This window comes from Corallococcus sp. CA054B (assembly GCF_003611625.1).
GTDB lineage: Bacteria > Myxococcota > Myxococcia > Myxococcales > Myxococcaceae > Corallococcus > Corallococcus coralloides.
The window spans coordinates 1-48313 of sequence record NZ_RAVY01000055.1 but is presented as its reverse complement, the minus strand read 5'-3'; the positions used below and the strand labels follow the sequence as shown (position 1 = coordinate 48313).

Below are 48313 nucleotides of genomic sequence, written 5' to 3'. Positions count from 1 at the left end.
ATGGATGCTCGCGCATCCGCGAACCGTCCTCTTTGAGGCCCGTCAGTTCAACTGGCTCCGCAGCTATCCCAGCAGCAGCAGCCCTATGGAAGATCAGCCTCCCTCATGCGATGAGGGGATCCCTCAGGTGCTTGTGCTCAACAGCTGCGGCCAGAAACTCAACAACAGAAGGAGAACGCAGCGTCAAGCTGCTTTCTCTGTGCTTAATCTGCTCAAGCAGTCTGGCGGACTCTTCAAGTCCAGTCGCCGAGAGGACATTGGTTACAGTATCAATATCCTCACCGCGCTCTAGCTCCAAGTGCTCATTGTCCGCGAGGTCGAGCCAGCGTTCGAGGGTCAGTGCAACCTGATAAACGAATCCGCGGATCGTGGCCCAAGCGTCGCGATCTCTAGCAAGCTGAAATATAGGCAGTACCAAGGAAGCCTCAAGTTCCCAAAGAGCAGAAATAGTTAACCGGAAATCGCCATACAAACATGCCGCCCCAAACTCAATTCAACAACTTACGAAGTTCGCGCGCAGGACGACACCAAGCTTCGCGCACGTGAAGTTCAGGCTAGCGCAACTGCGCAGTGACGCGGCCCGCCGTCCGCCACGGACTAACCATCTCCGCTCCCGCGAGGTCTACGGCCCAGTCAATAAGATCCGGATGCCATGGCCATAGGGACCATGTCTGCCACGCATCCATGCAAGTGTGTGCCGTGCTGAATAGTCCCCCGTTCTTCACTCCATCATACCCACATCTCGCTTTTCGGTGTATCCCTGGCTCCCCCCTCAACGGGCTTCCCCCCTGCCCGGCCCATCAGGAGCGAGCCATGCATCACAGCCGACTCAGCACGTTCGTCATCGACTGCAAGGTCGAGGACTTCGACGCCGCCACCCGGTTCTGGAGCGCTGCGCTGGGGCGGGCGGCGAAGCCGGTGGATCCGGACTCGCCCAAGTACCGCGAGCTGGAGACGAAGGACGCCGAGCCCATGCTGCTCCTCCAGCAGGTGGAGCACGAGAGCCGCATCCACCTGGACATCGAGGCGGACGACCTGGACGCGGAGCTGGAGCGGCTGGAGGCCCTGGGCGCGAAGCGCGTCGCCTACGTGCAGCGCTGGTGGGTGATGGAGGCCCCCACCGGACAGCGCTTCTGCATCGTCCGCCCGCAGCGCGGTCCCCTGGAGGGCCGCGCCAACGTGTGGGACGGCGAGGGCCGCTAAGCGCGCGCCCTACCCCGGCCCCAGCGCGGCCTGGAGCAGGTCCAACAGTCCCGGCCACTCCTCCGCGGACAGCCACAGCCCTTCCGGCGCGTGCTCCGCGGTCATCCGGAGGGAGGAGGACTCGAAGAGGCGGGCCGCCAGCGCGCCCTCCTTCGGCAGCGCTCCCTCCACCCGGAGCAGCTGTCCATCCCAGGCCAGTCCCGGCGGCAACAGCTTGCGCGCCAGGGCCTGGAGCGCGGCCTTTCCGGCCCCCGTGCGCAGCGCGCCCATCAGCAGCGAGGACGCGCCGGGGGACTCCTCCAGCTCCACCCGGCCCGGCGTGGCCAGCCACAGCGTGTAGCGCCCCCCGGCCAGTTCCACGCGCTGGGGGGTGGTCTCCACCCGCAGCTTCCAGCCGCGCACGTCCAGCCGCAGGTCGTACACGGCCGGGGTGCTGTCCCAGGAGCGCAGGGTGAGCCCCTTCACGCGGCCCAGCACGCCGCTCGACAGCGCCTCCACCCGCGCGTGCGACAGGCGCACCCGCCGGCCGGCCACGTCCACCGCCACCTGGTTGGACAGCCCCGCCGGCAGGGCCCTGGCCCACGCGAGCACCCCGTCCAGCATTCCCGTCCACGGCTGCCCCGCCATCGCGCGTCACTCCCTGGGGCCCCGGCCGGGGCTCCCGTCGGGTGCACAATGGAGGACGCGGGCCCCCCGTGCAAAGCGCACGCGCGGTGCTACGGTGCGCCCCGTGCCCCAGAGCGAGTCCCTGTCAGAGCGGGTGGAGCGGTTGGAGCTGCCCTTCAACGAGTACGGTGTCGACCCGTACGGCATCTCCAAGAAGCACCTGAAGCTGGCGCTGGAGTTCTTCGCCTTCCTCTACCGGCACTACTTCCGGGTGCGCTGCACCGGCGTGCAGCACATCCCGAAGAAGGGCCGCGGCATGCTGGTGGGCAACCACTCCGGCGGCGTCGCGGTGGACGGGATGATGGTGCTCACCTCCACGATGCTGGAGATGGACCCGCCCCGGCTCGCGCAGGGCATGGTGGAGCGCTTCATCCACAAGTTCCCCGTGGCCTCGCTGTGGGCCAGCCGCACCGGCCAGTTCACCGGACTGCCCGAGCACGCCGTGCGCCTGCTGGAGGACGACCGGCTCCTGATGATTTTTCCGGAGGGCGCCCGCGGCACCGCGAAGCTCTACCCGGACCGCTACTCGCTGGTGGACTTCGGCACGGGGTTCATCCGGCTGGCGCTCCAGACGCGCTCGCCCATCATCCCCTTCGCCTTCCTGGGCGGCGGCGCGGCCATTCCCACGGTCACCAACGCGTATGCCCTGGGCAAGCTGCTGGGCGTCCCCTACGTGCCGCTGACGCCGTACCTGCTGCCGCTGCCCCTGCCGGTGGGCCTGGAAATCCACTACGGCGAGCCGCTCGTCTTCGAGGGCACGGGCGACGAGGAGGACCACGTCATCCAGGGCTACGTGGACCAGGTGAAGGCGAGCATCCAGCGGCTCATCGAAGACAACCGCGCCGAGCGCAACCTGCGCCGGGCCCGGAGGCTGTTGCCATGAGGGTGTTGATCGCGGGCATCTCCGGAGGCATCGCGCGCAGGCTGGCGCTCAAGCTTCGCGACAGCGGCCATGAGGTCGCGGGCATCGACGTCCGCCCGTGGCGGGACGCGCCCAAGGGCATCGACGTCCACCCGGTGGACATCCGCAAGCGCGCCGCCGAGGACGTCTTCCGCCGCTGGAAGCCGGAGGCCGTCATCCACATGGCCACGGTGACGGCGTTCACCGTGCAGGGCCACGAGCGCGGCCGCATCAACCTGGACGGCACCAAGGCGCTGTTCGACCACTGCGCGGCGCACGGCGTGAAGCAGGTGCTCTTCGTGGGGCGGCACACGTTCTACGGCGCGGCGCCGGACTCGCCGCTGTACCACAGCGAGGACGAGCCCCCGCGCGCGCTGGAGGCCATCCCGGAGCTGGCGGACCTGGTGGCCGCGGACCTGTACGCGGCCACGGCGCTGTGGCGCCTGCCGGACGTCACCACCGCGGTGCTGCGGCTCGTCTACACGCTGGGCACGCCGGGCACGGGCACGCTCGCGAACCTCTTGCGCGGCAAGCGCGTGCCCATGGTGCTGGGCTACGACCCGCTCTTCCACGTGCTCCAGGAGGAGGACGTGGTGACGGCGCTGCAATTGGCGCTGGAGAAGCAGGTGCGCGGCATCTTCAACGTCGCGGGGCCCGCGCCCATCCCGCTGTCGGTCATCATCAAGGGCACGGGCCGCACGCCGGTGCCGCTGCCGTCGCCGGTGCTGTCGCTGCTGCTGGGGCGGGCGGGCTTCCCGCGGCTGTCCGTGGGCGCGACGGACCACCTGCGCTACCCCATCGTGGTGGACAACAAGCGCTTCCTGGAGGCCACGGGCTTCCAGGCCGCCTACGACGAGGGCCGCATCCTGCGCGCCTACGCGGACGCGCTGCCGGTGGACCACCGGGCGGGCCATGGTGGCTGAGAGCGTGGGCGCGGCCCCCGTGGCCACGCCGGGCCTGCTGCGCCGGGTGGAGGCGGTGGTGTTCTTCACCGTGTTCCTGGACCTGGTGGGCTTCGGCATCGTCATCCCGATGCTGCCCTTCTACGTGCAGTCCATGGGCGGCTCGGCGCGCACGGTGGGCATCCTCCTGGGGTGCTTCAGCTTCACGCAGTTGCTCGCCACGCCGCTGCTCGGGCGCTATTCGGACCGGCACGGGCGGCGGTCGGTCATCCTCCTGAGCCTGCTGGCGAACGCGGTGGCCATGGCGCTGTTCGCGCTGGCCAGCCACCAGCTGATGCTGCCGCTCTTGTTCGCGTCTCGCATCCTGGCGGGGGCGACGTCCGGCAACATCGCCGCGTGTCAGGCGGCGCTCGCGGACGTGACGACGAAGGAGACGCGCGCCCGGGCCATGGGGCGCATTGGCGCGGGCATTGGCCTGGGCATGGTGCTGGGGCCCACGCTGGGCGGCCTGTTCTCCGGACTGGGCCCATGGGTGCCGCCGCTGCTCGCCGGAGGCCTGGCGCTGGTGGGCTTCGTGGCCGCGTTCTTCGCGATGCCGGAGACGCACCCGGTGGAGAAGCGCGTGGCGGCGAAATCCCAGACGCGCTGGTCCGCGTTGCAGGACTCGCCGCGGCGCAAGGCATTGGGATTGGTGCTGGGGTTGTTCTTCGCGGTGTTCCTGTCCATGACCACGCTCCAGGTGGCGTTCGCGCTGCTGGTGCAGGCGCGGCTGGGCTGGGGCTCCAAGGAGGTGGGCTACACCTTCGCCGTGGTGGGCGGCTTGGGCATGGTCATCCAGGGTGGGCTGATTGGCCCGCTGTCGCGCGCGGCGGGTGAGTTCCGGCTGATGATCTGCGGAGCGCTCCTGCTCGCAGGCGGCATGGCGGGGCTCGCGGTGTCGTGGCAGGCGATTCCGATGATGGTCTCCGTGGTGCTGGTGGGCGTGGGGACGGGCTTCCTGCAGCCCTTGATTTCAAGCCAGGCCTCCCAGGTCGCCCCGCCGTCGCAGCAGGGCGCCGTGCTGGGTCTGGCGCAGTCGTGCGGTGGATTGGCCCGCACGGTGGGGCCGGTGGCGAGCGGCTGGATGTATGCGTCATGGAGCACCCAGGCCCCCTTCCTGACGGGCATGGTTTCCGCGCTCGCGGCGGCCGGCCTGGGACTGCTTCTCCATCGGGAAACCGGCGACGACGCAGGGCGCTAAAGCCTTTCAGACCCACCCGGGTCCCTTCCTTCCCGCAACCCCATACCTCCTTTGGGGGGCTTGTCTTCACCCGACCCGTGGGAGCAGTCTTTTGCTCACGAGGGGGCGGTGAAGCCATCACTCCCGGGGGGTAGTGCTTGCCATTGGCGGGTGAAGTCGCGCTGCTGGATGCGCTGGACCGTCAGGCCCGGCGCAGGGCGGAGGGCATCGCGACGCTGAGCGTGTTGGAGGGACCGGAGGCCCTGGGAGGGACCCTCTGGAGCCAGTGGGCCGCGAGGCACGGGCTGACGGTGGTGGAGGTGTCCGGGGAGGACCCGCAAGAGGCGGCGCTGGGCTGGGCCCGGGCGCTGGCGGCGACCCGGGACCTGGGGGCGGACGCGGAGGCGCTGGCGGCGTTCAGCCTGACGGCGGTGAATCCCAGACACACGCCGGTGTTCCGGGGGAAGACAGCCCATGAGCGGCGCGTGTTGCTGGATGCGCTGCCGCCGCCCGCGATGCTGGCGGACGCCACGTGGGCGCTGTGCCGGGAGCTGGTGATTGGACGGGAGGCGGTGGAGCCGGGAACGCTCCCGGATGCCGTGCGCACGGCGTTCGCGAAGAACCTGGGTGCGGGGCTGCGCGCGTTGCACGCGCTGGTGCCGCCCGGGAAGGCCCCGGTGCTGCGAATGGCGGTGGGGGAGGCGCCATCGCACCGGGGGCTCCAGGTCGCGGGAGTGCTGAGCAACGCGGTGCCCGCGCTCGCGGTGGCGTGCGTGGTGTCCAGCGAGGCACTGGGGGCGTTCCTGGCGGGCGGGGAGACGCGGCTGAAGGCGCTGGTGCGCGAGGGCGTGCTGGAGGTGCCGGAGCCGGCGTCGGGGGCGGAGGGGGCGGTGGCGACGCTCCGGAAGCTGGAGCGCACGGGGGCGCCCGAGAAGCAGCGGGTGAGCGCCGCCGAGGTGGCGCTGGCGGTGCTGACAGGCGCGGGCGAGGCAGGCGCGGACCGGGCGCGGAGCAAGGCGGAGGCGTACCTGCGCGACCGGCTGGAGGAGCACCCGGCCACGGCGGGCCTCTTCGAGCTCAACGCCCGGCTGCACCCCGCGGACAAGCGCAGCTGGGAGGTGGACCTGCTGTGCCGCCCGCTGCGCATCGCGGTGGAGATCGACGGCTACCACCACTTCCAGGATCCGGAGCGGTTCCGCCGCGACCGGCGCAAGGACCTGGACCTGCAGCGCGAGGGCTACTGGGTGTACCGGCTGCTCGCGACGGACGTGCTGTCCCAGCTGGAACACATCCTCCACACCCTCGACACGCTGATTGAAGCCCGCGGGCGCGAGCCTGGCGGGCGGGAGCCACGACATGGACACCGACACTCCTGACACCCGGCTTCAGGGCCTGGCACTGGCCTGGTTGGCGACGCGCTCCGAGAAGAAGGCCGGCACGCGCAACGAGCTGGTGAAGACGCTGCACGCGTTCGTGGAGCACCGCTGGAGCCGGGGCGAATGGACCGGCCGGTTCGACGCGCTGCTGGCGGAGCTGCGGGAGGGCAAGCTCGTGGAGGCCCGGGGCCGTTCGGGGCTCACGCTGACGGGGGCGGGCCGTCAGCAGGCGTTGAAGTTCCTGCGGGTGGACTCCCCCAAGGGGCTCACGTGGAAGCGCGTGAAGCAGCAGCACCTGCTGGCGAAGGGGCTGGGCCTGCCGGGCTCCAAGCCCGCGCTGGGGCGCTTATCGGACGCGGACGGCGTGCGCGCCCTGGTGCTCAAGCGGGCGCACAAGCTGGAGGGGCCGGAGACGCCGACACTGGCGCAGGTGCGTGACCGGCTGCTGTGGCGGCAGCTGGGTGTGGAGACGGACGAGGCGTTCTCGCTGCGCGCGGTGCAGGCGCACCTGTTGGGCCAACTGCTGGACCAGGAGGTCCGCGACCCGAAGCGCGGCGTGGAGCAGCTGGCCGCCCGCGCGGTGGGGGCGGCGCGGGTGGATGCGGAAGTGGTGCGGATGGCAGCGCTGCGGGAGTGGGTGCTGGCGGAGGCGGAGAAGGCTTCCGTGAAGCCACTGTCCACGGATACCGCGTCCTTCGCCAGACGGGTGCTGGACGCGGCGGGGGCCGTGCCCCCCTCGGGCCGCTTCGGAGACAACAAGGTCTTCATCTCCCACGTGTGGAAGGCACTGCAGCCGGAGTGGGCGGACCGCCCGGCGTTCAACGAGGCGCTGCTCGCGGCCAACCGCGCGCAGCAGCTGTCCCTGGGACGCGCGGACCTGCTCGCGGCCATGAACCCCCGGGACATCACCGAGTCCGAAGTGCGCACCGTCAGCGCCACCTTCCACTTCGTCGTCCTCTAGTCCCCTCCCTCTCAGGAGCCTCCCCATGTCCAAAGACGCCCGTCTGCAAGCGTTCCTGTCCGATGGCCCCGAGATCTTCAACAGCGTCCAGCAGGGCCAGACGCTCTGGAAGCGGGATCCGTTCGACGTGCCCTCCATCAATGCGCCCGCGCGGGTGGCGTTCGAGCGGCTCGTGAAGCGCGCCACCGCGCAGACGCCGCCGGAGGACGGACGGATTCTTCTCTTGAAGGGGGACTCCGGCAGCGGAAAGACGCACCTGGTGCGTGCCTTCCGCAACAGCGTGCACGAGAGCGGCAGGGGCTACGTCGGGTATCTGCCCATGACCGTCGATGTGACGCACTACGACCGGTACATCCTGTCGGAAGTCATCGACTCGCTGGAGAAGCCGTATGACCACGGCCACGTCGAGGACACGGGGCTGATGCTGCTGTCCGAGGCCGTGCTCAAGCGCTGCACGAACATCTTCGCGGCCCACATCCCGGACGAGGACGTGCTGGGCGACGAGGAGCTGCACGGCAACATCCGCGCGGTCGCGGACGACCTGCACGCGGACCCTGCGTTCCGGAGCATCGACGTCAACCTGCTGCGCGCCCTGCTCTGCCTCCAGCGCCGTGAGGCCCGCTTCCACCACCGCATCGTCCAGTGGCTGCGCTGCGAGGAGATGTCACCGGAAGACCGGGCCATCATCGGCAACCTGGTGCCGCGCAACACCGAGGAGTCCCCCAGCCGGATGCTCATCCAGTTGGGTCAGCTGATGGGCATCTTCGGCAAGGCGATGGTCCTCTGCGTCGACCAGGTGGAGGACATGCTCGACTTCGAGCAGAAGCCCCAGATGGAGCCCTCCTTCCGCCGCGCGATGAGCACGCTGGTGGCGCTGGCGGCCCAGGTGCCCACGGCCATCGTGGTGGTCTGCTGCCTCTCCGACTTCTGGGTCGCGACGCGCTCGCACCTCAACCGCGCGATGCTCGACCGCATCGAGCGCAACCCCGAGCCCGTGGACCTGGAGATCAACGTCACCGCGCAGACGGGGCGAGACATCGCGGCCCGCCGGCTGAAGTCCCTGTACGAACAGCAGGGCATCGCGTTCAACCCGTCCCAGCCCACCTACCCCCTTCCGGCCCAGGGCTTCGAGCAGCTGAGCGGACAGCGGACGCGCGACATCCTGAACGCCTGCCACCGCTACCGGGAACAGGCCATCCAGGACGGCAAGCTGCCGGCGGCGTTCCCCCTGCCGGAGAAGAAGCAGCAGACGCACACGACGGGAGTCACCGTCCCCGCCAAGACGCCTCCGGCGCCGGACCTGGATCAGGCCTGGACGGACTTCAAGGCCAACTTCAAGCCAAGGGTGCCGGAAGGGGACGCGGACATCACCGCGTTGCTCGCCTGGGGCATCAAGGCGAGCGCGGAGGAACTGGGCGACCCGAGCCGCTTCAAGGTGAAGGCTCGTGATGAGGGGGACTCGCTCGACGTCACGGTCCAGCCCGGCGAGGCGCAGTTCCATGTCGCGCTCTGCAACAACACGCCCAAAGGAGGCTCGCTGGGCAAGCAGATGACCCAGGCCATCAAGGCCGCGGCCAGGAGTCTGCCGGTGCTGGTGCGCACCACGGAGTTCCCCGGCAGCCTGGGCACGCTGGTGGCGGAGCAGACCGCCGTGCTCCAGCGCAAGGGCGGACGGCGTGCGGTGGTGGGGCCCAGCGACCTGCGGGAGCTGCTCGCGTTGCAGGCCTTCCGCAAGCAGCAGGACGAAACCGCGTTCCTCGGATGGAGCCGCGTGGCCCGTCCGGTGACGCGGCTCCAGGGCATCACGGACCTGCTGGCCCTGGAGAAGCAGGCCCCTGCCGCCGTCGCGCCTCCCGCGCCCGTGGCAGTCAAGCCTGGCGCCGAGAGGGAGTCCGTCGTGTCCGACGGCGAGTCCGAGTGGGAGGTGACGCCGGCCAGCCAGATTCTGCCGGTCAAGCCGGACAGGTCCCCCGCCCCCGTCGGCAAGTCGAAGAAAGACGAAGGCCCCAAGGGCCAGATGCGTGTGGGCGTCTCCGAAGGCGTCTTCGCCAACACCGTCTTCGTCCAGGCGGATGAGCTGAACAAGCACAGCGCCTTCCTCGGCGGTCCTGGCAGCGGTAAGACGACGCTCGCCCTGAACCTCATCGAGCAGCTGGTGATCCAGGGCGTTCCCGCCATCCTCGTGGACCGCAAGGGCGACCTCGCCGCGTATGCGCGCGACGAGTCGTGGGAGGAGGAACTGGACGACCCGATGATGGTCGAGCGCCGCAAGCTCCTGCGCGAGCGGGTGGAGGTGGCGCTCTACACGCCGGGCCGCTCGGACGGACGGCCGCTGTCCATTCCCGTCGTGCCCCGGGGGCTCGACAAGCTCTCACCCGAGGAGCGCGACCAGATCCTCCAGCAGGCGGCGGACGCCCTCTCCACCATGCTGGAGTACAAGAGCAGCCAGAAGGACAAGGCAGCGAAGGCCCTGCTGGCCCTCGCGCTGCGCCTGTTGGTGCAGCGTCCGTCCGGCAAGGAGATCACCCTGGACCTCATCCAGCGCTTCGTCGCCGCGCAGGACATGGCGCTCGTCCAGGAGGCGCACGGGCTGGATGACAAGGTCTTCACCAAGCTGGCCCAGGATCTGGCGACGCTGCGGCTCAACGCGCAGGCGCTGCTCTCCAACAATGGAGAGAAGCTCGACATGAACGAGCTGCTGGGCCTGGGCGCCGCGAAGGTGCCGGGCAAGACGCGGCTCACCATCATCAGCACCAAGTTCCTGGGCGGATTGCACAGCTCGCTGTTCTGGGTGTCACAGCTGCTGGTGGAGGCCAACCGCTGGGCCAGCCAGCACCCGTCGCCCAAGCTCCAGGCGGTCCTCCTCTTCGACGAGGCGGACATCTACCTGCCCGCGGTGGGCATCCCCGCCACGAAGCAGCCCATGGAGAACCTGCTCCGGCGAGCGCGTTCGGCCGGCGTCGGCGTGATGCTCGCGACGCAGAGCCCGGGCGACCTGGACTACAAGTGCCGCGACAACGTGCGCGCATGGTTCGCGGGCCGCGTGAAGGAAGAGACCGCGCTCCGGAAGCTCAAGCCGATGTTCGCGGAGGCACGCGTGGACGCCTCGGTTCGCCTCCCGGCCCAGAAGACGGGCCAGTTCCACGTCCTGCGTGAAGGCCAGGTGGAACAGCTCAAGGCGGACCGGAACATCATCAAGACGGAGCAACTGTCAGAGGAGGAGATCCTCCAGCTCGCGCACCGCTCCGGGGAGCAGGGCATCCGCCACGCGGGGTGAGCCTGGCCTGGAACACCCGCGAGCAGGGGGGCGCTCCCCTCCCGTGGACGGGACTGGCCCACGAGCGGGGAGCCGTCCTCGCGCGGCTTCGCGCGGCCGCCATTCCCATACTTCCTTCTGGTGTCTCTCATGAGGGGAGTAGAGGAATGGCCGTGAGACAGGGCCAGGAACGGACCTCGCCTGGGCGCCCCGCGTCCGAGGCGCCCTCGTCCATCCAGGCCCTCGACGCCCTGGAGCGCATCTCGGACGCGGTCTTCGCACTCGACCGCTCCTGGCGCTTCACCTACCTCAACTCGAACAGCGAGTGGCTGCTGCGACGCCCGCGCGAGGAGCTCCTCGGGTGCATCGTGTGGGACGAGTTCCCCGAGGCGCGCGGCTCCAAGTTCGAGCAGGAGTACCAACGGGCGCTCAGGGAGCAGGTCCATGTCGCGTTCGAGTCCTATTACGAACCCCTCGATGCCTGGCTGGACGTACGGGCGTACCCCTCCTCGGAAGGCCTCACCGTCTGCCTCCGGGATGTCAGTCCCCGCAAGCGCGCGGAACAGGCACTGAATGAGTCGGAGAAGTTCCTGCGCTCCACGCTCGACTCGCTGTCCACGCACATCGCCATCCTGGATGGCCAGGGCACCATCCTCGCCGTCAACGCCGCCTGGAAGCGCTTCGCGCACGACAACGGCTGCGCGGACGAGAACGCGCGCTGCGGCGTGGGCGCGAACTACCTGGAGGTGACGGAAGCCGCGAAGGGCGAGAACGCCGAGGAAGCCGCCGCCGTGGCGCAAGGCATCCGCGACATCCTCGCTGGCCGCAGCGAATCGTTCGTCCTGGACTACCCGTGCCATGAGCCCGGAGAAGGCAAGCGGCGCTGGTTCCTGCTGCGCGCCACGCGCTTCATCGGGTCGGGCCCGCTGCGCGTGGTGATGGCCCACGAGGACATCACCGCCCGCCATGAAGCCGACGAGGCGTACAACCGGCTGATTCGGGAAGAGGCCGCCCGAGCGGAGGCGGAGGCCTCGCGCGAGCGGATGAACGCGGTGCTCGAGCGCATCACCGACGGCTTCGCCGCGTTCGACCGGGACAGACGCTTCACCTATGTGAACCGGCCCGCCGAAACCCACTTCGGCCTCAAGCGCGAGGTGCTGCTGGGCCGGCGGCTGGAGGAGGTCTTCTCCTGCAATCACGGCTCGGCCATGGCGTCCCTGGTGCGCCGGGCGACGGAGGCACAACTCCCGGTGGAGGAGGAGCAACCCTCGATCGTGGACAGCCGCTGGCTGAGCGTCGTGGCGTACCCGTCCCCGGAGGGACTCTCCGTCTACTTCCGCGACATCACCGAGAAGCGGCGCGTCGAGCTGTGGAGCCGCTTCCTCGCCGACATGGGCGCCGCCAGCACGCGCTCCCTGGACTGTACGGAGGTGGTCCGCACCGTGGTGACGCTCGCGGTGCCCACGCTCGCGGACGGCTGTGCCATCGCCACGCGGCGAGGCTGCCTTGATGAAGGAGCCTCCACCGAGGTCGCCGCGGTGACGCACGAACTGGAGGACGCTCTGCGAGCGGCATGCACGCCCGGAGCCGAGACCCCGTTGGGGAGGACCGTGGAGCAGGCGCTGCGCACGGAGTCGGGGCGGCTCCTGGAGGGCCCCTCCGCGAACAGCCCCGGAGTGGAGTCCGCGGTGGCCGTGCCGCTGGCCCTCCAGGACCATTCCCTGGGGGTGCTGCTGCTGGTGTCCGCGCGCACGGGCCTGCGCTACGGCAAGGAAAGCCTCTCGTTCGTGGAGGAGCTGGCGCGGCGGACCGCGCTGGCGCTGGAGAACGCGCGGCTGTACCGCACCGCGAAGCAGGCCGTCGCCGCGCGCGACGAGACGCTGGGCATCGTCTCCCATGACCTGCGCGCGCCGCTGAACACCATCTCGCTCCTGTCCCGCTCCGCGGAGCGCAGCCTGCTGCGGACGCATGAGGAGGCCCATGCCGCGGAGGCCCTGCGCAAGGTGCGCCTCGTGGTGGGCAACATGGAGGGGCTCATCGACGACCTGCTGGAGGTGGCGCGCGTGGAGTCGGGGCGTACGCTGCTGGACGTGGAGCCGCTGGACGTGCCCCGGCTGCTCCACCAGGTGCAGTCCCTGAACGAGCTGTTGGCGGCGGACAAGGCGCTGCGACTCGACGTGGAGACCGGGCCGGGCCTCCCCCCGGTGCGCGCGGACCGGGCGCGCCTGGCGCGCGTCTTCCAGAACCTGGTGGGCAACGCCATCCGCTTCACCCCGCCCGGGGGCCGCATCCTCCTGAAGGCCGAGCGCCGGGGGGACCAGGTGTGCTTCCGCGTGGAGGACTCGGGGCCTGGCATCGACGCGCAATCGCTGCCCCACGTGTTCGACCGCTTCTGGCAGGCCATCCACACGCGCAGGGCGGGCGCCGGCCTGGGGCTCGCCATCGTCAAGGGGCTGGTGGAGGCCCACGGCGGCCGCGTCTGGGTGGAGAGCCAGCCGGGCCACGGCGCCGCGTTCCTCTTCACGCTGCCCGGCATCCCGGCGGCCTCCGCGAGCCTCCCGCTCGGCGGCACAGCCAGCCCGTAACGCCACTCGCCGGGCGCTGGCGCGAGTCTAGAATGAGGCCATGCACCCGCAGACCGTCTCCGTCGATGGCGTCGTCCAGCGCTGGGAGGACCTGCGCCTGCATGACTTCTCCCAGGGCTTCTTCTTCGGCGCGGGCTTCTTCACCACGTTCCGCATCGACGCCGGGCAGCCGAGGTTCCTCGCGCGGCACCTGTCCCGCCTGCGCTCAAGCCTGGACGCGTTCCCCACCGCCGTGCGCGCTCCGGTTCCCTCGCTCCTTCGCGAGGACGCGGTGCGGGAAGCCCTGCGCCGCTGTCTCACCGCGGATGCGGCGATGGGTCCCCGCTTCACCGGCGTGGGCAAGCTCGCGGTCAGCGACGGACACGTGCTGTGCACCTTCCGTCCCCTCCCCCCGGAACTCGAAGCCCTGCACCGGCAGGGCCGCGAACTGGAAGGCGTGGAGTCCGGGACCTACCGGCGCGCGGAGCGCACGGTGAACCACAAGGGCCTGGCCTGGTTCCGCCAGCACGCGCTGCTGCCGTGGATGCCCTTGCTCACCAACGAGGCGGAGGAGGTCTGCGAGCTGCCCACCGCCAACCTCTTCGTGCAGTTGGACGGCGCGCTCGTCACGCCGCCGCTGTCCGCGCCGTGCCTGCCGGGCATCGCGCGCGCGGTGCTGCTGGCCATGGCGTCCGTGGATGGCCTCCCGGTGGTGGAGCGCGTGCTGCCGCTCGCGGACCTGTCCCGGGCGCAGGCGTGCTTCTACAGCAACGCGGTGGCGCTGGCCGTGGGCGTCCCGAGGCTGCTGGGCCGGGAGCTCCCCGACAGCCTGCGGCTCGCGGAGCGGGCCCGCGCCGCGCTGGAGGCCCGCGCCATTCGCGAGGGCTGAGCAGCCAGCCGAGCAGGCGCCGGACATGGCAATTTTCTCGGGCACCCCCATCTTGGGAGGACATCGGAGGACTTCCCTCCAACGACAGGGGGCTCGACATGGAGACGAAGAAGCCAGACGAGAAGCAGGTCCAGCACCAGGGCATGAGCGAGGACGAGAACCTGCGGCACAAGGGCGGTGGGCGCGAGTCCGAGGCGGACCGGCACGCGGGCCCGAAGCCCGAGGGCAACGGCGGTACGGGGCAGCCCGCGGCGTTCCCGGAACACAACTGACACCGGGCGCGCCACCGGGTTTCACGCGACGGCTCGAAGGTGCTTTCGCGGGAGCCGGGAGCCATTAACCTGGGGCGCATGAGCGCACCCTACGTCTCCCGCGTCCCCTTCGAGTCCGTCCACCCGAAGGCCCTGGCCGTGTACTGCTCGGACGGGCGCTTCACCGAGGCCGTGGAGGACCTGGCCCGCCACCTGGGCCACCCACGCATCGACACGCTCACCCTCCCCGGCGGCCCCGCGCTCCTCAACCGCTGGGCGTCGGACTACCTGGAGAGCGAGGGCTTCACGAAGGCCGCCCGCTTCCTCATCGAAGGCCATCACATCGAGGACGTGCTGCTGCTGGCGCACGCAGGGTGCGGCTACTACCACGCGAAGCACAGCGCGCTGGGGCCGGACATCGCCGTGGAGCAGCAGCTGAAGGACCTGCACTTCGGCGCGAAGGAGTTGCAGACGGCGTACCCGCACCTGCGCATCCACCTCTATTACGTGCGCCCCCACGGGAAGACGATCGAGTTCGAGCCCATCCCCCGCGAGGGCTGAGCCCGAAGCGACAGGCGTCCGCCGACCTGATACGGGGGCGCTCGTGAAGACACAAGACGTAGGCAGGGCGCTCCTGGCGTTGTCCCTGGGTGGCTTTGGCATCGGGACGACCGAGTTCGCCACCATGGGCATCCTCCCGCAGATCGCGAGCGGGCTGGAGACGACGATTCCCCGGAGCGGGCACGTCATCGCCGCCTATGCGCTGGGCGTGGTCGTGGGAGCGCCGCTGGTCGCCATCGTGACGGCGCGGATGTCGCGCCGGGCGCTGCTGCTGCTCTTGATGGTGGCGTTCACCCTGGGCAACGCGGCCTCGGCGCTGGCGCCCACGCTTGAGACACTCATCGCGGCCCGGTTCATGGCGGGCCTGCCGCACGGGGCCTACTTCGGAGTGGCCTCCGTCGTGGGAGCCGAGCTGTTGGGGGCCGGGCGCAAGGGACGCGCGGTGGCGTTGATCATGGCCGGGCTCACGGTGGCCAACATCATCGGCGTCCCGGCGGCGACGTTCCTCGGGCAGCAGCTGGGCTGGCGGAGCACGTTCCTGCTGGTGGGCGCCATTGGCCTGGTGACGCTCCTGGCCCTCTGGCTGTGGGTGCCGCACGTGGCGTCACTGGGAGGAAGCAGCATCCGTCAGGAGCTGTCCGCGCTGAAGCAGCCGCAGGTGTGGTGGACGTCGCTGGTGGGCGCGGTGGGCTTCGGGGGGCTGTTCGCGGTGTACAGCTACATCGCTCCGACGCTGACGTTCGCGTCGGGCATGTCCGAGTCGGCGCTGCCGTGGGTGCTCGCGCTCTTTGGCGTGGGCATGACGGTGGGGGCGTTCCTGGGAGGCCGCCTCACGGACCACTCGGTGACGCTCGCGATGTGGGTGGGGTTTGCCGCGACGACGGTCGTGATGGTCCTGTTCGCGCTCACGGCCCAATCGCCCTGGGCGGCGGTGCCGCTGGTGTTCCTCATTGGCGTCGCGGCGCAGTTCCTCGCGCCCGCGGTGCAGGTGCGGCTGATGGAGGCCTCGCCCGGCGCGCCGTCCCTGGCCGCGTCGATGTCGCACTCCGCCCTGAACATCGCCAACGCCGCCGGAGCCTGGGTGGGCGGCCTGGTCATCGCGGCCGGGTATGGGTACCTCGCGCCGGCCTGGGCCGCCGTCGCGCTCACGTTGGTCGGAGCAGCGCTCTTCGCGGTCGCGAACCGTGGCGGCGGCCGTCCCGTGCCGGTGCACGTCGAGCACGCGTAGCCACGCGAGCGCTGATCAACGGTCGTCGCTCGCCCATTCCGCACGGATGTTGGCGACCATCTTCAAGGCATCGGCATCCGAGAGGGACTGGGCCATGGATTCGGCGCTTGCCAGGGACGAACGTGCGCTGTCCGCCCGGCCTGACCGCCAGAGGACGCTCGCCAATGCGATCAGGAGGAGTGGATCCGGATCCGCCGTAGCAATGGCCTCTTCGTAGTAGCGCGATGCTTGCGGAAGTCTCCCGGTGACCTCGCAGTGGAGGCCCGCTGTTCTCGCCAGAAGGGATGCATCGGCGGGCCTTTCCTTGTCTGACCGGGTGAGAGAGAGAGCAGCTTCGAGGCAATCAATGGCCTCGGCCGTCCTCCCGGCCTGGGCGAGCTCGGACGCGGCCCGAAGGGGATGCTTTTCATTCACCATGACCTGAATCTTAAGAGCGCCCAGGAACCGGGTCAGCCCTCCGGGGGCCATGACCCTGGAGGGACTGGCGCGCGCCAAGAAGCGCTCAGCGCGCCCCACCCTCACGGGCTGCCGCGTCCTGGAGCCCCTTCCGGAGCGCATCCAGCAATGACGGCGGGTCACCCACGCGGAAGGCAAGAAGCCCCGCGTCGAAGTCGGCGCGAGCACCCGCGACCTCACCGCGCTGGAGCCTGAGTACGCCCCGCTCGTGAAGCAGCTCGGGGTCCACCGCGTCGCCCTGCTGGGACGCGAGTGCGTCCGTGAGGTCCTGTTCCGCGGCATCCGGCCGCCCCGCGAGGGCTCTGCACCGGGCCCGCTGCTGGAGCAGCCACGGATTGCCCCGGTCCTCCGCCAGGGCCGCCGTCCAGTCCTTCTCCGCCTCCGCCAGCCGGCCCAGCGCTTCGAGCGACTCCGCGCGCTTCATGTGCAGCACCAGCGCCTTGCGGAAGCCCGCCGCCTCCACCTGCGCGAACTCCTCCACCGCCTCCGCGTGCCGCCCCAGCCGGGCGAGCGTGAGGGCCCGGTGGTAGCGCGTGGCCACGTGGCCGGGCGCCAGTTCCAGCACGCGGTCGTACCAGGGCAGCGCCTCCGCCGGCTGGCCGCCCCACACGCCCAGCGTCAGCCCCACCTCCACCAGCACCCGCACCTGCGTCGGATGCGCCTCCGCCAGCGTCCGCGCCAGCGCGAGCGCCGACGTGTAGCGGCCTCCCCGGCGCAGGCGGTCCACCTCGCGCAGGGGCTCGGAGAGCTCCGGGGGCCACGCCTGTCGTCCGTTGCGTTCCATGTGGGTGGGGGCGGTCGTCCGGCATTTCGCAGGCACGTCCCGGGGTGTCAAGGCGGCGACTTGACCCGGAGGCCCGGTCGCGCGAAGAGCGCTGGCATGAAGCCCTGGGAAACAGTGGAGCGAGCGCAGGTGCCGGACGTGGGCGAAGTCGTGCTCGCCCGGCGGGACGAAGAGTACGTGCTGCGCGTGCGCGGCCAGACGTTGATGTCCAGCCGCCAGCATGGCTCGGAGATGGCCATGGCGGAGGCCGGCTGCGCGAACCTCTCGGCGGACACGCCCGCCCGGGTGCTCGTGGGCGGGCTGGGCTTCGGCTTCACGGTCCGCGCGGTGCTCGACCGCCTGGGGCCCGGCGCCCGCATCGTCGTCGCGGAGCTGATGTCCCCGGTCGTGGAGTGGAACCGGGGGGTGCTCGCGCCGCTGGCGAACGCGCCGCTGGAGGACCCGCGCGTCACCGTGGTGGAGGGTGACGTGGGCAAGGTGATGCGCAGGCAGCAGGGCGCCTTCGACGCCATCCTGCTCGACGTGGACAACGGCCCGAAGGCCATGACCCACCCGGACAACGACAGCCTCTACGACCTCGCCGGTGTGTCGCACGCCTTCAACTCCCTGCGCTCCAACGGAACGCTGGTGGTGTGGAGCGCCGGGCCCTCGGCCGCGTACGTGAAGCTGCTGGAAGAGGTGGGCTTCTCCGTCCAGCTCCTCCACCCCTCGGCGCACGGCACCAAGGGACCGAAGCACACCCTCTTCGTCGCCCGGCGCGTGCCCAAGGCGAAGTCCTCGTCCTCGTCCTCGTCGTCCCGGCCGCCGTCTCGAAAGCGCTGAAGCACACGAGCATTCTCTCCCTCCGGAGGTGGCAGCCCATGCGGTGCGTCCAACTGTTCCTGCTCGTCGTCATCCTCGTCAGCGGCGTGGGCCATGCCGCTGAAGCGGAGCCGATGCCTCCGCACACGACGTTCACGCTGACGTCGAAGAAGCTCCGGGAAGCGCGGCGCATCAACGTCTACACGCCGCCCGGCTACGACACGGCGAAGGGCGTGCGCTACCCCGTGCTCTACATGCCTGACGGTGGCGAGCAGGAGGACTTCCCGCACGTCGCCACCACCGTGGACACGGCCATCCGCGCAGGGGAGATGCGGCCCGTCATCCTGGTCGGCATCGAGAACACCGAACGGCGCCGGGACATGACCGGCCCCACGCAGGTCGAGGAGGACAGGAAGATTGCCCCGCGCGTCGGCGGCTCCGCGGCGTTCCGCGCCTTCCTGCGCGACGAGCTGATGCCCCACGTCCGCCGCAAGTACCGCGTCACCGACGAGACGGCCATCATCGGCGAGTCGCTCGCGGGGCTGTTCATCCTGGAGACGTTCTTCCTCCAGCCCGGGATGTTCGGAACCTCCATCGCGCTGAGCCCCAGCCTCTGGTGGAACAACGAAGAGTGGGTGCGCAAGGCCGGCGACCAGCTCAAGGCGAAGCCGGACCTGAAGGCCACGCTCTACGTGGCGTCCGCCGGTGACGACGTCGCGGCCGAGGCCGGGCGCCTGGCCGAAGCGCTCCGCGCGAACGCGCCCACGGGATTGAAGTGGAAGTACGAACCCCGGCCCGACCTGCGCCACGCCAACATCTACCGTTCGATGGAGGCGAAGGTGCTGCGGGAGGCCTTCGCGCCCGCCTCCACCACGAAGGCCATCCCTTGAGCAGGGAGACAGGGCCCGCCGCTACGGCGCGAGCCGCGCGGTGCCCGTGCCCACCGCCTCCGGAGGCCGCATCATCCCGGCCGCCACGCGCAGGCCCAGCCAGCGCGGCGTGAAGCGCGTCAGGTTGGCCTGCAGCCAGTTGCGCCACCCCGGCACCACCGACGCCCGGCCCTGGTCCAGGGCCTTGAGGCCACGCAGCACCACCTCCTCGGCCGTCGCCATGGGACCGACTGCCGCCTGCTGGGTGCCCACCACGTCGAAGAACGCCGTCTTCACGGGCCCCGGGCACAGGGCGGTGACTCGCACGCCGCGCTCGCGCGTCTCCTCCGACAGCGCCTCCGTGAAGGACAGCACGAACGCCTTGGTGGCCCCGTAGATGGCCATGTACGGCACCGGCTGGAAGCCCGCGGTGGAGGCCACGTTGAGGATGCCGCCCACGCCGCGCGCGAGCATGTCCGGCAGGAACAGGTGGCTGGTGTCCACCAGCGACGTGACGTTGAGCATCACCTGTTCGTGCTGCCGCGCGAACGGCGCCGCGTCGAAGGACCCGTGCGTGGCGAAGCCCGCGTTGTTCACCAGCAGGTCCACCCGCAGGCCCTTCTCCTGGCAGCGCGCGTACAGCTCGCGGCCCGCGCCCTCGCGGCCCAGGTCCAGCGCGATGACCTCCGCCTGGATGGGGTAGGCCTTCGTCAGCTCCGCCGCCAGCGCGCGCATCCGGTCTTCTGAGCGGGCCACCAGGATGAGGTCCATGCCGCGCGCCGCCAGCTCGCGGGCGAACACCTCCCCCAGGCCGGAGGACGCGCCCGTCACGAGCGCGCGGTGGCCCGCGTAGGGGAAGGCCTTGCCCCGAGGGGCGGGAGCGACAGGAGCACGAACAGGGGGCTGGGACGAGGTCGTTTGCATGGGGTTAGAATGTGAGCGGTCGCTCACGTTCTCAACTCGCGTGGTGCTCACATTTCCCCGAGGAGGCCTCATGCCCCGCCGTCCCCCACCCTCCCGTCGCAGGGCGCCCCGTCAGGAGCGCGCGCAGGCCACGGTGGATGCCATCCTCACCGCGACCGCTCGCGTTCTGCTCAGGGATGGCTACGAGGCCGCGAGTACCAACCGCATCGCCCAGGAGGCGGGGGTGAGCGTGGGCTCGCTCTACCAGTACTTTCCCAGCAAGGAGGGGCTGGTGACGGCGCTGATGGAGCAGCACCGCGCGCGGTCGCTGGCGAACTTCGAGGCCGGGCTGGTGCCGCTCGCCGGACAGCCGCTCCCGGTGGCGATGCGCGCCATCATCCGGCAGGTGCTCGCGGTGAAGCGGGAGAACCCCCGCCTGCAGCAGGTGCTGCACGAGCTGATGCCGCGGATGCGGCAGTGGGGCCTGTCGGATGCGTACTCGCAGCGGCTGCACCGGCTGGTGCGGGCATTCCTCGCGCCCCGCATCGAGGACCTGCGCCCCCGGAACCTGGACATGGCGGTCTTCATCCTCGTGAACACCGTGGAGGCGCTGTGCCACACGGCGCTGACGGACCGGCCGGACTACGTGGAGGACGATGCGTTCGTGGATGAAATCGCCGCGCTCGCGGTCGGCTACCTGCGCCCGGAGCCGGCCCTGGCGCGTCCAAGGCGCGCGACGCGGGAGCGCGCGGCCCGCGTGTGAAGGGCACCACGTCCTTCCGCGAGGAGGGTCCGACGCGTGGCCTTGGAGGGGCTTTCGCGCGCGTGGACGCCCTCCTCGCGGGAGGAAGGCCGTGTGTCAGGGCGGCGCGGGTGCGCGGCCCAGGGGAATCACCAGCGGCCCGGGCAGGTCCGGCCGCGACACCACCTCCACCTGCAACCCGAAGGTGCCCGCGATGAGGCCGGGCGTCAGCACGCCCGAAGGCGTGCCCGTCTCCACGCACCGGCCCTGAGCCAACACCGCGATGCGGTCCGCGTACCGCGCGGCCAGGTTCAGGTCATGCAACACCGCGAGCACCGCGCCGCCGTCCTGCGCGAACGCCCGGGCGCGCTCCAGCACCAGGTGCTGGTGGGACAGGTCCAGGCTCGCCGTCGGCTCGTCCAGCAGCAGGTAGCGGTGGCCGTGCGCGGGTGGCGTCCACAGCTGGGCCAGCACGCGGGCCAACTGCACGCGCTGCCGCTCGCCACCGGAGAGCGTGGTGTACGCGCGCGAAGCCAGGTGCTGCGTGTCGGTGGCATCCAGCGCCGCGCGGGCGATGTCCAGGTCGGACGCCTCACCGCCCCGCCGGGCATGAGGGCTGCGGCCCAGGGCCGCCACTTCCAGCGCGGTGAAGCCGAAGCCCAAGGAGGCCTCCTGCGGCAGCACGCCCAGCCGCTGCGCGCGCTCCACGTAGTGCCACTGGTGCAGCGCAATGCCCTCCAGGTACACGTCACCCGTCTTGCAGCGCAGCTCGCCCGACAGCGCCGCGACCAGGGACGACTTGCCCGCGCCGTTGGGGCCCACCACGGCCAACACCTCGCCGGGCTGGACCTCCAGCGACAGCGGACCGGCCACCCTGCCCTGCCCGCGCCACACTTCAATGCCGCGCGCCTCCAGGCTCATGCCGCCCCCTTGCGCGCGAGCAGCGCGATGAAGGCGGGCACGCCCAACACGGACGTGAGCGCGCCCACCGGCAGCTCGGATGGAGACGCCAGCGTGCGCGCGAGCAGGTCCGACGCGAGCAGCAGCGAGGCCCCTGACAGCGCGGACGCGGCCAGCAGCCTGCGGTGGTCCGGACCGAGCGCGATGCGCAGCAGCGCCGGCACCAGCAGGCCCACGAAGCCAATCATCCCGCAGAACGACACCGCGGCGCCCACGCCCAGCGCGGCGGCGAGGATGAGCTTGCGCTTGAGCCGCTCCACGTCCACGCCCAGGTGCCACGCCTCACGCTCGCCCAGGAGCATCAGGTTGAGCGCCCGCGCCTCGCTCAGGAGCACCCCCAGCGTCACGGCCAGCGGGAGCGCCGCGGCGCCCACGGTCTCCCACGACGCGCCGCCCAGGCTGCCCAGGCTCCAGAAGGTGATGGTGCGCAGCTGCGCGTCCGTCGCTGCGTGCGTGAGCAGGCCCATGCCCGCGAACGCGCCCGCGCTCACCGCCACGCCCGCCAGCAGCACGCGCGGAGTGTCCGTGCGCCCTCCTCCCGTGCCCAGCCGCAGGGCGAGCACCGTCGCCGCCAGCGCGCCCAGGAAGGCCGCGCCCGGCACCAGCAGCATCCGGAGGGGCCCCACGTGCGCGGCCAGCGTCACGTCCAGCACGATGGCCAGCACCGCGCCCAGCGCCGCCCCGCTGGAGGTGCCCAGCAGGCCGGGCTCCACCAGCGGATTGCGGAAGAGGGCCTGGAGCGCCGCGCCCGTCGTCGCCAGCACTCCGCCCACCATCACGGCCATCAGCACGCGCGGCAGGCGCAAGGTGAACAGCACCGCGCGCTGCCTGGCGTCCAGCCGGTGGGAGGCCTCGCCCAGGCCCAGCGCTTCCCAGAGACTTCCGAGGATGGCGGACGGCGGCACCGTCATGGAGCCCACCGCCAGCGACACCAGGACCATCAACGCCAGCAGCAGTCCCAGCGTCACCCAGGGCCCCGCGCCCGGCAGCCGGGAAGGCACCGGACGCGCCGCGGGCACGGGCATGGCCTCCGACGCGCTCATTTGCAGCCGCCCTTCGCCGAAGCTGGCGCCTGCGCCACGGCGTCCTGCACGCGGGCCACGGCCTGGCCCAGGTGGGGCCCCAGCCCCATGAAGTCCACGTCCTCCACGGTGACCAGCTTCCAGCCCTTCACCTGCGACAGCCCGGGCAGCTTCGCCAGCCCCTCCGCGCCCCCCACGGACGACACCGAGCTCGCGGGCAGCAGCACGAACTCCGGCGCCGCCGCCACCACGGCCTCCGCGCCCAGCGGCTTGTAGCCCTGCAGCGAGTCCGCCGCGTTCACCGCGCCCGTCAGGCGGATGAGCGTGTCCGCGACGGTGCCCGAGCCCGCCACCATCATCGTGCCCGCGCCGCGAGCGTAGATGGCGAGGATGCGCGGCGGCTTCGAGCCCTTGACCTGCGTCGCGCGGTCCGCCGCCTTCTTCAGGTCCGCGTCCAGCTTCGCCACCAGCGCCTTGCCCTGCTCCGGCGTGCCCAGCCGCTCCGCGATGCCCTGGATGCGCGCACGCGCGCCCTCCACCGTGGGCTCGTTGGCGAACGTCTCCACCTTCATGCCCGCCTGCTGGAGCTGCTCCAGCACCGGCGGAGGCCCGGCCTCCGCGGAGCCCAGGAGCAGGCCCGCGCCCAGCGACAGCACCCCTTCCGCGGACAGCGCGCGCTGGTAGCCCACCGTGCGCACCTTCGACGCCTCCGGCAGCGCCGCGCTGGAGTCGTCCACGCCCACCACCCGGTCGCCCGCGCCCAGCGCGAACACCGTCTGCGTGATGGCCGGTCCAATGGTGATGAGCTTCGGCGCGGGCTTCGCCACGGGAGGCGCCGCGTGCGCTGCCACCGCGAACAGCGCCGCGACGAGTCCCCACTTCGAGGCCGTCCGCCTCATGACGCCACCTCCACCGCGGGCAGCGTCCGGACCAACTCCTCCATCAGCGCCCGCCACGAGGGGGACTCCAGCTCGCCCGGCTTCCGCTTGCCGAATAGCAGCGCGATGTTCTCCCCCGCCTTGTCGAACAGCTCCAGCGAGGTGACGTCGCCGTCGCGCGTGGGCTTGCGCACCACCCAGGCGGTGTGGACGTGGTCCGCGCGGACGTGCAGGTTGAAGCCCGGGTCCATCACGTTCATCCACGGGCCCATGGGCCGCACCGTGCGCACCGGGCCGGTGTGGATTTGAATCGCGCCCGGGTTGCCCACGAAGACCATGATGGGCAGCTCGCTCGCCGCGGCGCGCTCCAGCGTCCAGCCCAGCGAGTCCGGCGTCACCGGCTTCGCGAACTCAGTCCCCGCGAGCCGCAGCGCCTGCGTGCGCGCCACCTTGAACTTGCCGAGCAGCGCGAAGAACTCGTGCGTGTCCTGGAGCGCGCGCCAGCCGGCCTTGAGCCCCAGCGCGTCGATCTCCGAGTCCGGCCGGGGCGCGGCGGGAGGAGACGCCGGCACCACGTCCAGCACGTGGCGCTGGTCCTCGTGCTGGAGCTCGCGCACCAGCCCCTCGAAGGCGGCGACGTTCGCGTCGTCCTGGAGGTAGATTTTGTGCACCGCCGTGCCGGCGGCGTCGAACACCTGGAAGCTGCGGCGCACCGTGCCGGAGAGGTCCTCACGCAGCGCGAAGACGAAGCACCAGCGCGACAGGAAGAGCCGCAGGTCGATGTCCTCGTCCAGCACCAGCGCCCGGGCGCCGTGCAGCTCCACCTTGCGGTAGACGCCCTTCTTCTCATGCACGGCGGACGCGTTGCGCGTGAGCGCCATCACCCGTCCCAGCGACTCCAGCCGGGGCAGCAACACGTCCAGGCGCGGCTCCAGCCGCACCAGCTCGCCGTTCAAGCCGGTGGCGAGCAGCTCCGCCTCGCTCACGCCCAGCCTGTCCGCCGCGTCGCGGATGCGCATGCGCGGCTCGGACTCACGCAGGGCCACCCAGCGCTCCCGCAGCGCGGCGAGCGGGCTCCCCGCCTCTTCCGGGCGGCCCATCACGGCTGCACCCCGGCCGGCGCGGCCACCTGCGCCCAGAGCAGCTTCACCATCGCGGGCGTGCCGGCGGCGTCGTAATACGACTGCACCCGCACCTTGAAGTACGTCCCCGAATCCGAGCGCACGACGTAGAGCTGGTCGCGCGGCGTGAGCGTGTGGGTCGGCAGGTCGTAGGCGTACCAGCCGTCCCCCGCGTTGAAGACGGTGTCCGGGCTGTCACCGGTGTCCGGGCCATCCGCCGCGTCCGTCACGTAGCCGGACGCGGGCGCCTGGGTGAGCGCCGCGAACGTCGTGCCCGGCACGATGGCCACCTGCACGCCGCCCGTGCCGCTGACGCCGCCGCGCGCCTTCACCGTGTAGCGCTGGAAGGCCAGGTCCCAGACCGCGTCCTCCGTCGCGCTCACCTGCTTGCCCGTGTCCAGATCCACGCCCACCCACGCCTCCGCGTCGGTCGCGTCCACGACGGAGGTGAACGAGCCGTCGCCGTTGTCGTGGTGCTTGAGGTTCGCGCCGTCCTGCGGCGTGACGACGGGGTTCTCGTCCTCGTCGGGCCCTGGCGTGGGCTGGAGGTCGTCACCGCACGCGGTGCCCAGGCCCGCGATGAGCAGCGCCGCGCAGGCGCGGCCCAGGAAGCCGGGACGGAAGGGAATGAGGAACATGCGGACTCCTTCAGGGTGCAGGGGTGAGGAATCAGAACCGGGTGGAGACGCCGGCCTGGAGGGTGCGGGGGGGAATGGGCAGGTCCGTTGGATTGCCCGCACCGGTGAGGTTGCTGCCCACTACGAAAAGCTGGAGCCCGCCCGCTGGCATGAGCCAGGCGACTCGGGCATCCAGGGAGACGGTGGGGCTGGCACGGTAGGAATCCGCCACACCGTCTCCGTTGGTATCGGGATGGAAGGAACGCTCGCCGGTGAGCGCGCCGCGCACGTTGGCCTCCAGGCGCCACTCGCGGTGGCGCCACGTGGCCTGCGCGGTGAGCCGGTGCCGCGCCTGGCCTTCCAGCGCGCGGTCCAGTTCCTGGTCGGTGCCGTCGGTGAGCGTGTAGCCCAGCTCTACCTGGATGCGGCCGGGCAGCGTCTGGCGCAGGCCCAGCTCGCCGCCGCGCACGCGGGCCCGGGCGATGTTGATGTACGAGTAGCGCAGGAAGTCGCCCTCGGACTGAAGCGACGCGGTGATCATGTCGCGCAGCGAGTGCTGGAACAGGCCCACCCACACCACGGAGTCGCGCGTGGGGCGCGTCTCCACGTTGAAGCTGAAGCTGCGCGAGCGCTCCGGCTTCAGGTCCGGGTTGCCGCGCACGGTGTAGCCCACGCCGGGGTTCTCGAAGTCGATGAGCAGGTCCTGGAAGCTGGGCGCGCGGTAGCCCCAGCCGTAGCTGCCGCGCACGGTGAGCCACGACAGCGGGTCCACCTTCAGCGCGAAGCGGGGCGTGAGCGCGAGCCCGAACTGTGAATCCACGTCCACCCGTCCGCCGCGCACCGCCACCAGTCCCAGGCGCTCCCACAGCGTCCAGCTGTCCTGCGCGTACAGGGAGCCTCGGCCGCGCCGCCCGCGTCCGCCGTCCAGCCGGTCCGACTGGAGCCATTCGCCCAGGTACTCGGTGCCCACCACCAGCGCGTGGCCGCCGCCGGGACGCGCGTCCAGCTGCGCGCCCACGCGGGCCTGCTGGTCGCGCGTGTCCTCCACGGTATCCAGCGCGCCGGCGTTGCGCTGGTCGCGCAGGTAGCGCCGCTCGTAGTGCCCGTAGGACACGTCCGTGCGCAGGTTCACCTTCTCCCCCAGCCGCCAGGACGGTGACAGGCGCGAGGTGAAGGTGTTGTCGCGGGTGGCCCGATCAAAGACCGCGCCCGCGGCGCCCAGCTCCACGCCGCGCTGGATGCGGTGCGAATAGGAAGCGGTGCCCTCCAGCGACAGCGTCTCCGTGCCGCGCCAGTCACCGCGCGCGGACAGGTCGTAGCCGCTCAGCGTGCTGCCCGTGGTGCCGATGTCCGCCGTGTCCAGGTCGTAGGCGTCGCGCCGCTGGAGCCCGGCGCTCATGCGCAGGCCCCACGCGTCGCCGCGCGCCTCACCGGTGGCGTCCAGGTCCAGGCGCCCGAGCGTGCCGTACGCTGCGCGCAGGTCCGCGCCCAGGGTGCGCTGCGCGCGGCGGGTGATGAAGTTCACCACGCCCGCCACCGCGTCGCTGCCGTAGAGCACGGACCCGGGGCCCTTCACGATTTCAACCTGTTCGATGTCCTCCAGCGACAGGCGCGACAGGTCGATGTTGCCGTCCACCTTGCCGGTGACGCGCTCGCCGTCCACCAGCACCAGCACGTACTCCGGGGCCAGGCCCTGCATGGACAGCCCGGAGCCCGAGAAGCCCTGCTGCACCACGAAGCCCGGGCGCGCGTTCAACAGCTCCGACGCGTCCCGCGCGCCGCTGGCGACAATCTCCGAACGGGTGATGACCTCGGTGGCCACCGGCGTCTCGCGCAGACGCTCCTGCGTGCGGGAGCCCGTCACCACCGTCTGGAGCGCGGGAGGCTCCTCCACCGGAAGCGCGGCCTGCGCCACGCCTCCATCCGCGGACGGCACGTCCTCTGCCCGGGCCAGGCCGGACAGGGCACTCCACAGCAGCGCGCACAGCCACCAACGCCCGGACATCCCTCGTCCTCCCGGCACGAAAGCCGGGGGCTTCCGCTCACGGGAAGCCTGTCGGGCGCTGGGCTCAGGGGCCTCGGGCCGCAGGAAACACACTGCCGCGAGCCCCCCTCACCGGAGGCCCGTTCCTTCAAAGCGGCTCAGTCGCGCGCACCACTCCGGGGAACACCGCCGCCCCGCGGCCCCGCCGAAGTCCCGGCCTCCAGCGGCACCACCTGCGTCCGGTGACACCGGCGGCACTTCAGCTCCACGCCGCCCGGCACCAGTCGCGCCAACAGGCTGCCGCACATGCAGCGCAGCTCTCCGGCACTTCCCTGTGGCCCGCATCCCTCGTGCATCGCGGCTCCCTGCGTTTGATGGGGCCGGACGATATTGATACTGACTATCAAAGTCAAAAGACCTCCAGTGAACCCTCCAAGTGGGCGTTCAGAGGAGGACCGGCTACTTCGTGCCCGTCTTCGCCTCGGGGCGCGGGGTGGGCGTGGTGGCCTTGGGGGTAACGAGCAGGGGCACCCGGCCTTCGGGGTAGAGCGCGGTGAGGCGGTCGCCGCGAAGCTCCAGCGCGGCCAGGTGGCGGCCGTAGTGGGTGCTGAGGCCCGTGTCGATGACGATGACGCGGCCGCCGAAGCGGATGGAGAGCCGGCCATCCTTGGACGGCGTGTGGCCCATCACCATGCGGCGGGCGCCGAAGCGCTCCAGCACCTGCGTGAGGCCCGCGTCCCACTTCGCTTCGTCGTCGATGGCGTAGCCGCGGAACCACACCGGGCCCTGCGGATCCACGCCGCCGCCCGGCGCCTGTCCCGGCGTCAGGTCCTGCCACACCCAGCGGTTCACCTCCTCCAGCGTGGTGCCGGGGACGGTGGGCGCCAGGCCGCCGTGGAGGAAGAGCGTGTCGTTGATGCGGATGACGGCGGGGTGCGAGCGCAGCCACTTCCCGTAGCGCCCGTCCGCGGCGTAGGCGGCGGCGTGACCATGGAGCCCCTTGGGCTCGCCCGGGCCGTCAGCGACGGAGGACTGATCCGCGAAGGAGGCGAACTCGCCGGGCGTGACGTAGCGCAGGTCCCCGCGCATGTTCATCAGCTCGTGGTTGCCCAGGAGCGGGTGCACGCGGCCGCCGGCCTTGCGCGCCTCGGTCTCCAGGCGCATGAGCAGCTCGAAGGCATCGCGGGTGTGGTCGCCCCGGTCCGGCAGGTCCCCGGTCTGCACCAGGTGCGCCTTGCCGCCAATCCAGTGGTCCTTCGCGTCGATGAGGCCCGCGAGCCGCAAGACCTCCTTCAGCGCGTCCACGTCGCCGTGCACGTCCGCCACGGCGACGATGCGCTCCACGCCCGTGAAGACGAAGGGGTCCTGCTTCTTCGGGGCGGCGGCACCCGCGAGCGCGGGCAGGAGTAGCAGGGACAGGAGAACGGGACGCACGGGCTTCCTTCCTTTGAAGAGGGCGGAAGCCTATCGCACGTCCCGCTTGGGCCTACGCCCTCGCGGCGGCGTAGATGTCCAGCAGCGTGATGCCCGCGACAGCGCCGGTGGCGGCGAGCAGGCGGCCCTTGCGCACGCCCGGCTCGCGCAGGCCCTTGCCCATGGTGGCCAGGTCGAGCGCGTCACCGGCCACGCGCGCCCACAGCCACGGGCGCTTCTTCGCGGGGCTCAGCAGCGCCACACCGGCCGCGAGCTCCCGGGCGCCGTAGGCCCGCACCCACTTGTCCCCGCGCGAGATGCCGAAGAACCGGAGCAGGTTCCACGCCCCCAACAGCTCCGTGACGCCCAGGCCCACGCTGAACCAGCCCAGCGCGCGCGGCAGCTTGCTCATCGCCTTCGCCATGACACCGCCTCCTCCAGCAGAAAGGTCCGGTGGAAAGCTGGAGGCGTCCCCGGCGCACGCCAAGACCCCTGGCTGTCCAGGCGCCAACGCATGCCGGGAGGCAGACAGGCGATGGAGCCCCTGCCCTAATGGGAGTTGCCGCGAAAGTGGGCCGGAATGGCTCGCACGAGCTGAGGATCCTTCCAGTCCCAGACGCGCTCCGGTGCGCTGTCCACGTCCACCGGCACGGAGTTCCACGCATGCACGTCGTAGGACGTGGAGGCCCGCCAGTGGAAGACGAAGCTGAAGGCGGCCGTCGCGGCGAGCACGCCCACCAGGGCGCGCTGCTGGCGGGGCGCATCCACCGCGAGCTGCACGGGGTACGCGAGGAAGACCGCGAGATAGGGCAGCACGTCCGTGAAGAAGCGCGGCCCCACGGAGTGCCCCGCCCACCAGACGGGGAACGCGGAGATGGCCACCCAGTGAAGGAGCACGATGACGGCGAAGGCCTTCTCGGAGGGCTCCAACTCCCGGCTCCGCCAGCGCTGGACGAACCCCACCCCGGCGAGCACCAGGAACGGCGAATAGAGGAGCAGCCCGCGCGACGGGCTCACCAGGTTCGTGGCCAGCGCCATGAGGAAGCGCGAGCCCATGATGTCCAGCGGGTGCGAGTAGTACGGCGACAGGAGCGAGCCGTAGATGCGGAGGTTGTACCCGCAGAACGGCAGCGCCACGAGCGCCGCCCCCGTGAAGTACGCGGGCAGCAGCCGGCGGAAGCGCAGGACGAAGTACGCGGTGACGACCACCACGGAGAGCGAGTGCGTGGGCCGGCACACATACGCGAGCGCCACCGCGAGCCCGGCGAGGAACGCGGTGCGCGGCGTCTGCGCGGGCCTCGACAGCAGCAGCACGACACAGGCGATGGCGAGCAGCCCGGGGCCGTGCTGCCAGAGGACGCGGCTGGCGGTGGAGTACGCCGTCGTCCCCAGCCCGAAGAGCAGGACGGTGACGAGCGCGGCGCGGGCGGACACGCGCCTTCGCAGCGCGACGAGCAGCACGCCCGCGGCGGCGCACACGTAGAACGAAGCGATGAGGTTCTCGGTGCGGTGGAAGGAGCCCAGGTCCACCTTGCCGGTGCTCCGGAACAACTCCAGCCACGCCAGCGCATCCGCGCCGGGAGTCCCCAGGTGCGCCAGCAGCGGCCGGCCCAGTGAGAACAGCCCCTCCGCGGCCGCCAGGAACGGGAGCGCGGAGACCATCACTCCGGGCGGGTACTCGTAATAGGTGTGGCCGCCGTAGACGCCTCGCGCGTATGCGGTCGCCGGGGCGAACGACGGCGCGAACTCGTCCAGGTCGGCGTTGCCCTCATGGAGGATGCTGGCGGCGGAGGGGATGGACCACAGCGAGTCCGTCTGCATCTGCACCTGGCTCGCGGTGTAGACCGCGAACAGCCCCAGGCACAGCAGCCAGGCCGCGAGGGACGAAGCCGCGAAGTCGCGGCGGGACGGGGAGGACGCCGGAAGCACGGAGCCGCTTCTAGCGAATCCCGGCTCCCTGCGCGCGGCCCGCGTCACGCGGGGGAAAATCAGCGAGGATGGCGCGCATGAAAATCTGGGTCGATGCCGATGCGTGTCCGGGGCCCGTGCGGGACATCCTGCTGCGCGCCGTGCAGCGCGTGAAGGTGCCCATCGTCTTCGTGGCGAACAAGCCGCTGGCGCTGCCGCGTCTGGCGTACGTGTCCACCGTGCAGGTGGGCGCGGGGCTGGACGTGGCGGACCGGCACATCGCCACGTCCGCGGAGGCCGGGGACCTGGCCGTCACGCAGGACATCCCGCTGGCCGCGCTGCTCGTCCCCAAGGGCGTCGTGGTGATGGACCCACGCGGAGAGCTCTTCACGCCGGAGACCATCGACGAGCGGCTGTCGATGCGGAACTTCATGCAGGAGCTGCGCGACAGCGGCGTGAACACGGGCGGCCCTGGCGGCTTCTCACCGCAGGACCGCCAGCAGTTCGCGGCCACGCTGGACCGCGAGCTGACCCGGCTGGTGAAGCAGCAGGGCTGAGGCGTCAGAGCCTAATGGCCGGCGCCGCCGCTGCCCTCCGCGGGAGGCGTGCCGGTGGACGGCGCCACGGGGCTCGTGCCAATGCCCTTGTTGCGGTTCCAGGCCTCCGGGATGATGTCCAACCGCGCGCCGGGGTTCTGCGACGGCACGACTTCCGGGGCCAGGTTGTCCGCGCCGCGCATGTCGATGCCGCCCGAGCCGCCCGTGCCCACCTCGTTGGCGTCCACGCACTTGAAGTCCTCCGGCTTCGAGGACTTCTTGATGCCCGTGCCTCCGGTGGCTTCAGCGCTGGCCTGGGCCTCCGCGCCCACGGTGCCGTAGAAGTTCAGGTCATGCTTGCGCTGCATCTCCTGCGTGCGAGGCGACTCCTCCGAGTCCCAGGACATCTCGTCGCTGGCGAATGCCTCGGACGGGGACTCCTGTGGAACGGACGCGGTCTGCGTGGCACAGCCGCCCAGCAGGAGCGCGGTCATCGAGGCCATGAGCGGAAGCTTCATCGGGGGGTCCTCCAGAAGTGTCGTCCGCCTCTCAAGTTGGAGGCACTCGCGGCGGGGGCAAGCGACGGGGAACCAGCCGGGCCAGCGGCCCCGTTCCAGGCCGGGGCCCTGCTCAATGGTCCACGGACGCATCGCCTCCGTGCAGACAGGCCAGCGCCGCCACGGTGAGTGACTCGCAGCCGCTGCGCAGTGAGCCCTCGCGGTCCGGCGCGTAGTGGCTGGTGTGTGGCCCCGGCAGGTGCGCCACCTTCTCCTGCGGCGTCGCGCCCGGCGCCTCCTCCCAGGCCTTTCGCGGGGTGATGCCCATGTACCAGTACGCGATGGGCACCGGGCGCTCCGGCCCCTGGGCGAAGAAGGGGAAGTCCTCGCTCGCGGTGGCGAGCACGCCTGGCACCAGCGCTTCCGCTCCGAACCATTCCGCGTGCGCGTCCCGGACGCGGCGGATGAGCTCCGGGTCGTTGCGGTTCACCGGCCCGCGGTTCAGCACCTCCACCTGGGGAGGCTTCGGCGCGCCCGACGCCGCGGCCTCGCCCTTCGCGATGCGTTCGATGGCCGCGAGCACGCGCGCCTGCACCGCTTCGTCCTCCGTGCGCACCGTCAGCTCCAGCACGGCTTCGTCCGGAATCACGTTGGCGCGAGTCCCCGCATGGAAGCTCCCCACCGTCACCACCGCGGCCTCCAGCGGCGACAGCACGCGCGACACGATGGTCTGCAGGCGCATCACCACGCTGGCCCCCAGCACCACGGGATCCACGGACAGCTCCGGCTGCGCCCCGTGCGAGCCCCGGCCGAAGAGGCGCAGGCGCACGTGCGCGGAGCCCATCATCGTCACGCCCTCGCGGTGCATGAAGGTGCCCACCGGCAGCGGCGCCGTGTGCTGGCCCAGCACCGCGTCCGGCGTGCCGAAGCGCGAATAGAGCCCGGCGTCCAGCATCGCCTTCGCGCCCTGGAAGGTCTCCTCCGCCGGCTGTCCCACCACCATCAGCGTGCCGCGCCACGTATCGCGCGAGCGAGCCAGCACCGCCGCCGTGCCCACCAGGCACGCGGTATGGACGTCGTGGCCGCACGCGTGCATCACCGGCTCACCGTCCTCCGTCCGGGCGCGGCTCGCGTAGGGCAGCCCCGTCTTCTCCTCCACGGGCAGCGCGTCCATGTCCCCACGCAGGAGCACCGTGGGCCCGTCGCCGTTGCGCAACAGGCCCACCACGCCGTGGCCGCCCACGTCCCGGCTCACCTCGTAGCCCTCCGCTTCCAACCGGCGCGCCACCTCGGCGGCCGTGCGCGCTTCCTGACCGGACAGCTCCGGGTGCGCATGCAGGTCCTGGTAGAGCGCGTCCACGTCCGGCAGCACCGCGTCCAGGTGCGCGAGCGCGCGCCGGGCGCGGGCCTGGATGCCTGAAGCGGTGGACGGGCCCGTGACGGACTGGGGGTAGGCGTCGTTCATGGCGGAGTGCTCCCATCCCGGACCCGAGGAGGAGGTACCGCGGGCCTCCGGGTACGGCTCAAGGTGGAAGCCGCGCGCGGGGCGTCACAGGGGGATGGGCAGGGAGGCAGGCAGGGGCCCGGCTTCGTGCGCCGCCTCCCCCACCCTCGGGGGCGCCGTGGGCCTCCGGGGTACCGCCTGTTCGTTCGTTGTTCGCCCCTCCCCCGAAGGTCACCTTCTGGCTGCGCATCAGACACATGGAGGGAGCGGTCATGAGGCGAAGCATCGCGTTGGGGCTCTGCCTGGCAGGACTGACGGGTGGCGCCGCCAGGGCCCAGGACCCGCCGCCGGACGCGCCCACGCGGATGGGGCGGGTGGATTGGAAGGGCCCCTACTTCCTCCTGGGATTGGGAGTGGAGGGCTACACGGGCAAGCTCGCGCCCAACCTGGATCCAGGGCCGTCGTATGGCGTCTTCGTGGGCTACCGCGCCAATGACTATCTGGGCCTGGAGCTGGGCTACAGCGGCGGCGTGAGCAGCCTGTCCGTCGCGGACAGCTCCGACTTCTTCGGCACGCCGGACATCGTGCGCAACGGAGCGCAGGCGGCGCTCACGATTGGCTTCACCCCCACCCGGCTGCAGCCCTATGTGCTCGGGGGCATCGGCGTCGAGCGCTACTCGGTGCGCGAGGGCACCTTCTTCCGGTTCTTCGACGACACCGGGGGCTACGCGCCCGTGGGAGCGGGCGTGCGCTTCAAGATCAACCCCCAGCTCACGGCCGAGGTGCGCGGCAGCTACAGCTTCCTCTTCGGACAGGACTTCGCGCCTTCGCAGGACATTGGCGCGGGGGATGGCCGCTACTCGGGCATCCTGATGATTGGCGGCAGCTATTGAGGTGCGCATGTCCGCCACGCTGATCGACCTGCTCGACGAGCGAAGCCGCCGTCCTCCGGATCCACGCCTCTACACCTTCCTGGAGGACGGCGCGGAGGTGACGCTCACCCGGGGTGCGCTGGCATCGAGCGCGCACCGCATCGCCGCCGCGCTCCAATCGCTCGCGGCCGAGGGCGAGCGCGCGGTCCTGCTCTATCCGCCCGGCGCGGACTACCTCCGAGGGTTCTTCGGCTGCGTGTGTTCGGGGCTGGTGGCGGTGCCGGCATATCCACCGGACCCATCGAGGCTGGAGCGCACCCTGCCCCGCCTGCGCGCGCTCATCGCGGACTCCGGGGCCACGGTGGTGCTCACCACGTCCTTCATCCTGTCCATGGCGGAGTTCCTCTTCACGGACGCGCCGGAGCTGCGAGCGCTGAAGTGGGTGGCGACGGACGCGCTGGAGGAAGGCGACGCGGCGGAGTGGAGGCGGCCGGACGTGACGGCCGACACGCTGGCCTTCCTCCAGTACACGTCCGGCAGCACGGGGACGCCCCGGGGCGTGATGCTCAGCCACGGCAACCTGCTGCACAACCTGGGGGCCATCTGTCGCGCCTTCCAGACGCGCGACGACAGCGTGGGCGTCATCTGGCTGCCGCCGTATCACGACATGGGACTCATTGGCGGAGTGCTGGTGCCGCTGGCGCAGGGCTTCCACACGGCGCTGATGTCGCCGCTGACGTTCCTCAAGCGGCCTCGCGCGTGGCTGGAAGCGCTCACCCGCTTCGGAGGCACCATCAGCGGCGGGCCCAACTTCGCGTTCGACCTGTGCGTGCGGCGCATCCCGCCCGCGGAACGGGAGGGGCTGGACCTGGGCCGCTGGGAGGTGGCGTTCTGCGGAGCGGAGCCCATCCGCCCGGACACCCTGGAGCGCTTCGTGGAGGCGTTCGGACCGCATGGCTTCCGGCGCGAGGCGTTCTATCCATGCTACGGCCTTGCGGAAGGGACGCTCATCGTCTCCGGTGGAGCGAAGGAGGCCGCGCCCGTCCTGCGCGACGTGGACTCCGCCGCGCTGGAGGCAGGCAGCGCGAGGGCGCCCGTTGGCGCGGCCCGGACGCTGGTGGGCAGCGGAGCGACGCTGCCGGATCAATCCCTGTGCATCGTGGCGCCGGACACCCGCCGAGTGCTCCCGCAGGACGAAGTGGGCGAGGTCTGGGTGAAGGGGCCCAGCGTGGCGAAGGGCTACTGGAGGCGCGAGGACGAGTCCGCGAGGGTGTTCCAGGCAAGGACCGCGCAGGGAGACGGGCCCTACCTGCGGACCGGGGACCTGGGCTTCCTGGACGACGGAGAGCTGTACGTCACGGGGCGAGAGAAGGACCTGATCATCGTGCGAGGCCGCAACCTGTACCCACAGGACCTGGAGACGGTGGTGGGGGAGAGCCCCCCGCGCTCAGGCCTGGATGTGGCGTGGCCTTCGGCGTGGCGGTGGACGGCGAGGAGCATCTCGTCGTGGTGCAGGAGGTGGATGCACGCAGGTGGGACGGCGAAGTGGCGCCAGTGATGGGCGCCATCCGAGGGCGTCTGGCGACGGTGCACGAAGTGAGGCCCCGAGCGGTGGTGCTCATCGAGCCCGGAAGCCTGCCCAAGACCTCCAGCGGCAAGGTGCAACGGAGGGCCACGCGGGAGGCCTTCCTCGCCGGAGCGCTGCGCGAGTTGCACGCCTGGTGCACGACCGCGATGAACGGCGCGGGCGCGCACACCGAGCGTTCAGCAAGGGAGTTCCGAGTCCTGGCACGCGTGCCAGCGCGCTTGGGAGCGCGGGTGGAGGACCTGGACGCCCATACGCCCTGACCCCAAGGGCCGGAATCGAGGGAGGAGCCGGAGCGGGCGCCGTCCGAGGCGTGACGCCAAGGGCTCCCAAGCCCCCGGACCCCATGTCCACCTCCCGCCCTACGCAGCCCCAAAACCTGTCCAACTGTCCGACAGGCTTTCCGCAGCCTGAGCGGAGAGAGTCCGCCCCCCGGCGGCGGCGCTCCAAAACCTGTCCGACTGTCCGACAGGTTTCCTCGGCCCGAGAGGAGGCCTCCCCGGCGGCAGCGCTCCAAACCTGTCCGCCTGTCCGACAAGTTTCCGCGGCCTGGCCGGGGAGGAGTCCCACCAGCCAGGGTCCCCAAGATCGGTCCGACAATCGGACAGGCTCCGCCTCCCGGGCGGAGAGGAGCCCCCACCAGCCAGGGTCCACAAGGCCGGTCCGACTGTCCGACAAGTTCCGCTTCCCCGGTGGAGAGCGGGCTCGCTCAGTCACGGTCCACAAGACCGGTCCGACTGTCCGACAGGTTTCCGCCTCCCGGGCGGAGAGGGGCCTCCCTGGCGGCAGTCCCCAAAACCCGTCCGACTTGTCCGACAGGACTCTGCGTCCCGGGCGGAGAGGGGCTCCCCATTAGCCGCCGTTCTTCAAGACGGTCCGACTGTCCGACAGGTTTCCGTTGCTCGGGCGGTGGGGCCCCCACGCGCTGCGGATCGCAAAACCTGTCCGACAAGCTTTCCGCAGCCTGAGCGGAGAGAGTCCGCCCCCCGGCGGCGGCGCTCCAAAACCTGTCCGACTGTTCGACAGGTTTCCGCTGCCTGGGCGGCAAGGGGATCCTCACCCGCCTCGGTTCCCAGACTCGTCCGACAGGTTTCCGCGGCCCGGGCGACGAGCCACCACGGTTCTCATGGCCTGGCTGGCAGTCGGACAGGTCCGGAGGTGCGCCGCGGATGGGAGGCTCACGGAGGCCTCGAAACTTGTCCGACTGTCGGACAGGTTTTTTCGGTGCGCCTCTGACAGGGAGCCTCCAACCGTTCTCACCTTCTCATCCCGATGGAGCGCATTCGATTTCAAAGGCCTTGCGCCTGGGCGGCCAGGCCATGGGGCTCAGCCGTGCGGGAAATCTTCGTGAACTCGTGACCGGCGCGTCTGGCCCGATGCGAGCCGAACGGGTTGAGCGGCGTGTCACTGGCGGCCCGGATGCGTCTTGCTAGCATCGGGCGCATCCCCCGCTGAAAGCTGACTCCGCTGAACGCCACCGAACCGCGCCATCTGGCCGGCCTGGACCTGCTCCGGTGCCTGGCCATCCTCGTCGTCGTCGTCTACCACTACCCCCGCCCCCAAGGGCACGAGGCCTACCAGTCGTTCGCCAACTTCGGGTGGACGGGCGTGGAGCTGTTCTTCGTGCTCAGCGGCTTCCTCATCGGCTCGCAGCTCCTGGAGCCGGTGTCGCGCGGTGAGACGCCGTCACTGCGGCGCTTCTACCTGCGGCGCGCGCTGCGCATCCTTCCGGCCTTCCTCGTCGTGCTGGGCCTCTACCTCTTCGTACCGGCCTGGACCGAGATGCCCGTGGTGACGCCCGCGTGGCGCTTCCTCACCTTCACGCAGAACTTCGGCCTGCGCCGCAACGGCTTCTCCCACGCGTGGTCGCTGTGCGTGGAGGAGCACTTCTATCTGGTGCTGCCGCTCACCGTGCTCGCGCTGCGCGGACGCCTCCGCGCGCCGTCCCTCATCGCGATCGCGGCGGCCGTGATGGGCGGAGGCATGCTCCTGCGCGGCGGGCTGTGGCAGCACCACTTCTCCGCGCTCGGGCCGGGCGATCCAGGCTGGCGCGAGTTCGACAAGCTGCTCTACTACCCGACGTACGCGCGGCTCGACGGGCTGACGTGCGGCGTGCTGCTCGCGGCCCTGCGCGTCTTCCGGCCACAGGCCTGGGAGCGCTGGACTCGCGGCGCACGCGCACGGGCCATGGCCATCGTGGGACTCGCGTGCCTGGGCGGCGTCCTCTTCATCAACGAGGAGCACTACCGCTACCTCCCCTACGTCCTGCTGGCGTTCCCCCTGGCCGCGCTGGGCTTCTCGGCGCTTTTGATGTCGCTTGCGGGCCCCACGGCCTCTCGCGTCTGCGCGCGCATCCCGGGCGTGAAGACCTTCGCGGTCCTGAGCTTCACCGTCTACCTCACGCACAAGGCCGTGCAGCATTCCGTGCGGGACGCGCTGGCGCCCCATGGCATGGACGCGTTCCACGTCGTCACGTGGGTGGGCGGCGCCGTGGCGGTGCTGCTCGCCTCGCTCGCGCTGCACCATGGCGTGGAGCGGCCCGCGCTGAAGTGGCGGGAGCGGCTGGAGCGGGGACTCACCTCCAGGAAGCCGCAGCCCGCCGTTCCCTGACGGCGGCCCGCGCTTCTGCTCGACAGAAGCCGCGCAAGGGGGCGGGCCTGGGCCCGGACGTCGCGTGCGCGCTAGACCTCACGCATGCGCCCCTTCCTGACGGCGACGTGGCGGTACCTGCTGATGCTCAACTACGAGGTGGATCCGGCGGTGCTGCGGCCCCTCGTCCCCCGTGGCACGGAGCTCGACGCGTGGCAGGGCCGCACGTTCGCGAGCATGGTCGGCTTCCGATTCCTCGACACGCGCGTGCGGGGACTCGCGGTGCCGTTCCACCGGGACTTCGATGAGGTGAACCTGCGCTTCTACGTGCGCCGCCTGGGCCCTGAAGGCTGGCGGCGCGGCGTGGTGTTCGTGCGCGAAATCGTGCCCCGGCTCGCCATCGCCACCGTGGCGCGCGTCCTCTACAACGAGCCCTACGTCGCGCACCCCATGCGCCACGCCGTGAACATGGACGGCGCGGACACCGGCGCGCCCGGCCACGTCGAGTACGCCTGGAAGTCCCACGGCCGCTGGCACCAGCTGTCGGCCCGGACGCTCGGCACGCCGGCCGAGAGCGCCCCCGGCTCCCAGGAGGAGTTCATCACCGAGCACTACTGGGGCTACACCGCCCAGCGCGACGGCGGCTGCGCCGAGTACCGCGTGGAGCATCCCCGCTGGACCGTCTGGCGCGCCCGGGAGACCGCCTTCGACTGCGACGTGGCCCGCTTCTACGGCCCCGCCTTCACGGAGTGCCTCCGGGGCACGCCCCACTCCGCCTTCGTGGCCACCGGCTCGGAAGTGTCCGTCTTTCCTGGAAATGGACTCCCGCCCTTGCCAGCGCCATAGAAATCAATATTCTCAATTTCGAAATTGATTTTCTGAAGAACCGACCATGACGACCTCCAAATCCACCTGGCCCGTGCCCACCCGCTGCCCCGTCTGTGGAGGCGGCACCGTCATCGAGCGGGTGCGCTGCGACGGGTGCGCGTCCGCGGTGGAGGGGCGCTTCACGACGGGCTGGGTGCAGCAGCTGTCACCGGAGCAGCTCGCGTTCGTGCGCGTGTTCATGGCCTGCCGGGGGAAGATCAAGGACGTGGAGCAGGCGCTGGGCCTCTCCTATCCGACGGTGGTGGCGCGGCTGGACGACGTGGTGGAGGCCCTGGGCCAAGCGCCCGGAGTCCCGCCGCCTCCCACGCCTCCCGCGCCGCCACCTCCGCCCCGGGAGCGCGGCTCCCCGCGCCGGGCGCAGATTCTCGATGACCTCGCGGCCGGGCTCATCGACGCGGACGAGGCCGCTCAACGTCTCAAGAAGGCACGGGAGTAACCACCCATGATGGACATGGACCCTGAAGCCACGCCGTCCTCCGACGCCTCGTCTTCCTCGCGCGACGGCACCCAGCGCCACGCGATTCCGTGGGGACAGCACGCGGAGCTGGTGCTGCACGCGCCCGCCGCCACGCTCGTCGTGTCGCCGCTGCCAGAGGGAGAGCAGCCCTACCTGGTGACGCACGGCCGGGTGGAGACGCGCATCCAGGAGCACGGCCGGGTGACGAAGGTGGAGCTGATGCCGCGCGAGGCCGGCTTCCTGTCCCTGTTCTGGCGCCACGGCGGACAGGCGGAGCTGTTCGTGCCGCCCGACGTGCGCGCGAAGCTCCTGCTGGACGCGGGCGCCGTGCGCATCTCCGGCCTGAAGGACTGCGAGCTGGAGCTGAACACCGACGCGGGCACGGCGAGCCTGCGCGACGTGCACGGCAAGCTGACCCTGCGCACGGGCGCGGGCCGCATCATCGGCGAGCGCGTGGGCGGCACCCTCCACGTCCACGCCGCCGCGGGCGCGGTGAAGCTGGACGTGGACGCGCTGGACGTGGGCGAGCACCGCATCGGGACGCAGGTGGGCGCGGTGGAGCTGCGCCTGGTGCCCGGGCTGGACGTGAACATCTCCGCCCATACGTCGCTGGGCTCGGCGCAGACGCGCTACCCGTCCAACCCCCAGGCGGCCACGACGATGCTGCTGGAGACGGAGCTGGGCTCGGTGCGCATCCGCGAGTCGGGCCGTTCGCGCGGCGAGGACGCGGAGGGCTGGGAGGAGGAGTCACTGCGCTGGCAGCGTCAGGCGGAGCGCTGGCAGCGCCGCGCCGAGCGTCACGCGAACCAGTGGGCCCACGCCTGGGCGAACTCCTGGGGCGCGCCGCCCTGGGCGGGCCAGGGCTCCCGGCACCACCGGCCCCAGCCGCCCGTGCCGCCCCCGCCGCCGCAGCAGGCCCAGGGCATCCCCGACGAGGAGATGCGCCGCGTGCTGGACCTGGTGGAGGCCGGCAAGCTCAGCGCGGAGGACGCGCACAAGCTGCTCAAGGCGATGCAGCGCTGAGGCTCAGGCGCCCTGCGTGAGGAAGCGGAAGGGGCGCACGCAGTCCTCGCGGGTGCAGCGGAAGAGGTAGCCCCGGCCGTTGTCGCCGAAGTCCAGGCCGAACGGCATCGCGGCCAGCTGCGCGACGAAGCGCATGGGCGCGTCACAGCACTCCGGCGTGCCTTCTCCGTTGAGCCACACGGGCACGCCGCCCACCTTGCTCTCCGGCGCCTCCTCCTTGGCGCGGTCCAGCGCGGCGAACTGCTCCTCGGTGGCCTCGTTGACGTCCACCGACAGGGCCTCGGTGTCCTCGGTGGCGGGCTCGAAGCCGAGCGTCCATTCCGCGTACGGCTTCACCGGCCCCGGCGGCGCGCTCACGGACGGCGCGCCGGCCTTCACCGGCACGGCGGCGTTGGCGCCCTCCTCCGGGTCCCAGCGGAAGCAGACGGTGTCGGGGTTCTCGCACTGGAAGACGTGGACCGACGCGTACGGCGCCAGGTCCAGCCGTCCTTCGACGTGCGGCAGCTGGAAGAGGAAGCGCTGGGGCCCGCCGCACATCGCGCAGGCGGGCCACTCCAGGGGGCCCGGCGCCTCGGGCGTGCCCCCCCACCTTCATCAGGGGGACACCGGTGCGGCCAGGGACGAGCGCCCACAAGGGCGCGAGCGGATGGGACATGCCCCGGACTCTAGAAGTCCGCGATGCGGTCGGCCAGTGACGCGTCGTCCACGAAGGGGTTGCGGTTCTGCTGGTAGGTTTCGATGGCGTCGTTGCGCGCCACCTCCGCCGCGTCCACCTTGTCCAGCTTGTTCCACTCCTTGAGGACGGCCTCGTCGTTCGCGGGGATGGCCTTGCTGTAGACGGTGGAGAAGTAGAACAGCGCGCGCGCCACGTTGCCCTTGTGCGCGTCCGGCGGCTCGAAGACGGTGCGGCCCTGCGCGTCGGTGCCGAACTTGGCGCCGTTCTCCTCCCACTTCACCTTCGTCACCGTGCCGAAGGGGTAGTTGCCCCGGACCGAGTTGGCCTTGCTGTCCGTGGGGAACAGGTGGTGCAGGTCCGCCTTCGCCGCGCCCGTGGCGCCCTTGGACTGGGGCCAGGTGTGCTCGGTGTTCATCACGTTGCTGTTGGGAATCTTGTTCGTCTTCAGTTCCTTGCCCGTGTAGACGCACGTCACGACGCCGTCGCGGTTGTCCAGGGTGGTGAAGATGATCTTCCGCGCCTGGTCGTAGCCCAGGTTCTTGTGCTTGCTGACCGCGTCATGCAGGGCGTTGATCAGCGCCTGGTCCTTCAGCCCGTCGTAGCGCGGATCCGACTTGGGCGGCACGTCCTCCACCGGCACCTGCGGCGCGGGCACCGGCGTCGTGGGCGTCGTCGGGGCCTTCTTCGCAGAAGGGCCGGCCTCGAACGTGGAGACCGACGAGAACGCCTTCGGGGTGACACGGGCCGTGTTGGCCGGGGCCGACGCGGAGTTCGTCGAGGGGCGGGTCGCGGAGAGCGGGCGGGACGGGATGATCATGACGGCCCTCAGGATTCGAGGTGGGGGGATGACGCATTGTCGTCCGAACGCGGGCCCGGTTGCGTGACGCGCCGCATTTTCCCTCCGAGCCGGTTGGTTTCTTCCGTCCGACCCGGGACATCCCGGGAAATGCCCCACCGCCGGGCTCCGGAGCCGGGGAAAAGCAGGGCTCATCGGCGGCACCAGGACGGCCCGGGGGCCCATTTCCGGGAGCCGGGCGACCCGGATGGGGCGCGCGCTATGCCTCCGGGTGTCGCACCACATGAGGGGGTTTCGTTCATGAAGGTCGTGATTCCGGGTGGCACGGGACAGGTGGGCGCCCTGCTGGCACGGGCGTTCACCGCGCGGGGGGATGACGTCGTCCTCATCAGCCGGGGAGGCCGGGGCGAGGCGCGCACGGTGTCCTGGGACGGGCGCACCCTGGGTGATTGGGCGAAGGAGGTGGATGGCGCCGACGCGGTCATCAACCTGGCGGGACGCAGCGTGAACTGCCGCTACACGGAGGAGAACCTGCGCCAGATGATGGACTCGCGGGTGGACTCCACGCGGGTGGTGGGCCAGGCCATCCAGCAGGCCGCGAAGCCGCCGCGCGTGTGGCTGCAGATGAGCACCGCGACGCTGTACGCGCACCGGCTGGACGCGCCCAACGACGAGGCCACCGGGCTCATTGGTGGGAACGAGCCGGGGGTGCCCGCGTACTGGAAGCGCAGCATCGACATCGCGCAGGCCTGGGAGCGCACGCTGGCGGAAGCCGACACGCCCCACACGCGCAAGGTGGCGCTGCGCTCCGCGATGGTGATGAGCCCGGACAAGGAGGGCATCTTCGACGTGCTCCTGGGCCTGACGCGCCGGGGGCTGGGCGGCCCCGCGGGCAGCGGGCGGCAGTACGTGTCGTGGATCCACGACCGGGACTTCGTGCGCGCGGTGCAGCTGCTGTTGGAGCGCGACGACCTGGACGGGCCGGTGAACCTGGCCGCGCCGAATCCCCTGCCCCAGCGGGAGCTGATGGCGAAGCTGCGCGAGGCGGCGCACGTGAGCGTGGGGCTGCCAGCGGCGAAGTGGATGCTGGAGGTGGGCGCGTTCTTCATGCGCACGGACACGGAGCTGTTGCTCAAGAGCCGCCGCGTGGTGCCCGGGCGGCTGCTGGACGCGGGCTTCACCTTCGAGTACCCCGACTGGGGGACCGCCGTGACGAACCTCGTCGAGCGCTGGCGCGTGGGGAGCGGCCCCGTCCGGAGCTGACCGTGTCCACGAAGCAGTACCGCGTCCGCTGGGGTCGCATCGCCGCGTTGGGGCTCGTGCTGGGAGCGCTGGGCACGGGCGGGTTCACGGCGGCGCGAGGCCTGCGCACGGCCCAGGCGCTGGTGCATCCGGCGCGCATCCCGGTGACGCCGCCCCCCAACCCGGACGCGCTGCCAGACATGGAGGACGTGTCCTTCGAAGCGGCGGGGCGGAAGCTTCGAGGGTGGTACGTCCCGTCCCGCGACGGGACGGCGGTGGTGCTGGTGCACGGCTTCGCGGACAACCGCACGCGCATGCTCTTCGAAGCCTCGGTGCTGTCGGAGGCGGGGCACGGCGTCCTGCTCTTCGACCTGCACGGCCAGGGCGAAAGCGAAGGCGACACGGTGGGCTGGGGCGACAGTGAGCGCGAGGACGTGCGCGCGGCCCTGGCCTTCGTGCGGGCCCGGCCGGACGTCACCCCGGGGCGCGTGGGCCTGTTCGGGTTCTCCATGGGCGGGACGACGGCCCTGCTGGTGGCGCAGGAGGACGCGCGGGTGAAGGCGGTGGCGGCGGCGGGAGCGTTCCCGGACCTGGCGGGGGACATGGGCTCCCACTACGGCCTGAGCACCTGGGCGGTGCTGTGGGGCCTGCGCCGGTCCGGCATCGACGTGGACGCGGTGCGGCCCGTGGACGGCATGTGCCGGCTGGAGGGCCGGCCGCTGCTCCTCATCAACGGAGGCAGCGACCCGGACGGCCCCCAGAAGCTGGACGGCCGCCTCTACCGCGCCGCCTGCGAACCCCGCGAGCAGTGGGTGGTGCCGGAGGCAGCCCACGGCGAGTACGCCCAGAAGGCCCCCGAGGACTACGCGCGCCGCCTGCGCGACTTCTTCGGCCGCGCGCTCTGAGCGCTGTCCCCGGATGACGAACTCCCACCGGCCGTCTCACTCCCGGCGGCCCTTGGCGACGAACTCCCCGCGGCTGTGGATGCCGGTCTTCTCGAACAGCGACTTGATGTGGACCTTCACCGTCTCCACGGAGCACCCGAGCCGGGAGGAGATCTCCTTGTTCGCCAGGCCTTCGTGAAGACAGTCCGCCACGCGTGACTCCTGGGCGGTGAGCTTCTCCTTCCAGTCCGGGCGCAGCCAGTGGACCCGCTCGTGCATCCGCAACTGCCACAGGTTGCGGCCCCCCCAGCTGACGGCGGAGGGACTGAACGTCACGTCCAGCCGGTCCGCGCCGCGCTCCAGCGTGAGGGACTCCAGCCGCGGATCCACCGCGACATCGAAGCGGGACAGCGCCCTCACCCGCTCCGCCCACGCTCGGGGAACCCCGTCGCTGAGCTCATGGGACGCAAACCACCGCTCCAGCAGCGGAATGGCCGGCCCCGTGTCCACCACCTTCCGCCCCAGGCTGTTGAGCACCAGCACCGGGCTCGCTCCCATCGCGATGGCCTTCAGCAGGTCCCGCTCGAAGCGCACGGCGTAGAGTTCCTGGAGCCGCGCCACCGCCCGGGAGATGTACGGGATGATCTGCTGCAGGAACCACTGCGCCCGGAGCGTGAAGGGCCGGGAGGACTCCCGGTACATCGCGATGCCGCCCTTCAGGTCCTGCTCCGTGAAGAGGAGCGACGCCAGCACGCGCTTGAGCTTCAGCCCCGCGCCCTGGCTGCGCCGGAAGGTCTCCGTCTCCACCAGCGCCTGCCCCCGCAGCATCTGCTCGTCGCTGAGCACCAGGTTGGGCTGCACCACCGTGGCGCGGAAGACGAAATCCTCCTGCACCCACTCGGCGTAATCCTTGAGGAGGGGGTGGACGGTGTCCGTCCTCCACTGCAACCCCGCCGTCCCATCCGGGTTCGCGCAGCCCACCGCGAGGTGGTCCGCCTCGCAGAGCGAGAGGAGCGCCCGGGAGAGGGCTTCGTAGACGTCCTCCAGCGTCCGGGCGTTGCCCAGCGCTTCCTTCAGCTCCGCGACCAACGACTGCTCACGCGACAGGAACTTCCGTGCCTTGCCCATGGGTACGACCCCCGTTTGCAATACCCATCAAGTATTACGAGGGCGAAAACGGGGCCCATCCCCCCAAAGAGGTATGGCGGACCTGTCGGGCGTGGCCGCCTGCTACACGCGGCGCCCCTGCGCGAGGAACTGCGTGCGGCTCGAGGTCCCGGTCTTCCGGTAGATGGACTGCAGCTGCTTCTTCACCGTCCCCTCCGTACTCCCCAGTGGGAGCGCGATGTCCCGGTTCGAATCGCCCCGGTGGACGCCGTCCGCCACCTTGCGCTCCGTGGGCGTCAGCAATCGCAGCCAGTCCTCCCGCAGCCAGTGAGGACGCTCGAGGATGCGGACCTGCCACAGCGGATTGCCCGCCCAGAGGATGGCGGAGAGCGAGAACGTCACCTGCAATTGCTCGCCGTCCCGCTCCCGGTCATCGCGGAGCAGGGCCGGAGGATGCATCCCCTTCACGCGCGACAACGCCTCCAGCCGCCGCACCCACGCCTGGGGAATCCCTTGCGGCGTGCGCTCCGAGCGCGCGAACCACTTCTCCAACAGCCGCGTGGCCGCGTTGGTCCGGACCATCTCCCGGCCCCAGGGCGTCAGCACCAGCAGGGCCCCGGACTCGACAGCGCCGGACTTGAGCAGATCCAGCTCCAATCCCTGCGCATGGATCCTCTGGACGTGACTGACCGCGCGATGGATGGCGGGCACGAGCAACTGCAACAATCGCTGGCTGCGCGCCGGGAAGGGCCGCGAGCGCTCGCTGTACACCGCGAGCCCGCCCTTGAGGCCCTGCTGCTCTTCCATGAGCAGCGCCGCCATCACCTGCCGCAGATCCAGCCCCGCATCCACGCTGCGATGACGGGTCGGCTGGGTGTCCAGCTTCCGTCCCCGCAGCATCTCCTGCGTGCTCAACACGCGGTTGGGCTGGTCAATCGTGGCCTGGAAGACGAAGTCCTGCGTCACCCATTCGGAGTAATGCTTGAGCAGGGGCATCGTCGTGCGGCTCGTCCACTGGAGCCCCACGGAGCCATCCAGGTTGGCGCACCCCAGCGCGAAGTGGTCCGCCTGACACAGCTGGAGCACGCGCGGCTCCAGCACGTCATGGATGTCCTGGTAGCTGCCAAGGCCCACCAGGTTCGTCAGCAGCTCATTCTGGATCGACTCTTCGCGTGACGTGAATCGCAAGGCCCTGCCCATACGGAATGCCTCCCCCGGCAATGCCATCCATCCCAAGCATGACACGGAGGAGCCCTCCGGCTGGAAGCCCCTCCCCCACCCGTCCGCCTTTCCGCTCCCCGACGGGGCGGTGACGCCGGGCTGGACGGCTCCCCCCCTGGCAGGTCAGCCTGGACATCCTTGGAGGATGCAACCCACATGGCTGCCCCGCTGCCCCCTGAAGGCCAGTTCCACATCGAGGTCATCAAGCTCCTGCTCCAGGTGGCCACCAGCGACGACCGCGTCACCCGCGAGGAGATTGACGCCATCATCGAAACCGCACGCGGCTTCAGCGTGCCCCTGACGGAGCTCAGCGCCCTCACCCGCTGCCTCCACGAGGGCCAGCCGCTCCCGCCACCGAACCTGAGCGTCCTGCGCCAGGACCCCAAGGCCGTGCTCGACGCGGTCCACGCGCTCGTCATCGGCGACGGCCACCTGGACGAATCGGAGATCGCCATGATCCGGCAGATCCGCGAGCTGCTCGGCATGGCCCCCTGAAACCGCCTTCTTGAGTCACGCGGTCACGTGCAACGGGTGCCCGTCCTTGTGCTCGGGCGCGCCCGCGAGCCTGCGGGTGAGCCGGCGGCGCACGACGTCCACGTGCTCGCGGAAGAAGTACAGGTTCTCCGCGTAGGCGGTCGGCACCGCGATGCGGTTCACCTCGCGCTCGGCCTCCTCCAGCCGCTTGAGCATGGCCTGGAGCATCTCCTGGTCCGGGTCCTCCTCCAGCTGGATTTCAATCTCCTTCAGCCGCGCGTACCACCGGTGGATGCGCGAGCGCACCCGCCACAGGAACACCGCGGGCACCGCGCGCCCCAGCGGCACCACCACCGCGATGATGGGCACCAGCATCACCCACAGCCGGTCCACCAGGTTCGCCGCCCAGAACGGCAGGTAGCGCTGCAGCAGCGGAACGCCCGACGCGTAGTAGCGCTTCGCCTCGCTGCTCAAGGGGAAGCCCGCCGCGAGCGGCGCGGGGAACTCGCCCGTCTTGTCCAGGATGCCCGCCGTGCCGCTGATCTCACTGGCCGCGCGCATCAGGAGATAGGCGAGCGCCGGGTGCAGTGAGTCCTTCGCCAGCAAGAGCGCGTTGGGCGCGAGCAGCACCACGTCATGGTCCGGCACGTCCTTGGCGAAGTCGAACACGCCCTGAGGCAGCACGTGGCGCGACAGGTACGGATAGCGGCGCGTGTACGCCTCCGCGCGATGGAAGCTCAAGAGGCGCACGCCCTTCACCGCGGCCAGCTTCTGGATGCGCGGCGACTCCGCCGGCGACACCAGGAACACCGCGTCCACCTTGCCCTGCGTCAGCGCGTCGATGGCCGCGTCCCGGTCCAGCGGCAGCAGCTCCGTGGGCGCCGTGTCCACCTTGTTCGCCTGCAGCAGCGTCATCGCCAGCGCGCGCGTGCCGCTCTCCTCGGGCCCCACCGCGATCCGCTTGCCCTGGAGGCCGCGCACGTCGTCCACGGGCTCGCCCCGGTAGAAGACCCACAGCGGCACGTAGGAGAGGCTCCCCAGCGACGCCACGTTCTCCGGCACCTGCTGGCCCTTGCCGCCGGTGGTGCCGCTCTGCGCGAAGGCGATGTCCACCCCGCTGTCCTCCGCGCCCAACAGCGCCACGCTGCCCACGGAGCCCTTCGTGTTGCGCAGCTCCAGCGTCACCCCGTGCTGCGCGAGGAACTTCTGGTAGCGCTTCGCCATGTAGTTGAAGCCGCCCTCTTCCGGCGCCAGCGCCATCACCAGCGTCTTCGGCGGCGCGGGCTTGACGAAATAGAACGTCACCGCGAACGCCACCGCGATGAGCAGCGACGCGGGCGCAACGGCGAACCACAGGTCGCGCCGCAACGTGCGCTTGAGCTGCGTCTTCAACGTGTCCGTCTTCATGAAGCCGCGCAGTATAGCGACCCCGCAGTGCGCGGCCCTGCCGTACACCGCGTCGGTCCAGGCAAGCGAGCACGTCACGACCCGGGGGCACTTGGCGCATCCCCTTGCGCGACACACCCTCCCTCCCAGGCCTTTTTGAAGGGGTGTGGCATGGGTTGGCGCGGCGGGTGGGTGATGTCC

At 71.0% G+C, this 48313-nt stretch carries 47 protein-coding genes; 27 read left to right on the top strand and 20 right to left on the bottom strand.

The features are described 5' to 3' along the window. Window positions 1–292 (top strand): hypothetical protein (locus D7V80_RS42770; RefSeq protein WP_233585389.1); only part of this gene is annotated, 292 nt, incomplete at its 5' end. A gap of 521 nt (window positions 293–813) precedes the next feature. Further along, entirely contained in the window at window positions 814–1203 is a 390-nt protein-coding gene (locus D7V80_RS16035) for a VOC family protein (RefSeq protein ID WP_120588991.1), read from the top strand. Between the two features lie 9 nt (window positions 1204–1212). Here the strand turns inward: D7V80_RS16035 and D7V80_RS16030 are convergent, their stop codons facing one another. After that, window positions 1213–1830: a hypothetical protein gene (locus tag D7V80_RS16030; RefSeq protein ID WP_014394515.1), complete on the bottom strand. Its 618-nt coding sequence runs from the start codon at window positions 1828–1830 to the stop codon at window positions 1213–1215. A 94-nt stretch (window positions 1831–1924) separates the two neighbouring features. On the opposite strand from D7V80_RS16030, the gene D7V80_RS16025 reads away from it, so the two are divergent. From D7V80_RS16025 to D7V80_RS15980, 11 genes are all read left to right on the top strand, one after another. Further along, window positions 1925–2752: a lysophospholipid acyltransferase family protein gene (locus tag D7V80_RS16025; protein WP_120588990.1), complete on the top strand. Its 828-nt coding sequence runs from the start codon at window positions 1925–1927 to the stop codon at window positions 2750–2752. Continuing rightward, window positions 2749–3693: an NAD-dependent epimerase/dehydratase family protein gene (locus D7V80_RS16020; protein ID WP_120588989.1), complete on the top strand. Its 945-nt coding sequence runs from the start codon at window positions 2749–2751 to the stop codon at window positions 3691–3693. Before D7V80_RS16025 ends, D7V80_RS16020 begins: the two co-directional genes overlap by 4 nt. Then, entirely contained in the window at window positions 3683–4912 is a 1230-nt protein-coding gene (locus tag D7V80_RS16015; RefSeq protein ID WP_120588988.1) for an MFS transporter, read from the top strand. Before D7V80_RS16020 ends, D7V80_RS16015 begins: the two co-directional genes overlap by 11 nt. A gap of 143 nt (window positions 4913–5055) precedes the next feature. Next, complete coding sequence (locus D7V80_RS43475) at window positions 5056–6267, top strand: endonuclease domain-containing protein (RefSeq protein ID WP_120588987.1); 1212 nt, start codon at window positions 5056–5058, stop codon at window positions 6265–6267. After that, window positions 6248–7228, top strand: coding sequence for a hypothetical protein (locus D7V80_RS16005; protein WP_120588992.1), 981 nt, complete (start codon window positions 6248–6250; stop codon window positions 7226–7228). The genes D7V80_RS43475 and D7V80_RS16005 overlap by 20 nt, the downstream gene beginning before the upstream one ends. Window positions 7229–7253: 25 nt before the next feature. Continuing rightward, window positions 7254–10505: an ATP-binding protein gene (locus D7V80_RS16000; protein ID WP_120588986.1), complete on the top strand. Its 3252-nt coding sequence runs from the start codon at window positions 7254–7256 to the stop codon at window positions 10503–10505. 146 nt (window positions 10506–10651) lie between these two features. Continuing rightward, a complete protein-coding gene (locus tag D7V80_RS15995) occupies window positions 10652–13069 on the top strand; it encodes a PAS domain-containing protein (RefSeq protein WP_120588985.1) in 2418 nt (805 codons plus the stop codon). Window positions 13070–13109: 40 nt separating this feature from the next. Next, window positions 13110–13937 (top strand): aminotransferase class IV, encoded by an 828-nt coding sequence (locus tag D7V80_RS15990; RefSeq protein ID WP_120588984.1) that lies wholly within the window; start codon window positions 13110–13112, stop codon window positions 13935–13937. Window positions 13938–14035: 98 nt separating this feature from the next. After that, window positions 14036–14209, top strand: a complete 174-nt coding sequence (locus D7V80_RS42260) for a hypothetical protein (protein ID WP_199738664.1) — start codon at window positions 14036–14038, stop codon at window positions 14207–14209. A gap of 78 nt (window positions 14210–14287) precedes the next feature. Beyond that, window positions 14288–14749 (top strand): carbonic anhydrase, encoded by a 462-nt coding sequence (locus D7V80_RS15985; RefSeq protein WP_120588983.1) that lies wholly within the window; start codon window positions 14288–14290, stop codon window positions 14747–14749. Window positions 14750–14792: 43 nt separating this feature from the next. Further along, on the top strand, window positions 14793–15977 hold the full coding sequence (locus D7V80_RS15980) for an MFS transporter (RefSeq protein ID WP_120588982.1): 1185 nt from the start codon (window positions 14793–14795) through the stop codon (window positions 15975–15977). A 15-nt stretch (window positions 15978–15992) separates the two neighbouring features. Here the strand turns inward: D7V80_RS15980 and D7V80_RS15975 are convergent, their stop codons facing one another. Together D7V80_RS15975 and D7V80_RS15970 are read right to left on the bottom strand one after the other, a co-directional pair. Further along, on the bottom strand, window positions 15993–16394 hold the full coding sequence (locus tag D7V80_RS15975) for a hypothetical protein (protein ID WP_147447114.1): 402 nt from the start codon (window positions 16392–16394) through the stop codon (window positions 15993–15995). 85 nt (window positions 16395–16479) lie between these two features. Next, entirely contained in the window at window positions 16480–17217 is a 738-nt protein-coding gene (locus D7V80_RS15970) for a tetratricopeptide repeat protein (RefSeq protein WP_120588980.1), read from the bottom strand. Between the two features lie 96 nt (window positions 17218–17313). On the opposite strand from D7V80_RS15970, the gene D7V80_RS15965 reads away from it, so the two are divergent. Beyond that, window positions 17314–18039, top strand: coding sequence for a hypothetical protein (locus D7V80_RS15965; RefSeq protein ID WP_120588979.1), 726 nt, complete (start codon window positions 17314–17316; stop codon window positions 18037–18039). Between the two features lie 38 nt (window positions 18040–18077). Continuing rightward, window positions 18078–18908, top strand: a complete 831-nt coding sequence (locus D7V80_RS15960; RefSeq protein ID WP_120588978.1) for an alpha/beta hydrolase — start codon at window positions 18078–18080, stop codon at window positions 18906–18908. Window positions 18909–18929: 21 nt separating this feature from the next. Here the strand turns inward: D7V80_RS15960 and D7V80_RS15955 are convergent, their stop codons facing one another. Next, on the bottom strand, window positions 18930–19811 hold the full coding sequence (locus D7V80_RS15955; RefSeq protein ID WP_120588977.1) for an SDR family oxidoreductase: 882 nt from the start codon (window positions 19809–19811) through the stop codon (window positions 18930–18932). Between the two features lie 70 nt (window positions 19812–19881). Between D7V80_RS15955 and D7V80_RS15950 the strand changes: the two genes are divergently transcribed. After that, on the top strand, window positions 19882–20553 hold the full coding sequence (locus tag D7V80_RS15950) for a TetR/AcrR family transcriptional regulator (RefSeq protein ID WP_158616642.1): 672 nt from the start codon (window positions 19882–19884) through the stop codon (window positions 20551–20553). Window positions 20554–20649: 96 nt separating this feature from the next. Here D7V80_RS15950 and D7V80_RS15945 read toward each other — a convergent pair whose 3' ends face one another. The 9 genes from D7V80_RS15945 to D7V80_RS15900 form a co-directional block, all read right to left on the bottom strand. Beyond that, window positions 20650–21453 carry a heme ABC transporter ATP-binding protein gene (locus D7V80_RS15945; RefSeq protein ID WP_120588975.1) on the bottom strand — a complete coding sequence of 268 codons (804 nt, stop codon included), beginning with the start codon at window positions 21451–21453 and terminating at the stop codon, window positions 20650–20652. After that, window positions 21450–22535 carry an iron ABC transporter permease gene (locus D7V80_RS15940; protein ID WP_120588974.1) on the bottom strand — a complete coding sequence of 362 codons (1086 nt, stop codon included), beginning with the start codon at window positions 22533–22535 and terminating at the stop codon, window positions 21450–21452. The genes D7V80_RS15945 and D7V80_RS15940 overlap by 4 nt, the downstream gene beginning before the upstream one ends. Further along, window positions 22532–23413 (bottom strand): hemin ABC transporter substrate-binding protein, encoded by an 882-nt coding sequence (locus D7V80_RS15935; protein ID WP_120588973.1) that lies wholly within the window; start codon window positions 23411–23413, stop codon window positions 22532–22534. The genes D7V80_RS15940 and D7V80_RS15935 overlap by 4 nt, the downstream gene beginning before the upstream one ends. Beyond that, the gene (locus D7V80_RS15930) at window positions 23410–24492 is read right to left on the bottom strand and encodes a hemin-degrading factor (RefSeq protein ID WP_120588972.1); all 1083 of its coding nucleotides are present in this window, start codon (window positions 24490–24492) and stop codon (window positions 23410–23412) included. Before D7V80_RS15930 ends, D7V80_RS15935 begins: the two co-directional genes overlap by 4 nt. After that, window positions 24492–25151 (bottom strand): HmuY family protein, encoded by a 660-nt coding sequence (locus tag D7V80_RS15925; RefSeq protein WP_120588971.1) that lies wholly within the window; start codon window positions 25149–25151, stop codon window positions 24492–24494. The genes D7V80_RS15930 and D7V80_RS15925 overlap by 1 nt, the downstream gene beginning before the upstream one ends. 31 nt (window positions 25152–25182) lie before the next feature. Then, window positions 25183–27135, bottom strand: coding sequence for a TonB-dependent siderophore receptor (locus D7V80_RS15920; RefSeq protein WP_120588970.1), 1953 nt, complete (start codon window positions 27133–27135; stop codon window positions 25183–25185). Between the two features lie 438 nt (window positions 27136–27573). After that, on the bottom strand, window positions 27574–28548 hold the full coding sequence (locus D7V80_RS15910) for a metallophosphoesterase (protein WP_120588968.1): 975 nt from the start codon (window positions 28546–28548) through the stop codon (window positions 27574–27576). 52 nt (window positions 28549–28600) lie between these two features. After that, complete coding sequence (locus D7V80_RS15905; RefSeq protein WP_014394489.1) at window positions 28601–28951, bottom strand: hypothetical protein; 351 nt, start codon at window positions 28949–28951, stop codon at window positions 28601–28603. A gap of 125 nt (window positions 28952–29076) precedes the next feature. Next, window positions 29077–30456: a hypothetical protein gene (locus tag D7V80_RS15900; RefSeq protein ID WP_120588967.1), complete on the bottom strand. Its 1380-nt coding sequence runs from the start codon at window positions 30454–30456 to the stop codon at window positions 29077–29079. Between the two features lie 77 nt (window positions 30457–30533). On the opposite strand from D7V80_RS15900, the gene D7V80_RS15895 reads away from it, so the two are divergent. After that, window positions 30534–30992 carry a YaiI/YqxD family protein gene (locus D7V80_RS15895; protein ID WP_014394487.1) on the top strand — a complete coding sequence of 153 codons (459 nt, stop codon included), beginning with the start codon at window positions 30534–30536 and terminating at the stop codon, window positions 30990–30992. 11 nt (window positions 30993–31003) lie between these two features. Here the strand turns inward: D7V80_RS15895 and D7V80_RS15890 are convergent, their stop codons facing one another. Then, window positions 31004–31489 (bottom strand): hypothetical protein, encoded by a 486-nt coding sequence (locus D7V80_RS15890; protein WP_120588966.1) that lies wholly within the window; start codon window positions 31487–31489, stop codon window positions 31004–31006. Between the two features lie 112 nt (window positions 31490–31601). Further along, window positions 31602–32933, bottom strand: coding sequence for an amidohydrolase (locus D7V80_RS15885; RefSeq protein WP_120588965.1), 1332 nt, complete (start codon window positions 32931–32933; stop codon window positions 31602–31604). 251 nt (window positions 32934–33184) lie between these two features. On the opposite strand from D7V80_RS15885, the gene D7V80_RS15880 reads away from it, so the two are divergent. From D7V80_RS15880 to D7V80_RS15855, 7 genes are all read left to right on the top strand, one after another. Next, entirely contained in the window at window positions 33185–33805 is a 621-nt protein-coding gene (locus tag D7V80_RS15880) for an outer membrane beta-barrel protein (RefSeq protein WP_120588964.1), read from the top strand. 7 nt (window positions 33806–33812) lie between these two features. After that, entirely contained in the window at window positions 33813–35342 is a 1530-nt protein-coding gene (locus D7V80_RS15875) for a fatty acyl-AMP ligase (protein ID WP_370452500.1), read from the top strand. Further along, window positions 35342–35632, top strand: a complete 291-nt coding sequence (locus tag D7V80_RS43930) for a hypothetical protein (RefSeq protein WP_370452499.1) — start codon at window positions 35342–35344, stop codon at window positions 35630–35632. The genes D7V80_RS15875 and D7V80_RS43930 overlap by 1 nt, the downstream gene beginning before the upstream one ends. 1195 nt (window positions 35633–36827) lie before the next feature. Beyond that, complete coding sequence (locus tag D7V80_RS15870) at window positions 36828–37979, top strand: acyltransferase family protein (protein WP_370452501.1); 1152 nt, start codon at window positions 36828–36830, stop codon at window positions 37977–37979. An 84-nt stretch (window positions 37980–38063) separates the two neighbouring features. Continuing rightward, window positions 38064–38804 carry a YqjF family protein gene (locus D7V80_RS15865; RefSeq protein WP_120588962.1) on the top strand — a complete coding sequence of 247 codons (741 nt, stop codon included), beginning with the start codon at window positions 38064–38066 and terminating at the stop codon, window positions 38802–38804. Window positions 38805–38850: 46 nt separating this feature from the next. Further along, the gene (locus D7V80_RS15860; protein ID WP_014394480.1) at window positions 38851–39282 is read left to right on the top strand and encodes a DUF2089 domain-containing protein; all 432 of its coding nucleotides are present in this window, start codon (window positions 38851–38853) and stop codon (window positions 39280–39282) included. A gap of 6 nt (window positions 39283–39288) precedes the next feature. Next, window positions 39289–40326, top strand: coding sequence for a hypothetical protein (locus D7V80_RS15855; protein WP_120588961.1), 1038 nt, complete (start codon window positions 39289–39291; stop codon window positions 40324–40326). A 3-nt stretch (window positions 40327–40329) separates the two neighbouring features. Here D7V80_RS15855 and D7V80_RS15850 read toward each other — a convergent pair whose 3' ends face one another. Further along, window positions 40330–40863, bottom strand: a complete 534-nt coding sequence (locus tag D7V80_RS15850) for a hypothetical protein (RefSeq protein WP_120588960.1) — start codon at window positions 40861–40863, stop codon at window positions 40330–40332. Between the two features lie 128 nt (window positions 40864–40991). After that, on the bottom strand, window positions 40992–41819 hold the full coding sequence (locus D7V80_RS15845) for an endonuclease I family protein (RefSeq protein WP_120588959.1): 828 nt from the start codon (window positions 41817–41819) through the stop codon (window positions 40992–40994). Between the two features lie 279 nt (window positions 41820–42098). On the opposite strand from D7V80_RS15845, the gene D7V80_RS15840 reads away from it, so the two are divergent. Both D7V80_RS15840 and D7V80_RS15835 read left to right on the top strand, forming a co-directional pair. Beyond that, on the top strand, window positions 42099–43061 hold the full coding sequence (locus tag D7V80_RS15840; RefSeq protein ID WP_120588958.1) for a TIGR01777 family oxidoreductase: 963 nt from the start codon (window positions 42099–42101) through the stop codon (window positions 43059–43061). Between the two features lie 2 nt (window positions 43062–43063). Continuing rightward, window positions 43064–43945, top strand: a complete 882-nt coding sequence (locus D7V80_RS15835) for an alpha/beta hydrolase (RefSeq protein ID WP_120588957.1) — start codon at window positions 43064–43066, stop codon at window positions 43943–43945. Window positions 43946–43981: 36 nt separating this feature from the next. Here D7V80_RS15835 and D7V80_RS15830 read toward each other — a convergent pair whose 3' ends face one another. Beyond that, the gene (locus tag D7V80_RS15830) at window positions 43982–45052 is read right to left on the bottom strand and encodes a helix-turn-helix transcriptional regulator (RefSeq protein ID WP_120588956.1); all 1071 of its coding nucleotides are present in this window, start codon (window positions 45050–45052) and stop codon (window positions 43982–43984) included. Between the two features lie 102 nt (window positions 45053–45154). After that, window positions 45155–46219: a helix-turn-helix transcriptional regulator gene (locus D7V80_RS15825; RefSeq protein ID WP_158616641.1), complete on the bottom strand. Its 1065-nt coding sequence runs from the start codon at window positions 46217–46219 to the stop codon at window positions 45155–45157. Window positions 46220–46408: 189 nt separating this feature from the next. Here D7V80_RS15825 and D7V80_RS15820 point away from each other — a divergent pair, with 189 nt between their 5' ends. Beyond that, window positions 46409–46747 carry a hypothetical protein gene (locus D7V80_RS15820; protein ID WP_014394471.1) on the top strand — a complete coding sequence of 113 codons (339 nt, stop codon included), beginning with the start codon at window positions 46409–46411 and terminating at the stop codon, window positions 46745–46747. A gap of 15 nt (window positions 46748–46762) precedes the next feature. Here the strand turns inward: D7V80_RS15820 and D7V80_RS15815 are convergent, their stop codons facing one another. Then, window positions 46763–48133, bottom strand: a complete 1371-nt coding sequence (locus tag D7V80_RS15815) for a TAXI family TRAP transporter solute-binding subunit (protein ID WP_120588954.1) — start codon at window positions 48131–48133, stop codon at window positions 46763–46765. Window positions 48134–48313: the final 180 nt, after the last annotated feature.

Excerpts from the sequence above, each read along its gene's own strand:
- D7V80_RS15885 (WP_120588965.1), bottom strand. The coding sequence starts at position 32,933 with ATGAACGACGCCTACCCCCAGTCCGTCACGGGCCCGTCCACCGCTTCA.
- D7V80_RS15840 (WP_120588958.1), top strand. The coding sequence starts at position 42,099 with ATGAAGGTCGTGATTCCGGGTGGCACGGGACAGGTGGGCGCCCTGCTG.
- D7V80_RS15860 (WP_014394480.1), top strand. The coding sequence starts at position 38,851 with ATGACGACCTCCAAATCCACCTGGCCCGTGCCCACCCGCTGCCCCGTC.
- D7V80_RS15975 (WP_147447114.1), bottom strand. The coding sequence starts at position 16,394 with ATGGTGAATGAAAAGCATCCCCTTCGGGCCGCGTCCGAGCTCGCCCAG.
- D7V80_RS15950 (WP_158616642.1), top strand. The coding sequence starts at position 19,882 with ATGCCCCGCCGTCCCCCACCCTCCCGTCGCAGGGCGCCCCGTCAGGAG.
- D7V80_RS15855 (WP_120588961.1), top strand. The coding sequence starts at position 39,289 with ATGATGGACATGGACCCTGAAGCCACGCCGTCCTCCGACGCCTCGTCT.
- D7V80_RS15985 (WP_120588983.1), top strand. The coding sequence starts at position 14,288 with ATGAGCGCACCCTACGTCTCCCGCGTCCCCTTCGAGTCCGTCCACCCG.
- D7V80_RS15955 (WP_120588977.1), bottom strand. The coding sequence starts at position 19,811 with ATGCAAACGACCTCGTCCCAGCCCCCTGTTCGTGCTCCTGTCGCTCCC.
- D7V80_RS16000 (WP_120588986.1), top strand. The coding sequence starts at position 7,254 with ATGTCCAAAGACGCCCGTCTGCAAGCGTTCCTGTCCGATGGCCCCGAG.
- D7V80_RS15970 (WP_120588980.1), bottom strand. The coding sequence starts at position 17,217 with ATGGAACGCAACGGACGACAGGCGTGGCCCCCGGAGCTCTCCGAGCCC.
- D7V80_RS15830 (WP_120588956.1), bottom strand. The coding sequence starts at position 45,052 with ATGGGCAAGGCACGGAAGTTCCTGTCGCGTGAGCAGTCGTTGGTCGCG.
- D7V80_RS15895 (WP_014394487.1), top strand. The coding sequence starts at position 30,534 with ATGAAAATCTGGGTCGATGCCGATGCGTGTCCGGGGCCCGTGCGGGAC.
- D7V80_RS15865 (WP_120588962.1), top strand. The coding sequence starts at position 38,064 with ATGCGCCCCTTCCTGACGGCGACGTGGCGGTACCTGCTGATGCTCAAC.
- D7V80_RS15820 (WP_014394471.1), top strand. The coding sequence starts at position 46,409 with ATGGCTGCCCCGCTGCCCCCTGAAGGCCAGTTCCACATCGAGGTCATC.
- D7V80_RS15935 (WP_120588973.1), bottom strand. The coding sequence starts at position 23,413 with ATGAGGCGGACGGCCTCGAAGTGGGGACTCGTCGCGGCGCTGTTCGCG.
- D7V80_RS15995 (WP_120588985.1), top strand. The coding sequence starts at position 10,652 with ATGGCCGTGAGACAGGGCCAGGAACGGACCTCGCCTGGGCGCCCCGCG.
- D7V80_RS15815 (WP_120588954.1), bottom strand. The coding sequence starts at position 48,133 with ATGAAGACGGACACGTTGAAGACGCAGCTCAAGCGCACGTTGCGGCGC.
- D7V80_RS16015 (WP_120588988.1), top strand. The coding sequence starts at position 3,683 with ATGGTGGCTGAGAGCGTGGGCGCGGCCCCCGTGGCCACGCCGGGCCTG.
- D7V80_RS16030 (WP_014394515.1), bottom strand. The coding sequence starts at position 1,830 with ATGGCGGGGCAGCCGTGGACGGGAATGCTGGACGGGGTGCTCGCGTGG.
- D7V80_RS15920 (WP_120588970.1), bottom strand. The coding sequence starts at position 27,135 with ATGTCCGGGCGTTGGTGGCTGTGCGCGCTGCTGTGGAGTGCCCTGTCC.
- D7V80_RS15890 (WP_120588966.1), bottom strand. The coding sequence starts at position 31,489 with ATGAAGCTTCCGCTCATGGCCTCGATGACCGCGCTCCTGCTGGGCGGC.
- D7V80_RS15880 (WP_120588964.1), top strand. The coding sequence starts at position 33,185 with ATGAGGCGAAGCATCGCGTTGGGGCTCTGCCTGGCAGGACTGACGGGT.
- D7V80_RS15965 (WP_120588979.1), top strand. The coding sequence starts at position 17,314 with ATGAAGCCCTGGGAAACAGTGGAGCGAGCGCAGGTGCCGGACGTGGGC.
- D7V80_RS15905 (WP_014394489.1), bottom strand. The coding sequence starts at position 28,951 with ATGGCGAAGGCGATGAGCAAGCTGCCGCGCGCGCTGGGCTGGTTCAGC.
- D7V80_RS16035 (WP_120588991.1), top strand. The coding sequence starts at position 814 with ATGCATCACAGCCGACTCAGCACGTTCGTCATCGACTGCAAGGTCGAG.
- D7V80_RS15945 (WP_120588975.1), bottom strand. The coding sequence starts at position 21,453 with ATGAGCCTGGAGGCGCGCGGCATTGAAGTGTGGCGCGGGCAGGGCAGG.
- D7V80_RS15960 (WP_120588978.1), top strand. The coding sequence starts at position 18,078 with ATGCGGTGCGTCCAACTGTTCCTGCTCGTCGTCATCCTCGTCAGCGGC.
- D7V80_RS43930 (WP_370452499.1), top strand. The coding sequence starts at position 35,342 with ATGGGCGCCATCCGAGGGCGTCTGGCGACGGTGCACGAAGTGAGGCCC.
- D7V80_RS42260 (WP_199738664.1), top strand. The coding sequence starts at position 14,036 with ATGGAGACGAAGAAGCCAGACGAGAAGCAGGTCCAGCACCAGGGCATG.
- D7V80_RS16020 (WP_120588989.1), top strand. The coding sequence starts at position 2,749 with ATGAGGGTGTTGATCGCGGGCATCTCCGGAGGCATCGCGCGCAGGCTG.
- D7V80_RS15990 (WP_120588984.1), top strand. The coding sequence starts at position 13,110 with ATGCACCCGCAGACCGTCTCCGTCGATGGCGTCGTCCAGCGCTGGGAG.
- D7V80_RS15930 (WP_120588972.1), bottom strand. The coding sequence starts at position 24,492 with ATGGGCCGCCCGGAAGAGGCGGGGAGCCCGCTCGCCGCGCTGCGGGAG.
- D7V80_RS15845 (WP_120588959.1), bottom strand. The coding sequence starts at position 41,819 with ATGATCATCCCGTCCCGCCCGCTCTCCGCGACCCGCCCCTCGACGAAC.
- D7V80_RS16005 (WP_120588992.1), top strand. The coding sequence starts at position 6,248 with ATGGACACCGACACTCCTGACACCCGGCTTCAGGGCCTGGCACTGGCC.
- D7V80_RS15850 (WP_120588960.1), bottom strand. The coding sequence starts at position 40,863 with ATGTGCGGCGGGCCCCAGCGCTTCCTCTTCCAGCTGCCGCACGTCGAA.
- D7V80_RS15925 (WP_120588971.1), bottom strand. The coding sequence starts at position 25,151 with ATGTTCCTCATTCCCTTCCGTCCCGGCTTCCTGGGCCGCGCCTGCGCG.
- D7V80_RS15940 (WP_120588974.1), bottom strand. The coding sequence starts at position 22,535 with ATGAGCGCGTCGGAGGCCATGCCCGTGCCCGCGGCGCGTCCGGTGCCT.
- D7V80_RS15875 (WP_370452500.1), top strand. The coding sequence starts at position 33,813 with ATGTCCGCCACGCTGATCGACCTGCTCGACGAGCGAAGCCGCCGTCCT.